Origin of the sequence: Mycolicibacterium insubricum, assembly GCF_010731615.1 — a bacterium.
Lineage (GTDB): Bacteria > Actinomycetota > Actinomycetes > Mycobacteriales > Mycobacteriaceae > Mycobacterium > Mycobacterium insubricum.
Window position 1 is genome coordinate 340,063 of sequence record NZ_AP022618.1, and the last position, 57,671, is coordinate 397,733.

Here is a 57,671-nt window from a genome sequence, read left to right on the forward strand (position 1 = left end):
GTGATACCCGGTGAGCACATCGAGGATGTAGCCCTCCTCGATCGCCTGCTTCATCGTGTACGCGTGAAACGGCGCCGGCGGCTCATCCGGTGAAGGCCTGCGCCCGAACAGCTCCAAGGTTTTGGCTTTTGGGGTGGCGGTGAACGCGAAGTAGGAGATGTTCGCCGACGCCGCACGCTCAGTCGCCTCCGCGGCCAGCACCGCCTCCACATCGATCTCCCCGCCATCATCGATGACTTTCAGTTCCTCGGCGGTCAAGACGGCCTTGAGCTTGGAGGCGGTCTGCCCGGACTGCGAGGAGTGCGCCTCATCAGCGATAACCGCGAACGTTTTCCCCTTCAGCCCCTTGTTCTTCCGGATCTCCTCCATCGCGAACGGGAACGTCTGAATCGTGACGACGATGATCAACTTGCCGGCCGTCAACGCCTCCGCCAGCAGCCCCGACTTCGAGCCGCCGGCTTTGGCGGCCTCATCCCGGTCGATCGCGACGACGATGCCGGCGTCGTTGTCGACCTGCTTAATCGCATCCTGCAGCTGGGCATCCAACACATTGCGGTCGGTCACCACGATCACCGAGTCGAAGACCTTCTCATCACCGACCTGCAGCCTGGCCATCCGGTGCGCGGCCCAGGCGATCGAATCGGTCTTCCCAGAGCCGGCCGAATGCTGGATCAAATACCGCTTCCCCACCCCCTCGTCGGTGACCGCTGCGGTGAGGTTGCTGACGGCCTCCCACTGATGAAAACGCGGGAACCGCAGCGTCGCCGACTTACTCGTCATCCCGCTGATCGGATCGGTGCGCGTCTCGTGCTTGATGTACATCAGCCGGCCCAGGATGTTCAGCCACGCGTCACGCTGCCACACCCGCTCCCACAAATACGACGTCCGAGAACCATTCGGGTTGACCGGGTTGCCCGCACCGCCATCCTCACTGCCGCGGTTGAACGGCAGGAAATGCGTCTTCTCCCCCGCCAGCCGGGTCGTCATCCACACCTCATCGTTGGACACCGCGAAATGCACCAACGCCCGCGCCCCCGAAACGAACAACGGTTGCACCACACCAGTGGCGGGGTCCTTCGGCAGCCGGGTCGTCTTGTACTGGGTGATCGCGTCCGCGACCGTCTGGGTGAAATCCGTCTTCAGCTCCGCCGTCGCGACCGGCAGGCCGTTGACGAAGAACACCAGATCCACCGACCGCTGATCGGAGGTGGAGAAATGGACCTGGCGCATCACCCGCAACCGCACCGCCACATAGTCAGCGTTGCGCTTGACGTTCAGCGTCGACTCCGGCTTGAACACACACATCTGAAACTTCGCCGCCAGATGCGAAAACCCCTTGCGGAGCAAATTCAGGGTTCCGCCACCGCTATCCAACGGAGTGTCAAGGACTTTCACGACCCGGTCCAGCAGCTGGGCCTGCTGCTTTGCGATGTCCTTCGACCCGGGCTTGACCACCTTCTCCAACTGCTCCGGCTGCGTATCGGCCAACCAACCCAGCACATCCTCCGGAAACAGGGCCCGCTCACGGTCATAGCCGGCGTCGTTCGGGGAGTACAACCAACCGTGCGCTGCCAGGTGCTCAGCGATCTCCCGCTCGAACTCCACCTCGTTGTGCTGCGCCACGGTGCGAACGTTATCCCAGGTGAGCACGGGGCCGCGGCAACGCAGCACGGTGAAACTGACTGGTCTAACAACCCGGTGGAGCCTCCCGCGCCGCGTTGTTGACGACAGTTGGAGCTCAAAGGCGATTAGTTGAGGAAGTGGCCAGGTTAGTTGACTTACGACGTCCGAGGAGGTTGACAGTTGAGGAACGCGAGCATGGCGGCACCTAGCAGTCGTCCATTCGATAACACGTTCGAGTCACGCGGTTTCGCAGCGGCGCCACTGGCGGTCATAGTATGAGCAAAACGGCCCTTAGTTGACGCACATGCCCGTTTAGTTGAAGATGGGCGCTCCCTATGTTGAACTTGTCTGGTGACGCTGCCGTTCGATAACGACTCCCTATCGCTTGCCGCGCAGGAGGCGATACTCCACACGATCTTCAGGCCATCCGCGCCGACAGAAGACCGTGACATGTTCAAGGGCAGAACCGCTGAGCTTGGCGGTGTCATGAGCGCTGTCCAACAGCTTGGGCAGCATGTGATCGTCTACGGGGAACGCGGGGTCCCTGCATGTCAAGGTGAGTTGAGTCCAGTGGTTCATAGCAACCCGCCTGCAGGGCGAGATACGGATCAACCCGAAGATGACGATTTCCAGCCTGGCTTCCGCCGGGGAGAATGCGCACATGGATTCAACACGTCCACGTGCTGGTGGCCCGCAGCGGCGGCGCTCGTTTAGCCCGGCCGACAAGCTCGCGCACCTGGCCGCCTACGAACAGGCCTGCGAGACCAATGATGGCGGTGGTTACCTGCGCCGTGAGGGCCTGTACTCCTCGCTGATCAGCGAATGGCGCAAACAGCGCGATGCCGGCGTCCTGGACGGCAAGCCGGCCGGGGCGAAGGTCGGGCGACTCACTGCCGAGCAGGTTGAGATCGCCCGGCTCAAACGCGAACTCGATAAGACGAACAAGCGGCTGACGACCACCGAGGCGGCCTTGGAGATCATGGGAAAAGCACACGCGCTCTTGGAGAGTCTCTCCGAGAGCGCGGAGCCGGACAACAAGCCGACGAAGCGCTGATGGACGCCTGGAATGAGCTACGCACCCACGGGGTCAGCACCCGGGTTGCGGCGGTGTTGACCGGCATGCACCGCTCGACGGCGTTGCGGCGGGCCAAGCCGGCTCCGGCGCCGCGCGATCCGGTGGCGCGGGTGCCGGTCAACAAGCTCACGACCGCTGAATGCGCGCGGGTCCTCGACGAGCTCAACAGCGCCCGGTTCGTCGACACCACCCCGATGCAGGTGTGGGCCACGCTGCTCGACGAGGACACCTACCTGTGCTCGATCTCGACGATGTATCGCATTCTGGGCGCCCACAAGCAGGTCAAAGAGCGACGTCGGCTGGCTCGCCACCGCAAGGCGGTCTGCCCGGAGTTGGTGGCGACTGCACCGCGGCAGGTGTACTCATGGGACATCACCAAACTGGCCGGCCCGGTCAAAGGCGTCTACTACGACGCCTACGTGATGATCGACATCTACTCGCGTTACATCGTCGGCGTGCACGTGCATGCCCGCGAATGCGGGGTGCTGGCCAAGGAGCTGATGGAGCAGATCTTCGGCACCTACGGCATCCCGCACGTCGTGCACGCCGACCGGGGCACCTCGATGACCAGCAACAGCGTCGCCGGCCTGCTCGCGGAGCTGGGAGTGACCCGTTCGCATTCGCGACCCAAGGTCTCCAATGACAATCCCTACAGCGAGTCGTGGTTCAAGACCCTTAAGTACGCGCCGACATTCCCAGATCGCTTTGAATCCATCCACCACGCAAGAGATTTCATGGACTCCTTCGTGGCCTGGTACAACCACGAACACCATCACAGCAGCATCGGTCTACACACCCCCGCAGACGTGTTCTACGGCCTGGCCGCCGTCAAGGACACCCAGCGACGGATCGTGCTCGCCGACGCCCGAGCACGCCACCCGCAGCGGTTCGGTCGCGATCACGCACCCAAGATCATCGACCTACCCGAGGCGGCCGCGATCAACCCACCCAAACCAACCGAACAGGAGGACCAGACGGCAGCCGCATAACACCCGTTGGACTCAAACATCTTGACAAATTCCGGGTAGGCAAGACATCGCTGGCCTACATGGCCCGCGACGCCTTTTACCAGGCGTCCGCCAACTCAGGCGTCGCGATACGGCTTCCCTGCGGGAAAGACGACGACTTCGCCTCAGTGTGGAAGATGCTGACCCCCCACCTCCAGTCGTACCTGGACCTCGCTCCAGCGGACGTCACCGAACGGCTTCAGGCAGCGGTGGACAAATACGAAGACATCGTCGAGATGGCCGACGCGGTGACGCCGGATTGTGTGGCGCGCGGCCTCAAGGTACTGGCCAACTCCGTGCCTTTGGTGGTGATCCTGGACGAGTTCGACCGGATCGGAGCCTGGGACGACACCGTCTTGTTCGCAGATCTGATCAAGATGTTGTCCGACGACCTCGTCAAGTGCACGGTCTTCATCGTCGGCGTCGCCGACAATGTCGCGGGACTACTCGCCGGCCACGCCTCGATCGACCGCGCACTGCGCCAGGTTCATATGCCGCGCATGCGCCCCGAAGAGCTCCACGATGTTGTCGTCGGCGGATTCGACCGGCTAGAGACGCTGAGCGGGGTACGCATAACGCTCTCACCTGGAGCTATCAACGCGATTGTCAAACTATCGCAGGGCTTCCCGTACTACACCCACCTGCTGGCTGGATCAATCGGCGAACTTGCGCTCCGCAGCAAGAAGTATAACGTGACTGAGTACGACGTGTTCGCGGCATTGGTACGAGCAACCAGCGAAGCCGCTCACAGCATTCGCGTTGCATACACCGACGCGGTCGCATCCGTTAAACCTGCTCAGTTTGGTCTAACTCTGCTGGCCTGTGCGCTCGCTGAAGTCGACGAGCTAGGCTTCTTCGCGCCTGCTAACCTGCGTGAGCCCCTCTCCGAGCTCTCGGGCAAGGTGCGGACCACCCCAAGTTATCTAGCGCACCTTAAGAGGTTCGCTGATGCTCCGCTCTACATCCTCGATACCCGCGGCGAGGGCCGGAAATCTCGCTACAGGTTTCACGACCCGCTGATGAAGCCCTTCGTAATGATGAAAGGTCTCAACGACGGCATCATCAAGTTCCCCATGCCAGACGACTCCGAAAGCTAGGTGCCGTCCTAGCTTGCGTAGCTCCCTATTTGAGAGCGAGTTGGCGTTGAACTCCAGTGCGGCCTCAAACTCAATGAGCAGGCCATCGCCGCCGATGTCAACGTCGTGGTTCACCGCGGAACTGGATACGTCCAGGAGTCGGACTTCCAGCTCGCGGCACAACTCCGGTATCTTTCTTGCTCGCGCTTCGACTCAGCTATCGCTTGCACTGCCCTCACCGCCCCCCGGATCTTCTGCCCGACCGGCCAAAGGAGCGAGCTCGACTTGGCAGCGAGGGTGGCCCCCGCAGGAGACTGTCAAGCGGCCGGGGTAGACACGTCGATCTGACCCGTAACCGCCGCGGTGATCAACGCTGAACGGCGCTCGCGCGACAACTCGACGAACCGCTCGGCCTCGGCGATCAAGGTGTCGATCTTCGAAGTCTGCTCATCCAGGTATGCCGCGATACGCCGCTGCTCGTCGATCGGAGGCAACGCGACAACGAAGTCTGCAAGCACTGGGCGGCGCAGCGACTCCATAGTGACGGTGTTGCTACCTGCGAGGGCTACGGGACGAAGGAACGTGGAGAGAAACAGATAGAAGTAGCGGCCGAGCACTCCGTGGAAGTCTTTGAAGACATAGACCCGCTGGTGGGCTTGGAATTTCCCGTCGAAGTAGTGGAAAACCTTGCCCGTCCCACCTTGGCCATCCCCCGGCGTCATCACGGCTTCGCAGTCAAACGAGTAATGGCCGATCCGAAGGATCTCACGGCCTCGCACATAGAACGGATACTCGCCGTCGTCCGCCGCATTTCCAGAGTCTTCCGAACCGGTCGTAATAGTGCAGAGATACCGCGTCGGCACAAGCCGCCAATGCGCAGGAATGTCCCCGAGTCTTGAATCACCAGATGCTCGGAGGCCGACGCCCGGCGCCTGACCACGAAGCAAGGTCAGCGCCACCAGCGACTGCCGGCGCTCCTGCAACAATTCGATGAGCCTCTGCTGCTCCTCGATGAGGGTGCCGATCCGGGCCGTCTCCCGGTCCAGAAAGTCGGCTATGGCACGCTGCTCTTCGATGGGAGGAACGGGGAGCGGCATATTGTCGAGGTCCGGTTGCTGAACTCGGCGATCGAAGGTTGTCTGCGCCCGTGTATACAGCAGGTACTGATCGATGTACGGCTGGGAACGCACCACGTAGTGCAGGTAACGCGGAGCTATTTCACCGCGGGGCGTGAAGACCCGGTAGTCGGGGCTAACGGCACCGCGGGCCGCAGATACGCCGATGGCTCCACCGACCAACCACATCGGGTTGACGACGAGTTCGTTCACACCAGCAACGAGATAGCGCGGCAACGACGCGTCGTCGGGTTCCTGGTTGTTCCCCAACGAAGACCTGAGGACGACATCGCCAGTTGATTTCAGCGACATCATCGGGGCGCTCAGATCTTCGTTGCGAACGTTCGATCGCTCAAGGAGGGCCTTGAAACGTCGGACCTCCCATGAAGGAGGAAGGTCGGTCAGCAGCGGCTCAACCGAGCGATGCCGACCGATGAAGCGCGCAGGTGTCATCGAACCTCCACCTCTCGCAGCAGTTCCATGATCTTGGCGACCTGCTTCTCCAGGTCGGCATCAATCTCGGCCAGCGGCCTTGGTGGCACGTACCTGTAGAAGTGCCGGGTGAACGGGATCTCGTATCCCACTTTGGTTTTCGCAGTGTCGACCCAGGCGTCGGGGACGTGCGGGAGAACTTCGGCGTCGAAGTACGCCTTTATAGTCGCCGCGCAGCCGGCGTCGCCATCGGTGTTGCCGCCGTAGGTGAACGGAATGTTCTCGGTGTCGCGTTTCTTCGGGTCCGGTTTCGGGTTCCCCTTGCGGTCCGTCGACACCTTCCCGGTTTCCGTCAGCAGCGGCCGCTCGACGCTGATGGTCCAGTAACCGAAATCGTTGGCGGTGAACACCTTCGAGAAACCGGGATCAGCGTCGTCGAACGCGTCATACAGCGCGAGGATCTTGTCTCGGGCCGCTTCGTCGAGTTCGCGGCTCTTCGCGCCGAGGCTCTTGCGCATCTTTGTCCAGAACGAGGTGGCGTCGATCAACTGCACCGTGCCGCGGCGCTCCGGGCGCTTGGTGTTGTCCAGCAGCCAGATGTAGGTGGCGATACCGGTGTTGAAGAACATATTCGTCGGCAACGCGATGATCGCCTCGACCAGATCAGATTCCAGCAGCCACTGCCGAATCTGCGACGGCCCCGACTCCGCTGCCCCGTTGAACAGCGGGGAGCCGTTGAGAACGATGCCGGCCCGCCCACCCCCGTCATGCGCGGGCCGCATCTTCGACGCCAGGTGACACAGGAACAGCATCTGCCCGTCGCCGATCGCTGGCAGGCCATGGGAGAACCGCGAGCCCTGGTGCAGTGCTTCCTTTTTCACTGCTTCCTGAGCGGCTTTCCAGTCCACGCCGTAGGGAGGGTTGGACATGCAGAAGTCGAAGGTGCGGTCCCAGAACATGTCGTCGGACAGGGTGTCGCCGAGCCGGATGTTGTCAGCGTCCTGGCCCTTGACGATCATGTCGGACTTGCAGATCGCATAGGACTGGTCGTTGATCTCCTGGCCGTAGAGCCGCAGCCGGGCGTCGGGGTTGCGTTCCAGCAGCCGCTCCTCGGCCACCGACAACATGCCGCCGGTGCCCGCGGTGGGGTCGTAGATGGTGCGCACCGTCCCAGGCTCGCGCAGCGCGTCGCCGTCCTCGGCGAACAACAGGTCCACCATGAGTCGGATCGCGTCGCGAGGGGTGTAGTGCTCGCCCGCCTCCTCGTTGGAGGCCTCGGCGAACTTGTAGATCAGGTGCTCGAACAGGTCGCCCATCTCAGCGTTGGACACCACATCCGGGTTCAGGTCCACCTTGGCGAACTGCGAGCACACCAGATACAGCCGGTTCTTCTCATCCAGGGTGGCGAGTTCGTTCTCGAACTTGAACCGCTCGAACACGTCGATGTTGGCCGAAAACCCGGTGGTGTAGTCCATCAGGTTCGCCCGCAGACCCTCGGGGTCTTCCAGCAGGCGAGTGAAGTCGAACGGGCTGGTGTTGTAGAAACCGAGGCCGGTCTTGCGCTTGACCTGCACAGCCAGCGCACCGTCGGCGTACTTGGCGGCCAGGTCCCGGACCTCGTCGCGGGTGGGTTCCATGACGCAGTCCAACCGGCGCAGGATCGTGAACGGCAAGATCACCCCGCCGTACTGATGCGGCTTGTACACACCGCGCAGTTGGTCGGCGATCCCCCACACGAAATTGCCCAGCTTGCTCAAATGATTCCTCCTCAACACACGTCCCCCGCTCAGCGAGTTTCGCACGAGCGAGCCCGCTGAGCCGTCAGGTCGACGTCCGCACCCGGGTTCACCGCCAAGGACCTCTCGGCGGCGACCGCAACAACCCCCTGGTCCGAGACGGCCTAGACTCCAGTCCTACAAGTAGGTCTCCTGTCGACAATTCGGAGTGCGTCGATTCGGCAGGGCAGCCGACGGGAACGCTATGGCCGAAGCACCGGGGGATCGCGATGAGGGGTTGCCGTCGTCCCTGCAGGAGTACTTCTACGTCTGGTGCGCAGATCTCATCGCTCCATTGACCGGAGGCCAACAGCAACAACTCCTGGATGCCATCATGCTCGGGCATTGGGGCGGACCTTGGCCAAGGCGACGACAGATACAGAGACTCGTTGAACAAGCCGCCGGCCTGATCACCTCCGACGCGATCGTCGGGGAAATCACTGCGCTCTACGGACACAGCGTCGACAAGATGCTGGAGCACCTAGACGATCCGGACTACCCAGCTTCGCGCGAGAACCTCATCCAGCAACTTGGGCGACACCCCTACACCGATGAGCTGATCCCCAAGGTCGACGCGGCACTCAAAGCCGGCGCTGTGGCTCCGTCCGAGCACCAGGACATCTGCGACCGCGCACTGAGAGCGCCGCTCCTTCCTGCCCTGGTTCCCGCGCCACTGCAGTTTCCCGACCTGCCTCGGGACTACCCCGAATCGTTCGATGAGTGTCGTCGGCGTTATCCAGATTCAGAAGCGGAATCCCCGGACGCACGGCGCGAGTAGCGGGAGGATCATCGATCTACGCGGCCCATGAACCAGCCCGGCCAACGGAGGCGACAGGCCGCAGCTGTCACACCAGCGCTCCGACCCCGTCTCCGTCGAAGGCTTCGATCGCCGCCGCGATGTCCATAACCGACTGATACCGCCGCGCCGGGTCTGAGTGCGAGCATTTCTGGACGATGTCTCCGAGCGGAGTGCCCTCGGGAAGCAGGTGTCCGACCCCTTGAAAAGGTAGGAGAGCACGAAGCCAACGGCGTAGATGTCATTGACCTGCTTGTAGTCCTTGAACGTGTCCAGTGCGGGGTCCACGAAGGTCCCCCGGATCTCGGTCTCGGTCTTCGTGAACTCCGAACCCGACGGCTTCGCAAGTCCAAAATCAGATAGCTTCACCGTCACCGCGCCCTCAGCGAACACGCGGAGCAGGACGTTCCGCATGCTCAGGTCCCGATGGCAGATATCGTTCCAGTGCAGATAGTTCAGGCCGTAAAGGAACTGGAGCGCAATCCTGCGACGAGCTTGGAAACCAAACTGGCCCTGATTGTTCCGGCGCTTGACGTACTCCTCAAGCGTGCTCCCGCAGTACTCCATGACATAGGCGTTGTCGGCATCGTCGTGGCGGTAGACATCGAGGATGTAGGGGAAATCAAGCCCCTTCATGACCTCAAACTCACGACGGAACCGCGCTAGGTCTCGCCCATCGGCAGCTTGTTTCAGCTTCTTCCTGGCGAACGTGATGCCGTAATTCGGGTCGGTGAACTTGTGCACGATCGCGTAGGAACCCTCCCCGACTAGGGTGAGGGCGGCAGTGGAGCGGTCCGCGATCTCAATCGACGCGTCGGCCAATCCGAACACCGCGTCATACTTCTCCACGACGATTGGTGTGAGTCCCTCAGGGATCGGGCTTCCGCCGCTATCCACGAGCCAGGTCGCAGCACCGTCGAGGACACGCTGATACTCAGGAGCGACGGTCATCGACTGTCCAACCTTCGCCAGCGCTCGCCTGAGCTCATCGACCTCGTCAATCAGGTGGATCAACCTACGGCTGTTCTCAGCGTTGAAGTGCCCACTAGCTCCGTTTCGCGCCTTCTGGTTGATGAAGTCGAACTCGATGTCGAGCCTCTCGTGAATACAGGCGAACGCCCGCTCTAACGGGACTTGGAACCCGAACGAACCCGAGTACATGTCGAGATAGTCATCGTTGAGATAGTCATCGTCGTACTGCCTAACTACCCGCGCGAGCTGCCTCTCCCCCGGTGTCACCACGCACCCATTCTGGCATCTTGCACCGTCAACTATCGGTGTCGAATCAGCGGCGGAGGTCCGATGATTCGAGCCCTACTAGTAGTACTGTCAGACGCTGATGCAGCTGCACCGCCATCGCAAGCGCGAAGCTGAATCGAAGAGAATGCGGCGTCACGGCCAGGGGATCGCCAAGGGGTCCGTCCCTGGACCCAATGGCCGCCAACAGTCGGTCATTCGCATCGTCGAACACGCCATGCCACGACTCGTGGTGGAATGGAGTCCCCGCCTCGTTGAGCCACAAGGCCATTGGCTCTGGCCTACCGTCTCGAAGCCAGAAGAGGTTTCTTCTGCCAGACGACGGCAGACTGCTGAGCGACAACACCGTGCCGTCGTCGCACACGGCGTCGAGCGTTCCCTTCCGAGCAGGCCGAACTTGCCTCACCCAGACAATGTCCTCGAGTGCTTCGTAGCGGCCTTCACGGTGCGCTCGACGAATGGCAGCAGCACGAGCAACCTTGACGTAGGTCCGAACCGTGCGCATCACAGTCGGCGCGCCGTACCACATACGTGGCTTGCTGTACTTGGCGATCGTGGCGGGAAGCTTAGCCTCGATCACCCCGGGATCTGGAAGCTCGGCCAACAAGAGTGACCCTGCCTCCTGGACACGCAGTCCCGTCCCATAGAGGAAATCAGCGAATGCGGCATTGCGTAGCGAGGTGCGGCCACGAAATGAGTTCTCCTCGACTGTGGCGCGCCAGTGATAGTCCCCAAGCCGTTCGACCCCATGGCCCCGCAATCCGACGTCACGCCACAGCCGGTACGTGCCGGGCACAATCCAACGATCCCGATCCCTGCGCACATATGGTGCCGTCGCCCGCACGCCAGGGACCCGAAGTGTTCCATTCCCCGGCGGCACCGGGCTCACCGTAATCACCGGACCATTCGGCCCAATCGGGATCTGCCGGTTCACCGCCCAGTCATAGAGCCCACGAAGCGCAAACACAGCCTTGTTCCACGTCGATCCTCCGACCGAATCGGGAAATTTCAGATGATCCGTCCGACGTATCTTGTATTCGACGAAGTCATCTTCTGTCCCTTCGAGCCACGTCAATGGTGGGGACTGTCCACCGAGAAAACCACACCACATCGCAATCTCACGCGCATACGTCTTCCGTGAACTTGCCGACAGCGAAGTGAAAGTCGGCGCCGAACTGCAGTAACGGACAAGCCACTCGTCAAGTTCACCGTTGCTGGACAGTAGAATTGGCGTCTCCGCCGGCACCCATGCGTCCACACCGGCAGATGGCGCGCATGAATCAAGCACATCCGAATAGCCGATAGGCCAAGACCGTCGGCCTGTGGTGATGAGGACTGTCCAGTTCTTAGCTGGCGAGGCTGCTGTGAAGATCCTCGTAAGGTACGCCGAGGTCAGCATCCACAAGCGCTGAACACACCGCCGCACATGTCCACTCCCCAGAGAACGCAGGCGGGTACGGCATGTCGCCGAGGCCGCGCGCGGCGTCGGCGTCGGCCATCGCCAGCAGCGGCGCCAACGACTGGCGGACGTCGTCGATGCCGGCCCACGGGTCGGTCCGGCCGGCGATGATGCCGTCGGCGGTGGACAAGGTGAAATCGTCGGGGTCGGCGTCGGCCAGGTCCGACCAGTTCAGCGGCATGGAGACCGTCGCGATCGGGGTCCGGCGCACCGAGTAGGGCGACGCCATGGTGCGGTCCCGGGCGTTCTGGTTGAAGTCGATGAAGATCCGTTGCCCGCGCTCCTCCTTCCACCAGGAGGCGGTGACCAGCTCCGGGGCCCGGCGCTCCAGCTCGCGGGCCAGCGCGATCCCGGCCCGGCGCACCGCAATGAAATCCCAGTCGGTGGCGATCCGCAGATACACGTGGATGCCGCGGCCCCCGGAGGTCTTCGGGTAGCCGATCAGACCCAGCTCGTCGAGCAGCGGTTTGAGCACGTCGAGGGCGACGGTCCGGGCCTCGGCGAACGCGGTGCCAGGCTGCGGGTCGAGGTCGACGCGCAGTTCGTCGGGATGCTCGGGGTCGTCGCGGCGCACCGGCCACGGATGCAATGTGACGGTGCCCATCTGGGCCGCCCAGACGATCGCCGCCGGGCGGGTGACGCACAACGCGTCGGCGGTGCGACCCGACGGGAACACCACCCGGACGGTGTCCAGGTAGTCGGGATGCCTTGGTGACAGCCGCTTCTGGTAGATCTCCTCGCCGTCGATGCCGTCCGGGAAGCGCTGCAGGTGAGTCGGCCGGTCGCGCAGTGCGGTGAACATCGGGCCCAGCGCGACGCTGCGGTAGTAGTCGATCAGCGCGCCCTTGCTGCCGGCGGCGCCCAACTGCGGGAAGTACACCTTGTCCCGGTTGGTGATTCGCACGGCGATGCCGTCGACGTCGACCTCCTCGGCGGCTGCGGAACTCATCGGCTCTCCAATACGTCGTAGAGGTCGTAGCGGTTCGGTACGTCGAGCTGGCCGAAGGTGCACGATGACGGTTCGCGGTCGGGTCGCCAGCGGCGGAACGTCACCGCGTGGCGGAACCGGCGGCCGGGGCCGGCGCCCTCCATCTGGTCATAGCCCACCTCGGCTATCCGTTCCGGCCGGATCGGAATCCAGCGTTTGTCGGCCGCGGAATTCCACCGGCTCGGTTCGCCGTCGCGAACGAGATCCTCGGCCAGCCGCAGCGGTTCGAGTTCGGCCAGCAGTTCGACGCGGGCCGCGGTGGTGAACGACGCCGCGCCGCCCACCATCTGCAGGTCACCGGCCTCGTCGTAGAGGCCGAGCAGCATCGAGCCGAGTCCCATTCCGCTCTTGTGGATCCGGTAGCCGATGACCACGCAGTCGGCGTCGCGGGAGTGCTTGAGCTTGACCATGTCCCGTTTGCCCGGCAGGTAGTGGCCGTCGCGGCGTTTGGCAATCACCCCGTCCAGGCCGGCGCCCTCGAAGGTGCTCAGCCACTGCGCCGCCAGTTCGGGGTCGCCGGTGCTGCGGGTGAGGTGGCACCACTGTCCGCCGGGCAGAAGCGCGGTCAGGGCTTGGCGACGATCCGCGAACGGGCCTTCCAGCAATGCCCGGTCGCCGTCGGCCAGCGCGTCGAATCCGATGAAGTGCGCCGGTGTCTCGGCCGCGAGCAGGTGAATCCGGCTGTCGGCCGGGTGGATTCGTGCCGACAGTGCCTCCCAGTCGAGCCGGGTCATCCCGTCGACCTGACGCGGGACGACGATCTCGCCGTCAAGCACGCACCGCGGGGCGATCTCGTCGCGCAGCGCGTCGAGCAGTTCGGGAAAGTAGCGGCCCAGGTCCTTGCCGGAGCGTGACTGCAACTCGATCTCGGCGCCGTCGCGGAACACCAGCGCACGGAAGCCGTCCCACTTCGGTTCGTAACACCAGCCGCCCGGCATCGCCGAACCGCCGGTCGGCAGCGCGGCGGCCGACTTCGCCAGCATGGGCTGGACGGGCGGTTCGACCGGCAACTGCACTCCCCCATCCTTGCCCTCTCGGCCGCCGATCGCCAGGGCGCGGGTTAGATTGCGGGCGTGACCCGCTGCACCGGTGCGGGCCGGTTCGCCCCCAGCCCGTCGGCCGACCTGCACATCGGCAACCTGCGTACCGCTGTGCTGGCCTGGCTGTTCGCCCGCTCGACCGGGCGGCGTTTCCTGCTGCGCGTCGAGGACCTCGACGACCGCACCTTGCCCGAAGTCGGAGAGCGGCAGGTGGCCGATCTGGCGGCGATCGGGATCACCTGGGATGAGCCGCCGCAGTATCAGAGCAGCCACCCGGAGCGGTACAACACCGTGGTCGAGCAGCTGCTGGAAGCCGACATGGCGTACGAATGCTTTTGCAGCAGAAAAGAAATCCTGGCCGCACCGCGCGCCCCGCACGCACCCGAGGGAGCCTATCCGGGTACCTGCCGTGATCTGACCGCCACCGAGCGCGCCGACCGCCGCGCGGCATCCGGACGGCCGCCCGCACTGCGGCTGCGCTCTCAGCGCACCGAGTTCACCGTGACCGACCTGCTGCACGGCGAGTACTCCGGCGTGGTCGACGACTTCGTGCTGCGCCGATTCGACGGCGTGCCCGCCTACAACCTGGCGGTCGTCCTCGACGACGGCGCTTCCGGCGTCGACCAGGTGGTGCGCGGTGATGATCTGCTGCCCTCGGCTCCCCGCCAGGCCTATCTGGCATCGCTGCTGGACCTGCCGCGACCGGTCTACGCGCACGTGCCGCTGGTGCGGGGCGCCGACGGCAAGCGGCTGGCCAAACGCGACGGCCCGGTGTCGCTGGGGCAGATCGGGGTGCCGGTGGCGCTGGCGGAGATCGCCGGCTCGCTGGGCTACACCGCCGTCACGCTGGACGGCATGCTGGCCGAGTTCGACCCGGCCCGGTTGCCGCGGCAGCCGTGGATCTACCGTCCGGCGACACTTCCGGGATAGTTCGGCCTACCGCCACGCACCTTCACCCGAATCGCTTGGACTTTGCGCGTCATATACCCCTAGGGGTATAATTTCAGGTAATGGCGCGGTCCCAGCGCCAACACCACCAGCCCGAGCCTGGGCCGAGAGAAGGAGCGAAGCCATGTGCCGAGCCGTCAAATGCCGTGAGTGCGGGAAAACGACGTGGTCCGGTTGCGGCATGCACGTCGATGCCGTCAAGCGCAGCGTCCCGGCCGGCCAGTGGTGCGGCGGTCACCCGAAGTCGACGACCGAAAAGCCCAAGGGCGGCTGGTTCCGGTTCCGCCGCGGCTGAGCCTCAGCGGTCCCGGTAGTAGCGGCCCAACACCTCGGCGCGCAGCTCGTCGAAAGTGCCGTCGGTGATCGACGCCCGGATCCGGTCGACGAGCGAGATGGTGAACCGCTCGTTGTGGATGGTGCACAGCGTGGCCGACAGGATTTCCTTTGCCTTGAACAGGTGATGGATGTAGGCCCGGGTGTAGTTGGCGCAGGTGTAGCAGTCGCATTCGGGGTCCAGCGGGGTGAAGTCGCGCTTGTAGCGCGCCCCCGTGACGTTGTACCGGCCGGCGTGCGAATAGATCGCGGCGTTGCGCGCCACCCGCGACGGGGACACGCAGTCGAAGGTGTCCGCCCCGGCCTCGATGGCGGCGAACAGGTCGTCGGGCTCGCTGATACCGAGTAGGTGGCGCGGTTTGTCCTCGGGTAGCTCATCGACGACCCAGCCGACGATGGTGCCCAGATTCTGCTTCTCCAGCGCCCCGCCGATGCCGTAGCCGTCGAAGCTCAAGCCCTCCGCGGGACCGGGCTGCTCACCGATGTCAACCAGGCCGCGGGTCGCGGCGCGCCGCAGATCCTCATACTGGGCGCCCTGAATCACGCCGAACAGCGCTTGGGCGGGACGCTGCGGCGCCGCGGAGCGCAGCCGGTGGTGCTCGACCAGGCAGCGGATCGCCCACGCGTGCGTGCGGGCCACCGAATCCTCTTGATATTTGCGGGTATTGATCAGCGTGGTGAGCTCATCGAAGGCGAAGATGATGTCGGCGCCCAGCTGATGCTGGATGCCCATCGACACCTCGGGGGTAAAGCGGTGGGTGGATCCGTCCAGGTGCGAGGTGAAGGTCACGCCGTCGTCGTCGACCCGGGCCAACCTGTCCTTGCCCTTGGCGATGACGTCGTCGGCGCGGACCCGTTCGGTATCCATCGCGAGCACCTTGCGGAACCCGCTGCCCAGCGACAGCACCTGGAACCCGCCGCTGTCGGTGAACGTGGGTCCGGGCCAGTTCATGAACCGCCCCAGACCGCCGGCCTCGTCGACGATATCGGCGCCCGGCTGCAGGTACAGGTGGTAGGCGTTGGCGAGTACCGCCTGGGCACCAAGGGATTTCACCGTCTCGGGCAGCATCGCCTTGACCGTCGCCTTGGTGCCGACGGGAACGAACGCCGGGGTGGCAATCTCGCCGTGCGGGGTGCGCAGTGTCCCGGTTCGGCCGCGCCGTCCGGGCAGCCGGTCGCCCACGGTGAAGTTCTCGCCCACGGCCGCCCATTCAACCAGCCTGCTCCGCCGGCCAGGGTTCAGCCTCACCCAGTTTTGGTATGTAACTGGTCGGTCAACCCGCCCGACGGTGCCGAAAGACCAGTTACGTACACCGCGCCCGCGGTCAACGACCCGGCACTCGCTACGCTCGCGCCAACTCCGCCTTCGCTCGCCGAACCACCCGATTCAGTCACGGGTGGTCCCGGTATCGCTCCGGCTCCGCCGGCACTCGCTACGCTCACGCCAACTCCGCCTTCGCTCGCCGAACCACCCGATTTCGTCCTCTCGGCGCGCGGCACCATACTCGGGGGGTGAAAAACGTCGTGACGGCGGCTGCGGTGTGCGCGGCCGGAATGCTGACCGTGGTGGGTTGCTCGAATTCAGAGTCCGGCTCCACCGGCAGCGGGACGCTGCGCCTCGGGGACACCGATCTGGGCAAGGTGACCGCGGTGACGTGCGATACCACCGACAACCTGACCACGTTGACCATCGAAACCGGGGACAACACCGGCGAGAAGGCGGTCAAGAAGTCGGTGGTCAAGCTCAGCGCCGAGGGCACCCCGACGGTCATGTCGGTGCGCATCGGCGAGGTCGGTACCACTGAGCCGGCACTGCTGTACTCGTCGGCCGCCGCCGAAGATCCGCCCACCGCCACCCACCAGGGCAACCAGTACACGGTCCGCGGCACCGGGCTGGGCACCACGGCCGGCGATCCGAACCGCCCGGTCAACACCGCGTTCGACATCGACGTGCACTGCCCGTAGTCGGGACGGCCATTCCCAGCGAACTCTTTCCCCACGCGCAGTTCCCGGCAATACTGGCTAGCAGGCTCGGCCGACCTCGGCGGAGCACAACAGACAGGAGAGCAGTGGTGAAGCACGCAATGACGCTCGCAGTGGGCGGAGTCGCGATCGTGGCCCTGAGCCTGACCGGCTGTTCGAAGAGCAACGACAAAGAGTCCACCGAGACCACCGGCACCAGCGCCTCGGCCAGCAGCAAGGCCGAGACCCCGGCCGCCGAGGCACCCGCGGGCAAGCCCGAGGCCGGGCATGCGTCGATGAAGATCGGCGACGGCGAGGCGAAAGAGGTCAGCGGCGCGGCGGTCTGCACCGTCGCCGGTGGCAGCATGAACATCGCGATCGGCGGTGGCGACACCGGCGTTGCGGCCGTGGTGGCCGAGGACGGCTCGGCGGTCCACTCGGTCGGGCTGGGCAGCACCGACGGCCTGACCGGGCTGGCGTACCAGGAGAGCATGCCCAACGGCGGTTCGGCGACGGCCACCAAGGACGACAAGACCTACACCATCTCCGGTGAGGCGATCGGCTTCGATGCGGCGAACCCGACCGCCCCGGCCAAGAGGGCGTTCGTCCTCGTGGTCACCTGCCCCTGACGCAGACCGACACAATGGCGGCGGGCCCGATTCGGGTCCGCCGCCATTGTCTGTCTACCGGGCCTCAGCCGGGAATGGCCTCCTCCAACGCGACCAGCGAATCCTCCACGTGTGTCAGCAGCCGCTGCAGGTGGGGCACGCTGCGCCGGCAGCCGATGAACCCGAATTCGAGGTTGTCGGCGTTGTTGGCCAGGGTGATGTTCAGCGCCATGTTGTCCAGCACGATCGACACCGGGTAGTTGCCGACGAGCTTCGCGCCGTTGAAGTACATCTGCTCCCGAGGCCCCGGCACGTTGGAGATCACCAGGTTGAACGGCGGCGGCGCGGTGGACACGAAACCGGGCACCGCCCCGAGCCCGAGCGCGGCGATGTTGATCGCCGACAGCGCCAGCGTCTCCAGCTTCGGCAGACCCGCGAACACCGACTTGTTGTCCCGCATCGACCCGCTGACCACCTTGAGGCGCTCGGACGGATCCTCGATGTCGGTGCCGAGATTGCACAGCAGTGCGCCGACCTGGTTGCCGCCGGCGGCGTCGTCCTCACGCAGGCTCATCGGCACCATGGCGATCAACGGCGTGTCCGGAAGCGCGTTCTCCTCGATCAGGTAGGCGCGCAGCGCACCCGCGCACATGGCCAGCACGACGTCGTTGACGGTCACCCCGGCGGCCCGCTTGATGCGCTGGATCCGCTCCAGGGACCAGGATTGGGCGGCGAACCGTCGCGCACCGCCGATCTTGACGTTGAGCATGGTCTTGGGCGCCTGGAACGGCAGCGTCAGCTGATTGTCGAGCAGGGCCGCCCGGGCCACCTTCAGCGTCGAGGGGGCCAGCCCCAAAGCGGTCCCCACCACACCGGCGGCGGCACCGAAGGCACCGGAGGCCATCCCCAACAGTGAGCGGCCGCCGTCATCGTCGGCCTGCGGCTTCGGCCGTCCCATCGGCAGATCCCACGGCACCCGCACGGTGGTGTCGTCGGGGTCGTTGGACAGGCTGCGTTGCATCGTCCTGCTCGCCGACACGCCGTCGAGCAGCGCGTGATGCACCTTGGTGTAGACGGCGAACCGCCCGTCGTTGAGCCCCTCGATCAGGTGGGCCTCCCACAGCGGCCGGTGCCGGTCCAGCAGGCTGCCGTGCAGCCGTCCGGTCAGCTCCAGCAGGTCGCGCACCCGGCCAGGGGTGGGCAGGGCGGACCGGCGCAAGTGGTACTCGATGTCCACCTCGTCGTCGACCGACCAGGCGAGGTCGACGACGCCGCCGAGCACGGTTGCCGGATGTGTCCGGAACGTCGGGTTGAAATGGGTGTGGGCGACCATCTGCTCGTGGATGTCGAGCAGGAACTCCGGTCCGGCGCCCTCGGGCGGCTCGAACAGTTGCAGACCGGCGACGTGCATGGGATGTTCCCGGGATTCGGCGAGCAGGAACATGGAATCCACGGGCGAGATCAATTGCATGGTTGACCATTCAACCCGCCACGGTGCCCCCGCGCGGACTTTACCCCCATTCGCTCCTGTGATCTTGGCCAAGGCCGGAGCGGGCGGTCCCGAACCCCGGACCGCTACGGGGCGACGAAACGCTCACGGTAGGCGCGGAACCGTTCGGCGATCTCCTCGGGATCCAGACCGAGGGCGGCCATGTCGTAGTCGACACCGCCGTAGCGCCCGCGTGGATGCTCGGTGAGGAAGTCGGCCATGGCTTGTTGCGCGGTACCGTCCAGCGGTTGCCGGGCCAGCCGGTAAATCGCTGCCACGGTGCCCTTTTCGTCGGCCATGAAGTCCTCGAACCGGATGTCGACGGACCGGTCGGCGGGCAGCACGTCGCGATCCCGCAAACACCCGTTGAGCAGGTTGTCGGTGCGGTCGAGCCAGCGGGCGGCCAGTTTCCCGACGTCGGGTTCGTCCACCGCCATCCGCGCCGAGTAGCAGATCATCGTGATCATGGACCGGACCACCTCGACCGGGTCGCGGTGGGTCACGACGAACGTCGCGTCACCGAAGGTGTCCAGCAGTGCGGGGAACTGCTCGAGGTGCTGCGGCGATTTGAGCACCCACCGCTTGCCCCCGCGCAGCCACTGCATGGCCGCCAGGCTGCGTTTGAGGTAGCGGTAGGACGGCCGCTGATCGTGGGCGCGGTAGTGCGCCGCGAACCCCGGTAGGTGGTAGGTGGTTTCGAACAGCATGCCGGAGATGTCGTTGGCCAGCAGCTGGATTTCCTCGTGCGCGTGGTCGACGGTCATCTCGTGCATCCGTTTGAATTCCGGCATCACCGTGTCGATCAGCCCGACCCCGGCCGCGCACCGCTCACGGCGGGGTCCCGGGTCGCCGGGCTCGCCCGTCGGGAACGGTTCCAGGCTCTCCCAGTAGGGCAGGTGCCGCAGCCCGGGATCGGCGGCCAGCAGGTTGTGCAGATGCGTGGTGCCGGTGCGCGGCAGGCCGCAGATGACGATCGGTGCGACGATCTGTTCGTCGAGGATCTCCGGGTGCTCGCCGATGAGCGCCTCCAGACGCAGCCGGTTGACCAGGTTGCCGACGAGTTGCTCGAAGACCACCCCGGTGCCGGTGTCACCGAGTCCAGCCTCGGTGCGCAGACTTTCGCACAGCACGTCCAGGCGTTCGGCGAAGTCGTCGTCGCCGAAGTCGTCGAGACCGGTGCGGGCCACCGCCGCCTCCCGCAGCGCCTGCGGCGTCAGTGTCAGGGTGGCGCCGTAGCCGGCCAGTCCCTCCCGTATGGCGCGGGCATCCTCGGAGTAGACCGGTGCCGACAGGTCGGTGAAGGTGATCGACGGCGGCCGGGTGCTCACCGGCTGACCTCGGCGATGTCAACGACCCGGCACAGCGGCCGATCCGGCGTGCGCTCGGGCAGGAACCAGCGCAGCCACATCAGGCCCTGGCTGCGTCCGGCCGTCGACACCCAGTTGGGGTGTCCCGGATCCGTCTCGGCGATGACGATCCGCCAGGACCCGTCGTCGTTGTAGTCGACGGTGGCGCCGTTGATGGTGACCCGCTCGTGGGTGTAGTCGTAGGTGTGCAGGAACGGGTTCCACAGGCACAGATTCCAGAACACGCACGGCGGCGAGGTCCCGTCGATCACCAGGGCCTGCCCGGGTTCCAGCCGGTAGCTGCCCATCGAGTAGGCGGCGTCGCCGGCCGCCCAGCCGTAGGTCACCGACGGCACCGGGTAGGGGTCGCAGAGTTCGTTGGTCGTGTCGACCCGCACCGGCAGCATCGAGAGTTGTTCGTGCAGCCAGGTTTTCGCCGAGCGGAACCGCCGGGCCAGGTCTTCGCGATCGTCGTGGCGGCGCGCGGGCGGGTCGATGGTTTCGATCCGCCACTCCGGGCGACGGCCGCCCACCGGGTCGGTCAGGTAGTCGCGGGTGAGCATGAACTCGGCGTCGGGGGCGGTCTGCAGGCGGGGCCCGGGGCCGGGCGCGGGTCCGATGGTGAACTCGAAGTTGCCGTCGTCGTCGAAGGTGAGGTCCCGGTCGTTGATGGTGCCGACGATGCGGGTGGAGTAGTGGCCGCCGCCGGGGCCGCCGTAGACGGTCATCGACAGGTAGATCGCGTCGCCGCGGTTGCCGCGCACCACGTAGCTGCGCTGGGGATCGACGGGGGCCAGCCGGTAGAACGCGTCGGAGTTGTCACCGCCCCATTTCAGATACGGGCTGATGACGTCGACCAGGATCGGTTTGTCCTTGTCGCCCCAGACGTAGGCGTCGACGGCCACCCGCAACAGGCTCAAGGCCAGGCGGTAGCCGTCGAGGATGTCGGCCTCGGCCAGGGGCGGTTGGGCTTCGGTGATGCGGGTCTCGGCCGCGCGGACCTCGTCGAGCAGCTCGGCGAAGGCCGTGGAGAGGTCGGGGGCCGGTTCGGGGGTGGATGCGCCTGCGGTCACGCCTCATAACGTTACTTTTAGTAGCGTAATTACGGGGCGGTTTTCCGGGTGCCCCCTCGCGCCTCAGCCGGCGACCCGGTCGCCCTGCAGGTAGCGCAGGACCGCGGCGACCCGGCGGTTGGTCGCATCGTCGGGCGGCAGGCCGAACTTGGTGAAGATGCTGTTGATGTTGGCCTCGACGGTGCGGGCGCTGAGCGTCAGTTCGGTGGCGATCGCGCCGTTGGAGCGGCCCTGCGCCATGAGGGAGAGCACCTCGGACTCCCGCGGCGTCAACTCGCCCGGGCCGCTGCGCTGCCGTCGGCCCAGTAGCCCCTCGACCACCTCGGGGTCGATCACCGTCCCGCCCTCGGCGACCGACCGCACATCGGCGACGAACGTGGCGAGGTCACTGACCCGGTCCTTGAGCAGGTATCCGACGCCCGACGGCGTGTCCTGCAGCAACCGCATGGCGTGGACGACGTCGACATGCGCCGACAGCAGGAGCACACCGGTGCCCGGGTGGTCCCGGCGGATCTGCAGCGCGGCCTCGATGCCCTCGGTGGTGCACGTCGGCGGCATCCGGATGTCGGTCACCACCACCTCCGGGCGGTGCTCGGCCACCAGTTCCAGCAGAGCCGGGGCATCGGCGGCAGACCCCACGATCGTGAGCCCGGCGTCGGCGAGCACTCGGGCGACGCCCTCCCGGAACAGCGCCGAGTCGTCGGCCAGAACCGCGCGCATCACATCTCCATCTCCCCCGACCACCGATCATGGTGCGCGAACCGGATTACCGTACTACCACGGTAGTGCCGCAGGCGTCGCCTCCGTAGCTTTTGGATAACGGATTTCGACGCAGGGAGGCGGTTGCAATGCCGGTCGTGATTGAAGAGGAACTGACCCAACGGGGTTCAGGGCGAGGGGTTCTCGAAACCAGCAGCCTGGTGGTCGACGCGGTGGCGGGCGCACGTCGTGGAATCGGCATCACCGCGCTCGCCGCGCAGACCGGGCTGCCCAAATCCACCGTGCACCGGATCGCCGGGCAGTTGACCGAGTCCGGCCTGCTGGAGCGGGTGGGCCAGCGGTATTTCATCGGAGCGACGGTCGGGAGATGGGGACGCAGTCACCGGCCCGCGCGGGAACTGCACCAGGTGGCGATGCTTCCGTCGATCCGGCTGGGCCAGCTGTCCCGGGGGCTCGTCGGCCTGGTGATCGTCTCCGGTGAGACACCCGAGACGGTGCTGACGTACTCGACCGATGCGCTGCCCGTCAGCGTCGACCTGACCACCGACGCGTGGCGGGCCACCGCGGTGGGCCGGGTACTGGGTTTCGGACCCGGCGGGCCGGTGCGCCACGACATCGGCCCGGCGCTGGTTACCGAGGAGTGCGAGTCGGTGCCCGGTGTCAGCTGTGTCGCCGGCGAGCTGACACTGCCCGGCCTGGGTTGCCCGGCCGCGTTGTGCACCTTGTTCTTTCGGCCGACGCTTCCGGCCGCGGCACCCGGGCAGCTGGTCTCGGCGATGCGGGCGGTGGAACGGAACTGGCGGATGGCCCTGGAAGATGTGGGCTGAATCGACAGCCCCGGAGCGGGATAGACGTCCGAGGGTCAGGGACAGGTGGCGGTGATATCGACCGGGACCTTCTCGATCTTCACATTGCTCACGATGATCCGCTGCGCGGTCGCGGTGACGTGGTAGGTCTTGCCGTCCTTGGTCACCGACGCTCCGCTCATCGGCGATCCGAGCAGGTAATCCTCGGCGTGGACCTGGATTTCGGTCACCGTGGGGTTGTCGAAGCTGCCGAGTTTCACGACGGCGGTGGGTACCCGGGTACCGATCGTGATGGTGGGGATGTTGTCGACCCCGTCGCAGCTGACCGGTCCGGAGATGTGCTGATCGACCCCGTCGACGAGGACGCTACCGGTGGACTCGGCGGTGGCCGACGGGCTTTCGGCCGCGGCACCCATCGTCGACTCCCCGCTCACCGGGTCGGTGGCCGTCGTCTCACCGTGTGAGCAACCGGCAACCGCCGCGACGATAATGCCCGTCAGGGCGATGGTCACTGCACGATGCTGCACAGCACTCCCCGCCCTCGGTCAGCCGGGTGCAAATTTGGCGGTGGCGGAGGGATTTGAACCCTCGGACGGGGGTTACCCGTCACACGCTTTCGAGGCGTGCTCCTTAGGCCGCTCGGACACGCCACCGCCGGAGAGCTTACCGGCCCGGTGCGCGCGGCCCTAATCGGGCGGTTCGGCGAGCGTAGGCGGAGTTGGCGCGAGCGCAGCGAGCGCCGGCGAAGCCGCAGTGAAGCCGGGACCGCCCGCGACCAAACCGGGCGGTTCGGCGAGCGTAGGCGGAGTTGGCGCGAGCGCAGCGAGCGCCGGCGAAGCCGCAGTGAAGCCGGGACCGCCCGCGACCAAACCGGGCGGTTCGACGAGCGTAGGCGGAGTTGGCGCGAGCGCAGCGAGTGCCGGCGAAGCCGGAGTAAAGCCGGGACCGCCCGCGACCAAACCGGGCGGTTCGACGGCTTCAGGTGCACCTAACTGGTCATTCGAGGCCTCCGTGTGAGTCGAAAGACCAGTTAGGTGCAGGCAACGTCGAAGACTGCAGTCAAAACCGCAGGTGAGCGATTCGAACGCCGGAGACCGCTGCACCTAAGTGGTCTTTCAACGCGACCGAGGGTGTTGAAAGACCACTTATGTACGCACCGAATGCCCGAACCCCGACACAGCGAGCCCGAAACGCGGCCGAGGCGGAGCCACGCTGACCGGATCCACCCTGCACCGAAGAATTGACTGCACCATATGAACCGGGGACACCCACGCTCAGCGGAAGGGCGGCGTCAATCCGCCCGGTGGGTGGCGAAGAACTCGACCAGCGGGGCGGCGCACTCGGCCTCCAGCACTCCCCCGCGCACCTGCGGCCGGTGCGACAGCCGACGGTCGCGCACCACGTCCCACAGCGAGCCGACGGCCCCGGTCTTGGGTTCCCACGCGCCGAACACCAACCGCCCGACCCGGGCCGCGACCAGTGCGCCGGCGCACATGGTGCACGGCTCGACCGTCACCGCCAGCGTCGCACCTTCCAATCGCCAGCCGTCGCCGTGGCGGGCCGCGGCCTCGCGCAGCGCCAGGATCTCGGCGTGTGCGGTCGGGTCGCCGAGGCGTTCCCGGGCGTTGGCCGCCCGCGCCAGCTCCACCCCGTCCGCGTCGACGATCACCGCGCCGATCGGCACGTCGTCGGCCCCGGCAGCCGATGCCGCGTCCAGCGCGGCGCGGATCAGTGCCTCGTCGTCAAGCACACGCACCCGCTCAGCGGTCGAACGCGTCCAGCACGGCGGCGAACTCGGCGCCAAAGCCCATCTCCCGGGCGATCCGGGTCAGCTGCTCGTCGGCATAGAGTTCGGTTTCGGTCAGGATGACCCCGAGCACCCCGGCCGGCAGCCCGAGGTCGGACAGCACCTCGAGGTCCCCGACCTCAAACGGCTCGGAGTCCTCCAGCTCCTCGTCGTCGATGTCGGCGTCGAGGCGCTCCAGCACCTCGGCCGCCAGGTCGTAGTCCAGCGCGGCGGTGGCGTCCGACAACAGCAGTCGGGTACCCGCCGGGGCCGGCCGGACGATGACGAAAAACTCGTGGTCGATGTCGAGCAGGCCGAACACGGCGCCGGCGGCCCGCAGCTCCCGCAGCTGGGTCTCCGCGGCGGGCAGCCCCTCGGATGCGGTGGCGGGCAGCGCCGCGCAACGCCACTTGCCGTCCTCCTGCACGACCGAGATCCCGAATAACTCCGGGTGGTCGGCTTCCGGCGCGGACGCCCGCTGTGCTCCCATGCCGGGTAACGGTAGTCCGCCGGAGCGACCCGCACCAGGTGAGCCGGGCGCCGGGCCGCCGCATATGTCAACCTTGAGCGGTGACGGCGACAGCGCAGCGATCCCCCGTGTGTGTCCTGGGGCTCGGCCTCATCGGCGGCTCACTGCTGCGGGCGGCGACCGCGGCCGGCTACCGGGCGTTCGGCTACAACCGCGGTCTCGACGGGGCCCAGGCCGCCCGCGCCGACGGGTTCGACGTCTCCACCGACCTGACCGCGACGCTGGCCCGCGCCGCCGAGGTCGACTCGCTGATCGTCATCGCCGTGCCGATGCCGGCCCTGGCCCACCTGCTCGATCGCATCGCCCATACCGCCCCGGGCTGTGCGCTGACCGATGTGATCAGCGTCAAGGGCGCGGTGCGCGATGCGGTGACCGCGGCCGGCCTGGACGCCAATTTCGTCGGCGGGCATCCGATGACCGGTACCGCCCATTCCGGCTGGGCCGCCGGTGACCAGCGGCTGTTCGTCGGGGCGCCGTGGGTGCTGACCGTCGACGATCACGTCGACGCCGGAAACTGGATGACGGTGATGCGGCTGGCCCTGGACTGCGGCGCGGTGGTCGTTCCGGCGAAGGCCGACGAGCACGACGCGGCCGCCGCCGCGATCTCACACCTGCCGCATCTGGTGGCCGAGGCGGTCGCCGAATCCGCCGCCGACGTCCCGCTGGCGTTCGCGCTGGCCGCCGGGTCGTTCCGGGACTCCACCCGGGTCGCAGCCACCGCCCCCGACCTGGTGCGCGCCATGTGCGAGGCCAACGCCGACGAACTGCTCAAGGCCCTCGACCGCACCATCGAACTGCTCGAACGGGCCCGGACCACGCTCGTCGAACAAGGATCGGTGGCCGAACTGGTGGAGGCCGGGCACGCGTCCCGGGTGCGCTACGACAACTTCCCACGGCCCGAGGTGGTCACCGTGACGGTCGGCGAGCCGGGCTGGCGCGCCCAGCTGGCCGCCGCCGGGCGGGCCGGTTCGGTGATCAGATCCGCTCTGCCAGGCCCGGGTACTCCACGATGAATCCGTCGTCGTCGACGCTGAGCGGGGTGTTGGCGACCGGCGACTGCAGGTTGATCACCCCGTCGCCCTCGCTGGAGTAGCTCAGCGTGGCGGGCTTGACCTCGAGCTCGGGCAGCCAGACGTAGACCACCGGCAGGATCAGCGAGTCGATCCGCCGGTGCAGCGCGGTCCGCCGGATCGGCAGCGCGTTGAAGAACGGGCTGAACACCACGTCGACGTCCAGCGCCCCGTCGAACGTCAACCGGGAGGTCTGGCCGGTCTGGCTCTGCACCAGCCACATGTTCTCGTCGTCGCGGGCGATGGACAGCTGCCGCTCGCGCTCGGCGAGGGTGACGGTCATGGACAGCCGCTTGGTCGCGCCGGACTCGTCGGTGACCAGGTCATAGGAGGCGGAGAACGCCGGTGCGGTCTCCGTGCGGGCAGACACGATGCGACCGTAGGCCTTCAGCCGGTTGCCGGAGAGCTGAACCCGCACCGACTCCATCCGTGACACTTGCTGCGCACGCCAGGTCAGGATCGCCGGCCATGCGCTGGGGCTCTCGTGCTCGGATGCGCTCACGGTTCCAATCTAGGGTAAGGATCGGGTCGTTCGCAGTCCGGGAGCCGGTCAATTTTGACCAACCGGCGCGGCACCCATGCACAATGTGCTGATGGGTACTCATCCGGATCCACCCGTCGAGCCGTCGAAGCCGCCGGCCACCCCGGCCGTGCCGGCACCCGAGCCGTCCGTCCATGTCGTCGAGGACGAGGCCAGTCGGCTGACCCGGGCCGGCGCCCTGTGGACGGCGCTGACCCTCGGCTTCCTGGTGTTGATCCTGCTGCTGATCTTCATCGTGCAGAACACCGAGGTGACGAAGTTCAGGTTCTTCTCCTTGCACTGGGAACTCCCGCTGGGGGTGGCGACGCTGTTCGCGGCGATCGCCGGCGGCCTGGTCACCGTCGCCGTCGGCATGGTGCGGATCATCCAGCTGCGCCGGGTGGCCAAGAAGAGCCTCAAGAGCCACTGACCGGGGTTCAGACCGACGCGATCCCCGCGCCGTCGAGAATCCGGTGCAGTACCGGCACCAGGAAGTTGCGCGCGTAGTTCTCCGGTCCCTCGGGGCCATCGATGTCGAGCACCCCACCCGGGGTCGGCACCAGGGAGTGCACGCAGCGGGCGACGTGTTCGGCGAACGGCGCCCGCATCTCCTCCGGGATGTTCTCACCGCGTGTCAGTGACACGATGAACTCGCGCGATCGCTCCATCGCCGGACTCTGCGGCCCCATGAAGTAGGTCCGGATGGCGTCGGGGTTGGTGCGCAGGATGGTCTGCAGCGCCTGGTGGTCCCGCAACGCCCGGTATCCGGTGGCAAACCCGGCGACCAACCGGTCCTCGGGGTCATCGACGGGTTCGACGGCGGCGGTGACCTTGGCGAAGAAACGGGACAGCTCCCGTTCCACAGTGGCCCCGATCAGGGCCTCCTTGCCCGGGAAATGCAGGTAGAGCGTCGCGCGCCCGATCCGGCCGGCCCGCGCGATCTCGTCCATGGAGAACTTGCGGGGGCCGGTCACCTCGGCCACCCGCAACGTCCTGCGTTCGCAGAACAACCATCGCGCCTCGGAGAAGACGGTCGCGCTGCTGGTGATGCAGTCGCTGGACAATTCGCTGACGTCCTATCTGCGGGGCCGCAGAATGACCACCAAACAGGGTGTCGGCGAACCAAATCCGACGTGGATCCCGGTCGCGCACGACATCGCCCGGCGCTACGCCGACAAGATCGATGGCGATCCGGCCGGCGGCATCAACGATGTGATGAACATCCCGGCCACCGCGCACTACATCGGCGGCTGTGTGATCGGCACGTCGGCCGACGAGGGGGTCGTCGACCCGTACCAGCGGATCTACGGCCATCCGGGTCTGCACATCGCCGACGGCTCGGCGATCACCGCGAACCTGGGCGTCAACCCGTCGTTGACCATCACCGCGCAGGCCGAGCGGGCGATGTCGTTCTGGCCCAACAAGGGTGAGCCCGATCCCCGGCCGGCGCTGGGCGATCGGTACCGACGCATCGATCCGGTCGCCCCGGCGCACCCCACGGTGCCCGCCGGCGCGCCGGGCGCTCTGCGCCTGGCCCTCTGACAGCGGCCGCCCCACCAAGCCCGTCAGACCAAGCGGTTCAGTCGCGGACGCGGCTGGGCAGCAGATCCCAGACGTGGTCGGCGGAGTTCACCGCGGCGACCCGCACCGTCCCGCGCCGGGAGTACAGCACCCGGGTGAGCGACGCGTAGTCGATGGTGAACGCCAGCAGCGCGCGGGTGCCCAGCAACTCGTGCAGCAGCACGTTGATCACCCCGCCGTGGCTGAAGATCGCGACGGTGTCGGCGGGATCGGTGGCCGCGACGAGCTCCCCGACCGCCGCTCGGATCCGTTCCCGGAAGGCCTGCTCGTCGACCCCGGCGGGCAGCTGCCCGGCCACCATCCGGGCCCACGCTTCGGGCCGTTCGGTGCGCAGTTGCTCCACGGGCAGATACTCGGCCATCCCGCGGTCGTATTCGGCCAGCCGCTCGTCGATCTCGATGGGCAGTCCCCGCGCGGCGGCCACCGGCTCGGCGGTCTGCACAGCGCGGCGCTGCGGGCTGCTGACGACACGCGCGATCCGGAACCGGTCCAGCGCCTCGGGCAGCCGGGCGGCCTGCTCGACGCCGATCTCCGAGAGCGCCGGGTCGGCACCGTGGCCGGGTTCGCTGCGCAGCGGCAGGGCGTGCCGGATCGCGATCAGCTGCACTGGTTCTCCTACCGGCCGTCCACCCGTGTTGTCCCGCCCAATATAGAGCCCGGTGTCCTCAGCCCTGCAGGTCGTAGACGGTGACCCCGTCGACGGTCTGCGACGCGAAGTTGTCCTTCACCCACGCGCTGATCTGATTCCCGGCGCTGTCGGTGCCGCCGCCGAAGCCGCCCGGACCCTTGCGGCCGCCGAAGCCCTGGCCGATCAGGAAGTAGCGGATCTGGCCGTCGGCGACGTAGCGCTGGAACTGCTCGGGTGTCGGGGCGTCGTCGCCACCGGAGAAACCGCCGATCGCCATGATCGCGGCGCCGGTCTTGAGTTCCAGGTCACCAGCGGTGTGCGAGCCGACCGTCGCGGCCGCCCACCGGGTCTGCGTCGAGGTCAGCAGATGCTCCAGCGCCGTGGTGTCCTGGTCCTGACCGCCGCCGGGAGGCCGCGGCATTGCCGACCCACCGCGTGCCGGTCCCGACGTGGGCAACCCGCCGCTGTGCGCGGCGATGACCGTCTCCAGGGTGTAGGCGGCGGTCGGCGCCAAACCGAGCAGCAGGCCCGCGACGGCCAGCGCGGCACTGCGCCGCCGGTCGAGCCCGACGATCAGCACGGCGGCCACCGCGATCGCGCCCACCAGGACGGTCCAGCGCAGCCACGGCAGCCAGTCCGGTGTGCGGTCGAGCAGTACGAAGCTCCACACGCCGGTGACGGCGAGCATCAGACCCAACACCAGTCGGGATGCGAAATAGGCTCGGCCCCGCCATAATTCGACCACCGCGACACCGATGACTCCGGCCACACCGGGCGCCAGCGCGATGGTGTAGTACGGGTGCAAGATGCCCTTCATGTAACTCAGCACGCCCGCGGTGACCACCATCCAGCCGCCCCACAGCAGCAGGGCCGCGCGGGTCCGGTCGGTGCGCATCCCGCGGCGGGTGAACCAGGCCCCGGCGATCAGACCGATCACCGCGGCCGGCAGCAGCCAGGAAATCTCGGTGCCGAACGCCTCGCCGAACATCCTGGTGAACCCCGGGTCTCCGCCGAACGCGGCTCCGCCCGGACCCCCGGGGCCGCCCGAGCCGCCGGGGGTGCGGGTGGGATTGCCCGATCCGCCGAGCACCCGGCCCAGCCCGTTGTAGCCGATCGCCAGTTCCAGCAGGCTGTTGTCGGTCGACCCGCCGATGTAGGGACGCGCATCGGCCGGCCACAGTTGCACCAGCAGCAGATACCAGCCGGCGGACGCGATCATCGCGGCCAGGCCGATCAGCAGGTTCCGGACCCGCGTCCACACCCCGCCCGCAGTGGCGACCAGCACGACGGCGGCCAGCGCCGGGATCACCAGGAACGCCTGCATGAGCTTGGTCAGGAAGGCGAACCCCAGCGCTACCCCGGACAGCGCCACCCACCGCGTCGGGTTGGCGTCGATCGCCCGCACGACGGCATAGGCGGCGACGACCAGCAGCAGCACCAGCAGCGCGTCGGGGTTGTTGTAGCGGAACATCAGCGCGGCGACGGGCGTCAGCGCCAGCACCGTTCCGGCCAGCAGACCGGCGGCCGGGCCGTTGGTGCGCCGGACCGCGGCGTAGAGCAGCCCGACGGACCCGACGCCCATCAGCGCCTGCGGGACCAGCATGCTCCAGGAGTTGAAGCCGAAGATCCGACCGGCGGCGGCCATCACCCAGATCGACGCCGGCGGCTTGTCGACGGTGATCGCGTTGGCCGAGTCCAGCGAACCGAACAGCCAGGCCCGCAGATCCTGGGTGCCGGCCTGCACGGCCGCGGCGTAGAACTGGTTGCCGTACCCCAGCGAGCCGAGTGACCACAGGTACAGCGCCGCGGTGAGGATCAGCAGGGCAGCCAGCGCGGACCGCTCCCAGCGCGGCCGAACCCCCGGGCGGGCGGCCGTCGGCTCCGGGGCGGTGTCGGTGACGGTCACGTCATCGATCATGGTCGTGGTCATCGGGGCGGTCCGGGTTCAGCCCTGCCGGACGGTGCGCCGCGGGTGGAACACCCAGCCGCGCAGCAGCACGAACCGCACCACGGTGGCCAGCAGGTTCGCCGCGACCAGCACGCTCAGCTCGACCAGCCGGTGCGGTTCGCCGAGGCTGTGCAGCAGGGCCAGCGCACCGCTGGTCAACCCCAGCCCGATGCCGAAGACGACCAGGCCCTCGAACTGGTGGCGGGCCGCACCGGCCGCACCGCGCACCCCGAAGGTGAACCGCCGGTTGGCGGCGGTGTTGCCGACGGCGGTGACCAGCAGCGCGACCAGGTTCGCGCCCTGCGGACCGAGCACGCCGCGCAGCGCCATGAACAGCAGCAGGTAGGCGACGGTGCTCAGCACGCCGATGGTCGCGAAGAACACGCCCTGGCGCAGCAGTGAGCGCTGCTGGCCGGCCAGCGCGGCGCTGTTGCGCCCGGCGCCGAACTGGGCGGCGATGGCGGCGACCGGGATCTCGCCGGTGGCGAACCCCTTCAGCAGCCGGGCCACGCCCCGCAGGTCGGCGACGGCGGTGGCGACGATGTCGACGCGGCTGTCCGGGTCGTCGACCCAGTCCACCGGAACTTCGTGGATGCGCAGGCCGCTGCGTTCGGCGAGTACCAGCAGTTCGGTGTCGAAGAACCAGCCGGTGTCCTCCACCAACGGCAGCAGCGCGTGCGCGACGTCGGCGCGGATGGCCTTGAACCCGCACTGGGCGTCGGAGAACTTGGCCGACAGGGTGGAGCGCAGGATCAGGTTGTAGCAGCGGGAGATGAACTCGCGCTTGGGTCCGCGGACCACCCGCGATGCGCGGTCCAGCCGGGTGCCGATCGCGACGTCGGAGTGCCCGGAGATCAGCGGGGCGACCAGCGGCAGCAGGGCGGCCAGGTCGGTGGACAGGTCGACGTCCATGTAGGCCAGCACCGGGGCGTCCGAGGCGTCCCACACCGCGTGCAGCGCGCGGCCGCGGCCCTTCTGCTCCAGCCGCACGACGCGGACCTCGTCGAACTCGTCGGCCAGCGCCGCGGCGATGCGCGGGGTCTGGTCGATGCTGGCGTTGTCGGCGATGGTGATCCGGTAGCTGAAGCCGAACTGCTGCTCCAGGTAGCGGTGCAGCCGCCGCACCGAACCGGCCAGTGCGACCTGCTCGTTGTAGACCGGGACGACGACGTCGAGCACCGGGACCCCGTGTTCGGCGGCGAACCGGGCGGCATTGGGCCGGAGGTCGCGCTCGCGTGCCGTGTCGGCGACGGGGGTGGTGTCGGCGTCGGCCGGCGGGGCGATCGGGGTGTCCAGTGTGGCGTTCATGCGTTCATCCTGGATTTCCGAAATTAGCCGGCAGTTGGCCTTTGCTATGTGCTCCCTGTGAGTCATCGGGCCAGCTGGTAGACGGTGACGCCGTCGACAACCCGGGATCCGAAGCTCTCGGCCACCCAGTCGGCGATACGGCGGGCATCGTCGCTACCGCTGGTCGCGCGCCCGAAACCTTGTGTTGTTCGGCGAGGCTCGGCGGAGGTGGTCAGGAAGTAGCCGATCTGGTTGTCGGCGACGTACCGCTGGAACTGCTCCAGGGTGGGCGCCGGGTCGGTGCCGTTGAAGCCGCCGACGGCGAACACCGGGGTGCCGGCGGCCAGCTGGTAGCCGGCGGCGTTGTTGGAGCCGACGGTCGCCGCGGCCCACCGGTGCTCATCGGCGGCCAGCAGCGCCACCAGGTTCGGCCCGGGTTCGCTCAGCGACAGGAACCCCGCCGGCCCGCCGCGCCCGTGCGGGTTGGCCGGCCCGACCGACGGGATGGCCCCGGTGTGCGGGGTGGCGGCGGTGGCGATCGAATAGGCGCCCGGTCCGGCCAGCGCGACGACGACGGCGAGCCCGGCGAGCACCGTGGGCATCGGCGGGGCCAGCCGTCGTACTCCGAGCAGCAGGACGGCGACGATCAGACCGGCCGCCAGTACCGTCGGCCCGAGCCACCGCATCCAGTCGGAATTACGTTGCAGCAGTGTGTAGCTCAGTATCGCGGTGATCGCCGTCATGCCGGCCAGGGTGGTGGCGACGCGGATGTCGTCGCGGCGGGCCCACAGCAGCGGCACCCCGGTGGCCAGGGTTGCGCCGACGGCCGGCGCCAGCGCCACCGTGTAGTAGGGATGCACGATGCCCTGCATGTAGCTGAAGGTCACCCCGACCACCACCAGCCAGCCGCCCCACAGCAGCAGGGCTGCGCGGGTGCGGTCGGTGCGCGGCGCGCGCCCGCGGCAGATGAGCCCGCCGATCAGCGCGATCACGGCGGCCGGCAGCAGCCAGCCGATCTGCAGACCCATCCCCATCCCCAACAGACGGTCCCAGCCGACGTCGTGATTGGGGTTGCCCAGGCCACCGGTCTCCGCGCCGGTCAGCCGGCCCAGCCCGTTGTACCCCAGCGCCAGCTCGAGGATCGAATTATGTTGCGAACCACCGATATAGGGCCGACGGTCGGCCGGCCACACCGACACCAGCAGCAGGTACCAGCCCGCCGAGACCACCGCCGCCAGCCCGGCAACCACCGACCGCCGCAGCCGGTCGCGCCACGGCAGATCCGCGCACACCAGGAACGCGGCGGCGAACACCGGCAGCACCACGGCCACCTGAAGCATCTTGGCCAGAAACCCGATCCCGACGGCCACCCCGGCCAGCGGCAGCCAGTACCGGGCGGCGTCGGCGTCCAGGGCTCGCAGGGTGGCGTAGCCGGCCATCACCAGCGCCAGCACCAGCAGCGCGTCGGGGTTGTTGAACCGGAACATCAGCGCGGCCGCCGGAGTCAGCGCCAGCACCGCGCCGGCCAGCAGCGCCGGGCCCGGTCCGGAGATCCGTCGCACCGCCGCCCACAGCACCGCGACCGCGGCCACGCCCATCAGCGCCTGCGGCACCAGCATGCTCCACGGGTTGAAGCCGAATACCCGGGCCGAGGCGACCATCACCCACACCGCGGCCGGGGTCTTGTCGACGGTGATGCCGCCGGCGGCGTCGGTGGCACCGAACAGCGCGGCGGTCCAGCTCTGCGAGCCGGCCTGCACCGCCGCCGCGTAGTAGCCGTTGGCCCAGCCGCTGTCCCCCAGGTTCACCAGGTACAGGGCAGCGGTGCCGAGCAGCAGCGCGGCCAGTGCCGGGCGTTCCCACCGCGGGCGGGCCGCGACGGCTTCGGGGTCGGGCGGGCGGGCGCGCACGGTCGCGCGCTCGGAAACAGCGGTCACCCCGCCAGCCTCACCGGTCACCGTGTACCGATCCTGGGTGACGGCTATGCATCGGCTGTGTCTGTCGCGGGCGGTCCCGGATTCACTCCGGCTCCGCCGGCACTCGCTGCGCTCGCGCCAACTCCACCTACGCTCGCCGAACCACCCGGGTTTGTCGCGGGCGGTCCCGGCGCATAAGGCAGCCGGACGGTGAACACGGTGTCGCCCGGGGTACTGGCCAGGGTGATGCTGCCGTGGTGGGCGCGCACCACGGCCGACACGATGGCCAGACCCAGCCCGGTACTGCCGTCCTTGCGGGATCGCGACGAGTCGCCGCGGGCGAACCGCTCGAACACCTCCGACTGCAGCTCGACCGGGATGCCGGGTCCGTCGTCGGCGACGGTGAGCACCGCGCCGCCATCGTCCTGGGCCAGCGAGACCGTGACGACGGTGCCGGGCGGGGTGTGGGTGCGGGCGTTGGCCAGCAGGTTGGCCAGCACCTGGTGCAGCCGCAGCGCATCGCCGGTGACCTGCACGGGCACCTCGGGTAGGTCCAGGTTCCAGGTGTGGTCACCGCCGGCGATGTGGGCATCGGACACCGCGTCGACGGCCAGCAGCGACAGGTCCACCGTCTCGGCTTCCAGCGGGCGGCCGGAGTCCAGCCGGGCCAGCAGCAGCAGGTCCTCGACCAGGTGCGTCATCCGGTCGGCTTCCGAAGCCACCCGGCCGATCGCGTGCGCCACCTCCGGCGGCATCTCCTCGCTGCGCCGCTGCGCCAGCTCGGTGTACCCGCGGATGGCGGTCAGCGGGGTGCGCAGCTCGTGGCTGGCATCGGCGACGAACTGGCGCACCCGGGTCTCCGAGGCCTGCCGGGTGGACAGCGCCGTGGAGATGTGATCGAGCATCCGGTTGAGCGCCGAACCCATCTGCCCCACTTCGGTATTAGCGTTCGCGACGTTTCCGGGCACCCGGACCGGCAGCTCCACCTCGCCGCGGTCCAGGGGCAGCCCGGCGACCCGGCGGGCGGTCGCGGCCATCCGGTTCAGCGGCGCCAGGGCGCGGCGGGTGACCAGCACCCCCAGCACGATGGCGGCGACCAGCGCGATGACCGAGGCGAGCACGAAGATCCACAGCACCCGCAGCATGGTGGCCTCGATGTCGGCGGTGGGCAGCCCGCTGATGGTGGTCCGGCCGAGCCGATCCGGTTTGGTCATCAACCGGTAGTCGCCGAGACCGTCGAGGTTGACCGTCACCGGGCGGTGGTCGGCCTGGACGGCGGCGATCTGGTCGCGGGCGGTGTCGCTGAGCGCCCGGCGTTGCGCCTGTTGCTGCCCGTTGCGGGCGAGTACCCCGGCCGACAGCGTGCCGTCGGATTCGATCACGGCGGTGACCAGGCCGACCGGCTGCCCGGGTGAGTCCAGGAAGCTCGGGCCCGGGCCGGCGTGATGCCCGAGCTCGCGCAGCATGTCCGGGCGCGGCGGCGGCAGCGCGGACAGCAGCGCCGAGCGGGCCGCCACGTCGCGCACCTGCCCGTCGAGCTGGTGGTAGAGGTAGCTGCGCAGCGCGAGTTCGGTGGCCGTCCCGATGCCCAGGCAGACCAGCAGCAGCAACAGCACCTGGCCGCTGAGCACCCGGGTGCGCAACGACCAGGTCGACGGGTGAAGCGGAGCTACCCCGGGCCGGCGCCACTCAGGCTGCAGGTTTGAGGACATAGCCGGCGCCGCGCAGGGTGTGGATCATCGGCTCACGCCCGCTGTCGATCTTCTTGCGCAGGTAGGAGATGTACAGCTCGACGATGTTGGACCGGCCGCCGAAGTCATAGCTCCACACCCGGTCGAGGATCTGCGCCTTGGACAGCACCCGCTTGGAGTTGCGCATCATGAACCGCAGCAGTTCGAATTCGGTTGAGGTCAGGGTGATCTGCTCACCGCCGCGGGTGACCTCGTGGCTGTCCTCGTCGAGCACCAGATCGCCGACGACGATCTGCGCGCCGCTGTCCTCGGTGGCCACCCCGGTCCGGCGCACCAGCGCGCGCAGCCGCAGCACCACCTCCTCGATGGAGAATGGCTTGGTGACGTAGTCGTCGCCGCCGGCGGTCAACCCCGCGATCCGATCCTCCAGCGCGTCCTTGGCGGTCAGCAGCAGCACCGGCAGGCCCGGGTTCTGCTCCCGCAGCCGACGCAGCACGTCCAGCCCGCCCATGTCGGGCAGCATCAGATCCAGCACGACGGCATCGGGGCGGTTGGCGCGGGCCGCGGTGATCGCCGAGGCGCCGTCACCGGCGGTGTGCACGTCCCAGCCCTCGTAGCGCAGGGCCATGGAGACCATCTCGGCCAGCACCGCCTCGTCGTCGACCACCAGCACGGAGATCGGGTTGCCGTCGGCACGACGCATCTCTACTCGTTCGTTTCTCGACGTCATAGCCACCCAAGCTGCCACAGTCCGATGGGGCGTTCCTGTAGGAAACCTATGCCTTGGCTATGAACCACCCCCTTCAAAGTCGCCGACAAGTCGGCGCACAGCGAACGCATAGGAAAGTGCGCAACGGTGATCGAATGGCACAGACACCAACCGGGACGCCCGCCGACGGCGACGCCCCCGATCAGGACACCGCCACGCCACCGGCCGGGACCGGGCGAGTGTGGGGCGAGGCCGTCGCCCCAGGACGCTGGTCGGGCGGCAAGACACTGGCCGCGGTGGCCGTCGCGACGGTGCTCGGTGCGGGCGGGGCGCTGGTGATCCACGCCGCCGGCGGCGGGTCCTCGGGCGGTGGCGGACCGGAGTTCGGCGGGCGGGGCTGGGGCGGGCACGACGACACCCCGTCGACCACCCTGCACAGCGAATCCGTCGTCGACGACGGCTACGGCAGCTTCCACACCGAGTTCGCCCAGACCGGGGTGGTGACCCGGCTCTCGGACACCGAGATCACCGCGCGCAGCGCGGACGGGTTCACCCGCACCTACGCCATCTCCCCGCGCACCAAATCCGCGCCCGGCCTGGAAGCCGGGGCGACCGCCACCATCGCGGCGATCCCCGGCTACGGGGGCGCGCCCACCGCCACCACCATCTCGCTGCCCGGCTGAGTTCCGGGCACTACCGTGTCGGCATGAGCACCATGTCGCTGGTGGAGATCGTCGGGAAATGGATCGACGTCATCGGGGTCGTCATCATCGCGGCCGGTGCGGTGCTGGCCGCGGGGCTGGCGGTCGGCCGTACCGTGCGACGTACCGGCGACGCCTATCAGACCTTCCGCCGCCAGCTCGGCCGCGCGATCCTGCTGGGTCTGGAACTGCTGGTGGCCGCCGACATCATCCGCACCGTCGCGGTGGAGCCCACGCTGGCGAACGTCGGCGTGCTGGCCGTCATCGTGGTCATCCGGACCTTCCTGAGCTGGTCGCTGGAGCTGGAGATCAGCGGCCGCTGGCCCTGGCAGAAGAAGCCGGCGCCCGAGCCAGACAACCCGGTGCCCGAGCCCGCCCCCTGAAAGTCATTCGATGCCGCTGAGTCGACTGCGGCGGCTGTGGCATGCCGTCCGCGAAGAGACGCCCCCATCCGTCGTCGCGCCCGGGCACTGCACCGATGCCGAGGTCGCCGCTCTGCTGGCCGCGCTCGGCGTGGCGATGGTCGAGGTCGTCCAGCCCACCCAGCTGGTCACCGAACGGCTGCACGCGGTGGCCGCCCGCTACACGACGTCGCGGGTGCGCATCGCGACGCTGCCCACCCTGCTCGTCATTCAGGTGGGTGCCGACCACAACCAGATGGAGATCACCACCCGCAGCACCACCCAGCTCGACCACGCCGGCCGGGTGGACACCATCGCCCGGCTGGCCGCCGCCGGTGCGATCCGTCCCGCCGACGCGATCACCGAGCTGACGCACATCCGGCACCTGCCGCACCGGTTCAACGCGTTTGTGACCGTCCTCGGATACGCCATCACCACCCTCGGGTTCGGCATGATCATCGACCCGACCTGGGCGTCGCTGTGGTGGCACGCGGCACTGGGCCTGGTGGTCGGGACGATCCTGGCCGCCGGTGCCGCGTTCCCGTCGCTGTCGGCGATCGTGCCGACCCTGGCAGCGACCACGGTCACCGTGCTCGCCAGCTGGTTCATCGCCGATGCCGCCAACGACGACCTGATGCGGGTGATCGGGCCGTCGCTGGTGGCGCTGCTGCCCGGGCTGTGGCTCACGGTCGGCGCCATGGAACTGGCCGGCGGCTCGATCATCGCCGGCGCCAGCCGCCTGATGTACGGCGGCGTGCAGTTGCTGCTGCTGGTGTTCGGCGTGACGATCGGCATCGCGATCGCCGGAATGCCACCGCCGCAACAGAAGTCCGCGCAGCTGGGCCCGTGGTCGTTCTACGCCGCGGTTCTCGTCATCGCCATCGGTCTGTACTTCTACCTGTCGGCCCCGCGCGGTTCACTGCTGTGGCTGACCGCGGCGATCGGCATCGCGCTGATCGCCCAGCGGGTCGGCGCCGACTATCTGGGGGCCTCGCACAGCGGGGCGATCGGTGCCGCCCTGGTGGTTCCGTTCGCCCTGCTGGCCGCCCAGATCCGCACCGCCCCGCCGATGATGGTGATGGTGCTGGCCGCGTTCTGGTCGCTGGCGCCCGGGGTGCTGGGCTTCGAGTCGCTGTCGGAGCGGGTGACCGGCGGGCCCGCCGATTCCGCCGCAGTGGTCGCCACGGTGGCCGGTATCTTCGCGATCGCACTGGGCACCCTGGTCAGCTGGAGCGTGCTCAACGCGATCGGATCCCGCCGGGAACGCGTGGCCGAGGACAGCGAGGACGGGGACGGATTAGGTTGATGCACGTGCAGAACCTCGACCGCGTCGCGCAGTGGATGACCGAACAGGGCCTCGGCAGCGGCGAGCTGCACGATGTCACCGAGATCACCGGCGGCACCCAGAACATCCTGCTGCGGTTCACCCGGGACGGCCGCGAGTACATCTTCCGCCGCGGCCCCGAGCACCTGCGCCCGGTGTCCAACAAGGTCATCCTCCGGGAGACCCGGGTACTGGCGGCGCTGGCCGGCTCCGATGTCCCGCACCCGCGGCTGATCGCCGCCTGCGACGACACCTCGGTGCTCGGCGACGCGGTCTTCTACCTGATGGAACCCATCGAAGGGTTCAACGCGGGGCAGGGTCTGCCGCCGCTGCACGCCGGCAGTCCGGACATCCAGCATCGGATGGGGATCTCCATGGCCTCGTCGCTGGCCCGGCTGCACGCCGTCGACCACGTCGCCGTCGGACTGGCGGATTTCGGCAAGCCCGACGGGTTCCTGGAACGCCAGGTCCCGCGCTGGCGGGCCGAACTGGAGTCCTACGCCGAGCTCGACGGCTACCCCGGGCACGACATCCCGGCGCTCGACGCCGTCGCCGACTGGCTGCAGACCAACATCCCGGCGCACTGGTCCCCGGGCATCATGCACGGCGACTACCACGCGGCCAACGTGATGTTCTCGCCCGCCGGCGGTGACGTCGTCGCCATCGTCGACTGGGAGATGTGCACCATCGGCGACCCGCTGCTGGACCTCGGCTGGATGCTGGCCACCTGGCGCTATCCCGGTGAGCAGACCGTGCTGAACAATCCGCTGATGGATGCTCCCGGGCTGCCCACACCCGACGAGCTGGTCGCCGAGTACGCCACCAACACCACCCGGGACCTTTCGGCGCTGACCTGGTACACGGTGATGGCCTGCTTCAAGCTCGGGGTGATCCTGGAGGGCTCCAACGCCCGGGCCGCCGCGGGACTGGCGTCGTCCGCCGTCGGCGATCATCTGCACGAAGCCACCCTCCGGTTGTTCGACCGGGCAACCGCTCTCATCCAGGCCTGACGCCCCACCCCCAAGGAGTTCATCATGAGCGTTCTCGATCTGTTCCGCCTCGACGACAAGGTCGTCATCGTCACCGGCGCGTCGGCCGGCCTGGGGGTCGCCTTCGCGCAAGCGTTCGCCGAGGCCGGTGCCGACGTGGTGCTGGGTGCGCGGCGACTGGAGAAGATGTCCGACACCGCTGCGCTGGTCACCGCTACCGGCCGGCGCGCACTGAGCGTGCAGACCGACGTCGCCGATCCCGAGCAGTGTCAGGCGCTGGTGGACGCCGCGGTCGCCGAGTTTGGCCGAGTCGATGTGCTGATCAACAACGCCGGAATCGGCACCGCGGTGCCGGCGACCCGAGAGACCCCCGAGGAGTTCCGCCGGGTGATCGACATCAACCTCAACGGGTCGTACTGGATGGCGCAGGCCTGCGGCAAGGTGATGGGACCGGGCAGCTCCATCATCAACATCTCCAGCGTGCTCGGGCTGACCACCGCCGGGCTGCCGCAGGCCGCCTATTCCGCGTCCAAGGCCGCGATCGTCGGGCTGACCCGGGATCTGGCCCAGCAGTGGGGCGGCCGGCGGGGCATCCGGGTCAATGCGCTGGCCCCCGGGTTCTTCAAGTCCGAGATGACCGACACCTACCCGTCCGGCTATCTGGAGGCTCAGCAGCCCCGGGTTCCGCTGGGGCGCACCGGCGATCCCGCCGAGCTCGCCGCCACCGCGGTCTGGCTGGCCTCGCCGGCCGGCGGGTTCGTCGTCGGGCAGACCATCGCGGTCGACGGCGGCCTCACCATCACCTAGCCCGCCGCGCGGCGTAGCGTCTCCGCCATGCCGACCGTGCAGCGCCGCATCTTCAACGACGTGGTCACCGGGTTCTGGAGCCTGGCCGCCCCGCTCTACAATCTGCCTGTTCTGCAGAGCTGGGTGTATCGCCCGGCCCAGACCGAGGTAATCGCCGTACTGAGGGAGCAGGGATCCCGGCGGATCGCCGACATCGCCTGCGGTACCGGCATCATGGCCGATCGGATACAGCGCGAGCTGCACCCCGACGAGGTCTACGGCGTCGACATGGCCGAGGGCATGCTGGCCCAGGCCCGCGCCCGGTCGGCGGCCGTGCAGTGGCTGACCGGTCCCGCCGAGGCACTGCCGTTCGACGACGGGGTGCTGGACGCGGTGGTGACCACCTCGGCGTTCCACTTCTTCGACCAGCCGGCCGCGCTGGCCGATTTCCACCGGGTGCTGCGCCCCGGCGGGGTGGTCGCGGTGACCACCTTCGCGCCCGAGGGCGGACTGTCCCGGCTGACGTCGGCCTCCCCCGCGCACGCCCCCAGTCCCGAGGAGATGCGCGAGTTGTTCTCCGGCGCCGGGCTCACCGTCATCGAGCAGCACCGAGTGCACCGGCCCGCCTGGATCCAGCCGGTGGCCGACATGCTCACCGTGGGCCGCAAGAGTTAAACCGGGACCGTCCGGTTCAGTAACGGCCGGTCCCGACTTCACTCCGGCTACGGCGTGACGATGTTGAAGCCCGGGTCCGGTCTGTCCAGGACCGCGACGAGCGCCGCCAGCTGTTGCGGGTCACCGGAGATCTGCAGGCCGGGCGAGTCCCGGTCACCGGCCAGCAGCGTCAGCAGCCGTGCCTTTTCGGCCAGGGTGATCGTGACCCCGGCGGTGGCCGGATCGGCGGCCCCCCGGCGGTAGACCAGCACACCGTTGCGCAGCGTCAGCCGGTAGTTGCGCCCGGTGTCGGCGAAGGTCACGTCCATCGCCAGGTCGAGATCCCAGGCCTGCGGCCCGTTGATGTTGATCGCCATGGCGTCGAAGAGCTGCTCCGGCGAGAGCTGGCCGAGCAGTGTCGGCGATGCCGTCCGGGTGGGCGTGCCGAAGTTGGCGACGCGGAGTTCGGTGGCGCCGCTGAGGAAGAAGTTGCGCCAGGTGGCGTTCTCCGCGCCGTAGGCCAGCTGCTCGAGGGTGTCGGCGTAGAGTTCGCGCGCCCCGGAATGCGTCTCGTCGGCAAACACGGCGTGATCGAGAAGCGTTGCTGCCCAGCGGTAGTCACCGGATTCGAAAGCCGTCCGTGCGAGTTCGACGACCCGGTCCACCCCACCCATCGCCTCGACGTACCGGGGTGCCGCGGCTTCCGGCGGGTGCTGCCACAGCCGGCCCGGGTTGCCGTCGAACCAGCCCAGGTAGCGCTGGTAGATCGCCTTGACGTTGTGGCTGACCGAGCCGTAGTAGCCGTGGCAGTGCCAGGCGTTCCGCAGTGCCGGCGGCAGTTCGAAGTTCTCGGCGATCTCGATGCCGGTGTAGCCCTGGTTCAGCAGCCGCAGGGTCTGGTCGTGCAGGTAGGCGTAGAGGTCACGCTGCAGCGACAGGTACTCGCGCACGCGGTCGCGCCCCCATATCGGCCAGTGGTGCGACGCGAAGACCACGTCGGAGCGGTCGACGAAGGTGTCGATGGCCTCGGTCAGGTAACCCGACCACGCGTGCGGATCGCGGACCACCGCCCCGCGCAGCGTCACCAGGTTGTGCAGGTTGTGGGTGGCGTTCTCGGCCATGCACAGCGCCCGGTAGCGGGGGAAGTAGAAGTGCATCTCGGCGGGCGCCTCGGTGCCCGGCGCCATCTGAAACTCGATCTGCACGCCGTCGACGCATTCGGTCTGGCCGGTGCTGGTGATGTGCACGGTCGGCGGGATGATCGCGACCTCCCCGGCGGAGGGCACCTGGCCCAGACCGCAGCCGACCTGACCCTGCCGTCCGCGATCCAGCGCGGCGCCGTACATGTAAGCGGCGCGACGGGCCATCGCCGTTCCGGCATAGACGTTTTCGGCGACGGCGTGTTCCAGGAATCCCTCGGGCGCCAGGATCGGCACCCGGCCGGCGTCGACGTCGGCCTGGGTGGTCACCCCGAGGACGCCGCCGAAGTGGTCGACGTGGCTGTGGGTGTAGACGACGGCGACGACGGGCCGGTCGCCGCGGTGGGCGCGGTACAGCGCGAGCGCGGCCGCCGCAGTTTCGGTGGACACCAGCGGGTCGATGACGATGACGCCGGTGTCGCTCTCGACGAAGGTGGCGTTCGAGATGTCCAGGCCGCGCACCTGGTAGATACCGTCGACCACCTCGTAGAGGCCCTGCCTCGCGCACAGTTGGGATTGCCGCCACAGGCTCGGGTGCACCGAGGCCGGGGCGTCGCCGGTCAGGAAGTCGTATTCGTCGTTGTTCCAGACCACCCGCCCGTCGGCGGCGGTGATCACGCACGGAGACAGCCGGCCGATGAATCCGCGGTCGGCGTCGGCGAAGTCCACGGTGTCGGCCAGCGGCAGGGTGGCGAGTGCGTGGCTGTGGGCGTCTTCGATGAACCGTGAGGGCAGGCGGGACTCCATTCCGTCGAGCTTGCCACCGCCGGTGTCCGAGCGCAGCGCACCGGGCGGAAGTCAACCGGCGGTGGCCGGCCCGTTGACGACGACGATCGGGCGCAGTACCCGCTCGGTGAGGTGGGCAGAGAATCCCGCGTAGAACAGTCGCGCCTGGACGAACCAGGCCATCGACGAGTGCACCGCACTCGCCGAAGGTGCGGCGTTCTCCGGCAGCGGCAACTCGAACGGCAGCACCACCGGCTTGCCGGCACGCAGCGGGACGCGCTTGGCCAGCCGCAGCACCGGCCCGTCGTAGCCGCCGCCGCGGCTGGGCGTCCTGGTCAGCGGGTGCGATTCGCGGCACCGCCGCCAGCACACCCCGACGTCGCCGTCGGGCAGATCCGCGGTGGGCAGCAGCCGCACCTGTCCGCCAATCAGCTCGCCGGCGGCGAATACCGTTGATGTCAAGTCGATCTCGATGACGGTCTCGCGGTCACCCATGATGGACTCGGCGACCGCCTCCGGTGCGGTCACATCCCCCCGGCCGATCCGGACGGAGAACTCACCGTGTCCGTCGACGTCCCGACCGTCACGCTCCACCCTCACCCGGCAGGCCCATCGGACCAGTTCCGGTGAGGAGGCGGGAGCCCAGGATGGCACTCGGAAGGTCGCTGTCGCGCCGCCGAATTCGTCACCCGAGAAGGTCACGTCGGTGCGGCTGACGCTGACCCATTCCTCGGCGTCACGCTCACCGGTCGCGTTGGTCCCGATGTCGGAGGCCAGCCACGCGGCTTCCCCGGCGGCGATCATCGGCGAGTCGGCGCGGCCTGCCCAGTGGTAGCGGTAGACGTTGGTGTAGCCCCAGTCGAGGACCACCGAGCGGACCCGGGTGATCCGCCGCCCGGTGAACACCCGCGCGGTCACCCTCTGCCGGGGAGCGGCGACGGCCGGTACGACCTCGACGGCCACCGCCGGCCCGCGGCCCAGCAGCGCCACTATTTCCGCTGACTGGCCGCGTAGTCTTCCGGCCGATTGCGTTTCATCCACTCCCGGACCGGCCAGAACAGCACCCACAGCACCGCGTAGACCGCGCCGTAGACCAGCTCGGAGAACACCACCGCGCCCAGCCAAACCGGATAGGCGATCAGCAGGCCGAACTGCAGCAATTGCCGCAGGCCCGCCGGGTATCCATAGGCCATCGACAACAGGTAGCCCGGGCGCATCATCGCGAGCATCTGCCGTCCGGCTCCTGGCGCGCGACGATCCTCGGCCGCGCCGGTCGCGCCGGCTCTTTCCTGCCGGGTCAGCCCGCGGGTCGGTGCCGCCGGGTTCTGCTGAGATGCGTCTTGACCTGCGGTCACGAATCCGGTACTCCTATCCTTCGATAGCGGAGTTTCGCCGGGCGGGCAGGCACTCCATCACCGCGTGCACGGTAGCTACGCGGGATTGGATTCCGGTTGGAGTCCACACCCGACAGGAGGTCGCGGTGGACTATCTGATGCTCGGCTCGCTCGCCGTCGTCGACGGTGAACGAACGCCGGCGCTCGGCGGGCTTCGGCAGCGGGCCGTGCTGGCGGTACTGCTGCTGTCGGCGGATCGCACCGTTTCCATCGACGCGCTGATCGAGCAGGTGTGGGATGACGCTCCGCCGCCGAAGGCACTGGCCTCCGTTCGGGCCTACATCGCCAACCTGCGCAAGATCCTGGCCGGCGAGGATCGCGCCGACCGGCTGGCCACCGACGGCTACGGCTATCGGCTCCGGCTCGGCGATGATCGGCTCGACATCCGGCTGTTCGAGACCCGGGTCGGCCACGGCAAGCGGCTGCTCGCCGCCTGCCACACGGCAGGGGCCGCGCGGGTGTTGACCGAGGCGCTCGCCCTGTGGCGGGGCAGCCCACTGGCCGACTTTCGTGATCTTCCGTTCGCGCATCACGAGATTCACCGACTCGAGGCGCTGCGGGCCGATGCGGTGGAGGCCCGGTACGAGGCCGATCTCGCCCAGGGGCACGCGGCCTCGCTGATCGGCGGCCTGGAAGGCGAGGTGGCCGCAAACCCTCTCCGCGAGCAGCTGTGGGGCCAGCTGATGCTGGCGCTCTACCGCGCGGGACGGCGCGCCGACGCTCTTGCCGCCCATCAGCGCCTGCGCTCGATTCTCGACGAAGAACTCGGCGTCGGGCCGAGTGCGGCGTTGAATCGGCTGGCAAACGAGATCCGTTCGGAATCAGCAGAACTCGAATGGGCACCGTCATCCGAAATCGGCACCCGCGGTACCCCTGCGGCGCGATCACTGTACGGGCGGACCCCAGAACTGACGCGACTGCGCGATGCGCTGGCCGCCGCCGCCGACGGCTGCGGTGGGGTGGCGGTGGTGACCGGGGAGAGTGGCGTCGGCAAGACGGCGCTGGCCGCCGAAACAGCCCGCTGCGCCGACGATCTCGGGATGGCCGTTGTCTGGGTCGGGCATGCCGGCGGTGTCCGCACACCACCGTCATGGGCGTGGACCCAGGTGCTGCGCACGCTGGCCGCCCGCAACGCGCAGCTGCCGGGCGGCGTCGAGGCGACCCTGGACCGGGAACCGGCCGGCGACAAGACCGGCTTCGCCTATCTGGAATCGCTGGCGAACAGCGTCGCCGAGGCAGCCGGCCGCGGGCCGACACTCATCGTGCTCGACGATCTGCACCGCGCCGATCGCACCACCCGGGACGTGCTGGAGCTGCTCACCTCCTTCGTGGCCCGACGCCCGCTGTTGATCCTGGCCACCTGGCAGGACGGCGGACTCGATCTGCCGCTGCGCGAGGCCGAGTTCGACCGACTGATGGGCCGGTGCGAAATCGCGTTGTCACGCCTGCGCGGCCTGAACGGGGCTGCCACCGCCGCGCTGATCCAGAACGTCGCCGGGGCGCCCCCGTCTACCGCACTGGTGGATTCCGTCGAACGTCGCACCGGTGGGAATCCGTTCTACATAACGGAATTGACCCGTATGCTGCGTGATAGCGGGCGGCTGTCCGACAGTTCCTTCGGCGCCGACGACGTGCCCGACGCGGTGGCCGGCGTGATCCGCCGGCGGATGGCCGAACTGCCCATGCCGACCCGGGCGGCGCTGACCGTCGCGGCACTGCTCGGTGGGGAGTTCTCCGTCGACATCGCCGCCGAGGTCCTCGGCCGACCCGTCGGCGAACTCACCGACGACCTGCGCGAGGCGGAACACTGCGGACTGATTGTCAGCGCCGCGCCCCGGCGAATGCGGTTCGCCCACGGCCTGGTTCGTGACGCCGTCGCCGCCGGCACGGCCGGGTCCGATCGGACCAGACTGCATGCGGACGTCGCCCGTGCCTACGCCCGCGCCGACCGCTCCGCGCTGGAGAACGCCTTCGCCGGCGCGGAGCACGCCTGGCGGGCGGGTCCCGAACTCGACACCGCCACCGCCCGCTCGCTACTGGACCCGGCGCTGGCGGCGGCCTGGCGACGCTCGGCCTACCACGAGGCTGCCGACCTGAGCGCGTATTCCCTCGACGTCGCGGCCCGGATGCAGCCGTCCGCCGAGCGCCGCGAGTACGAAGCCGGCCTGCTGCTGCAACAGCTCACGGTCAAATCCTTCATCAACGGACAGAACTCCACGGTGGTGCGCAACGCACTGCGGCGGTTCGCCGAAATCGCCCCGAACTCCGGAGTATTCGGCGTCGAGGCGGCGTTCCGGGGATTGGAGGCCGCCTGCTCGGGCCGACTGGACGAGGCTGCGCTGCTGGCCGACGGACTGGTCGCGGTGTACGAAGAATCCGGCGATGCGATGACTGGCGCCGCCGGCTACTACCTGCGCGGCCTCGTCTGCTTCATCCGTGGTTCGCTGGACGAGTCGGCGGCCGCAGTCGACCTGCTGCTGCACCGGCTGCCGGAAGCCGACTGGCGCCGCTACGGCCAGTTGATGGCGTTCGACGTCCTGATGGCCTTCGACGTCCGCGGCTACGGTATCGCTGCCTGGGCCGCCGCCATTCGGGGCAACGCGGACGAGGTGCGACACCACGCGGCCCGCGGCGTGTCGGTGGCCGCTGCGCGCAACGACACCCTGGGCCGGTCGATCACGCTGGTATCGGAGTTGCAGGCCCGGGCGATCATGGGCCAGGTCGCCGGAACCGCTGAGTCGGCCGCCGCTGTGGGTGCGGCGCTCACCGAGAACGGCATCGCCCAATTGGCCGCCTCCGCGCACGTCATCGAAGGCTGGGCCGCGGCGCTCGGTCCCGACGGACTCGACACCGCCGCCCGGATCCGGGCCGCCATCGAGGTGCACCGCCAGGACGACACCAAGATTTTCCTGCCCCTGTATCTGCAACTGCTGGCCGACGCCGAATCCGCCCGGGACCGGGCAGCCGAGGCGAGTGCGGCATTGGACACCGCCGAAGCCGTCGCAGCGGCCACCGGGGAGCGGGTGTGGGACGGGCAACTGGCGGCCCGCAGGCTGGCGCTGCGGACCTCCGGTCGCACGTTCGCCCCGGTCACTGCGTGATGGTGGTTTCCTTGTCGACGAGGTCGGTCGCCGTCGTCAGGATATCGGCCTCCGACTCGTCGGAGTAGGCGTTGAGCTGGAGGATGTAGACGCCGTCACTCCCGGGGATCACCACGGTTTTCTGGGCGACCATCCCCTGTTTACCCTTCACGTTGTAGTGGCCGCCGAGCTGGACCGCCTCATAGCCGCCGAGGGTGTCCCGGGTCCCCTCGCTGGGCCCGTCGTACCCTTCGAGGTTCTGCAGCTCCCCGGGGGCGAGCGCAAGCAGCTGTTCGGGATCGACGTTGCCCGTGAGCTTTTCGAAGATGGCGAGGATTCGCGGCGGGTTCGACGGCACTGCCGAGTTGGAGTAGACGATCGCACCGTAGGGCGCCTCGGGCAGCTCGTCGTTGATCTGCCAACCGTCGGGTACCGGCAGGTTGACGGCCGGCCCGGGGTCGCCCTGCCGCAGCGGTGTCTCCTGGATGTGGTTTTCCTGGATGTAGTCCTGGATGGTGCGGTGTGCGCCTTTCGCCGCGGGTGTCGTGGGTTTCGGCGAGCCACTACTCGTGCTCGTCGACGTCGAGGTCTTGCTGGTCTCGGACTTGTGCTCGTCGGATTTGTTCCCAGACCCGCATCCCACTAGGACGAGGCAGAGTGCGGCGGCGGCGATCCCGGCCCGGGTGGTAGTGGTAGTGGTAGCTGTGATCATGGCGGTTCTCCTTGTGCGATAAGGGGTTCAGTTTTCTTTCAGGCAGGAGCCGGCACCGTTGATGACGCCGTTCCGGAAGTGCCGGACACGTTCGTAGCCGGCACCCTGACGGGTTGCGTCGTCGGCCCCGCGGAATACCAGCAGCGCGGTGATCGCCTCGTCGAGGTCGCCGGGCGATATCCGGTAACTACTGGTGTCCGAACGGTTTCCGAGAATGACACTCGCCGTGTAGGAGCCGGCGAAGCAGTCACCGCGCAGTGATTGGGTCTTCGCGTCGGACGTGTCGTGCGCGCGTTCCATGGCGGCCAGCCCGTACTGGGTGGCCAGCAGGGTGGCGACAGCATAGTCACCGCCCTTGCGGTAGATGGCCGGCATGGCGTTGACGTTGTCCCACCCGATGTAGTCCTCGGGGACGCAATAGAGCATGACATAGTCGGCAATCGGCGTTCCGCCGCACGACGGCGGGTCGGCGGGGTCGAACGGCTTGAGTCCTCGCACCGGGACCCAGGCGGCTCCCTCGGTCAGCTCGGGATAGACCCGGGTCCAATAGTCCTCCAGGTCATACGGCACACCGTTGACGATCGATGCGTAGGGGGCATCACCGCTGCGGGCCTCGTCCTCGGCATCGTTGAACGGCAGCTCCAGCACCATCGGCTCGTCGTCGCGGTAGTCCTTGCACGTGGCGACCCCGTTGTCATAGCCGTCCTGGAAGGCGCCAACCCGGTCGAACCCGCTGCCGTGCGCGGACGGGTCGACCTTGCTGGTGCCGGGGGTGTCCCGCAACTGCAGGATGCCGGCCAGCGCCGAGTCGAGTTCTCCGGCGTCGGCGGCGAATACTCCGGAGTCCTGGGCGTGGCGGGCCCAGCCGCCGGCGAAACAGTCGGCCTGCAGCTCTTTGGTCACCGTGCGGGCGGTGAAGTTCGACCGGGCCTGCACCGCGTGTCCCCACTCGTGGGCGAACACGATCGGGATGACGAAATCGCCGAACTTCGACTGCAGCCCGGGCAATAGACCCTCGGCGTCCCAGGCGACAACGTCCTTCGTGGAGCAGTAGAAGGCGTTGCCGGACACCTCGGAGACATCCTGGGCGCACGGCGGCGCGCTGTCGTGCGACGGCAGCACGGAGTAGAAGCCGCCGCTGACCGGGCGGTAGTCGGTGCCGTACAGCTTGGAGAACTCCTGGCCCCAGAAACTCTGCAGGTCGGCGATGGCCTTCACGGCGATCTGATTCACCGGTGCCGATGCGTCTCCGTGGATATCGATACCGTCGGCAGCGGGCTTCGCCGACGGGCTCGACTGCGCGGATTCGCCGGTACCGCCGCAACCGGAAAGCACCAGAGCGCACGCCGCCGCGACTGCGACCACCTTTCTTTGCATGCCACAGGACGCTATCCACGCACATTGGAAGCTGTTTGGAACAGCAGCCTGGAATTGGTCTGCCGCTGGCGGGCGCGCCTTTCGAGTTCCGACGGCGGGACCGGTTCACATCGGTCGCCCCGTATCAACCCAAGGACTGATCGAGATGACCACCACCAGCAAGGTCTGGCTGATCACCGGCGCGTCGTCGGACTTCGGGAAGGCCCTCGCCCACGACCACCCCGACCGGGTGCTGCCGCCGGCCGTGGACCAGGCAGCGAGCGGTAGCCACCAACACAGCAGTCACACTCAACTCCCTCATCCCGGGAGCGTCAAGGATCAGCCGAAACACCGCCAATTATCAAACGAAGATACTGCCCAGCATCAACCGAGGTCATACAGGAAAAGTGCGCCCGAAGGGATTCGAACCCCTAACCTTCTGGCCCCGGTTTTGAGGTCGCAACAGTTCGCGGTAGTCCGTAACAATGTTGCACTGCAATCTATCTCGACGGTGCCTAGTACGCGCAGATACAGGTAAGTACGGATCGGTTCGGGACCGTTTCTACGGGGAAAATACGGAGTACCCGCAAACCTTCGGCCGACCGTGCCAGCGCGCCGAGAGACGGGGTGCGGAATGCCCCCACCGACCCCGACGGGCGTCCCCCTCAGGGCATAGGGATGGCGAGAGGGAGCAGGTTTTTTCGCGAGGGATCTACTCGGGCCAGGCCACGTCGATCATGTCGTCGGGGTTGAACATGCGCTCGGTGCCGGCCGAGAGCGTGAACGTCATGTAGTAGGTCCGCAGTCCGGTCTCGGTGTCGGTCCAGAACCCGTACTTGGCGTCGGTCACGAACAGCCAGGGCGCGGCGGGATCGTCGGATTCCCTGAGGTAGTAGCGATGTTTGCCGGAGAGCTCACCGGCCTTGCATTGTTCGATCCGCATGTGCTGATCATCTGCTACCGCAGGCGGGATCACCACTTGCGGGTCGTGAGGATCGTCAATCCCGGGGCACCGACGGGGTGTGTTCCGCCGTGGCGGTTGCAGTAGCTTCCGTCTGTCCGGCAGTGACCGGCTGTGTCGGCGAGGGGGATGCCGTAGTGGGCGGCGGCCGCGGCGGCCTTGGCGTCGATGGTGTTGGAGCGGGTGCGGTTGCAGGCGCGGTGGCTGGCATCGACGTTGTCCCAGTCGTCAGCCGGTCCGCCGAGGCTGACGGGCAGCAGGTGGTCGACCTGGAACGCGCCGGGGTCCAGGTAGTGGACGGTGTAGTCGATGTCGCGGCCGCAGATGTGACAGGGACGGAACTGCTTGCGCAGCCGAGCTCGCAGGCGCTTCGCCGCCGCATCGTTCTCACGCTGAGCCACCGCTGGCACCTCCGATCAGAGGGTGAAAGAAAAAACTTTCGGGGGGAGGAGATCCCTATGCCCTGAGTCGGAAGTCCGGTCGGGTCGAGGGGTCGGTGCCCCAGGGTCATCCGGGCCTCACTGCGGCGAGGTTGCGGCGGATGGTCTGGTTGTTCTTGGAGTCGAACGTTTGGGTGAGGGTGGTGGGGTTCATGCCGACGTTGCCGTTGATGACGTAGGACGGCGCAGAGTCGGGGCCGGGTGCACCACCGGAGACCCCGTGCTGGATCGGTTCGGTGACCGGCTGGCTGGCGGTCTTGATGAAGTCTGCGACGCCAGGCAGGCCGATGCCGCCGAGCGCCCCGCCACCGATCCCGCTACCGCCGGTGTCGTCTCCGCCGGAGAGGACGTTCTTGGCGAGTCCTGTTCCCCAGTTCGCCAGGGCCATTGCGGATTTGAAGTTGGGCCAGTCGAAGGGGTTGGAGATGACACTGCCGTCGAATCCGATCCCTTGCAGCAGCCCGGAGATCAGGGACTGGCCGAAGCTTTCCGCGCCCCCGTCGGAACCCTTCAGCTGCTTGTCCGAGCCGTTGGCGGCTTTCTCCTTCGCCGCGGCGAGTTTGTCTTCGGCGATGCCCTGACGTTCCTGCGCCGCCGCCAACCTCTGCGCCGCAGCGTCGCGTTTCTTCTCCGCGATCGCCACCTTGTCCGCCGACGCGCCCTTCGCCTTCAAATCCGCGACGCTCTTCTCCGCCGCATCCAGCGACGCCTGCGCGGAGGTGACCGCGGCCTTGCTGCTGGTGACCCGCGCCGAGGCGGTACGCACCGCCGCCGAACTGCCACCGGAACCGCTACGGCTGGGATCCTCACCACCGGCGATGGCGATCCACGCACGCTGCGGGAACGACGCCGCACCGTCAGCCATCCCGCCGAACGCGCCACCACCGGAGCGGCCACCCATCTCCACATTGACGTTGCCGCCGTTCGGGTCGACGATCGTCCCCGCCGTGTGCCCACCACCGGCGCCGCCGTTGCGCCAACCAACCCAGTACGCGGCGATCCCGGCGGGCGGGTCACCCATCTGGAAGCCGCGCGCCAACAGCGCCTGGCCTTCCGCCGCTGTCCCGAACCGGCCGGACGCGCCGGTCAGATAGTTCACGATGGCGGCCTGGGCGCCGCTGCAGTCCGTGCCGCTGAGAGCGGGCGGCCCGCCGCGCACGTAGGCGCCGCCGCTGATCTGAGAGGCGAACTGCTTCAGCGAGTCGAGGGTGATACCGCCGTCTTCCATGACGGTCATCCCGAACAGGCGGGCGACCTCCGAGAGGATCGCGGCCGACCGCTTCCGCTTCCCCGGCGCGAGGGGAATGTAGGCTTCGCCGCCGGTCTGCTTTTCCGCGAACACCGTGCCGGCGCCGCGACCCGAGTACAGGCCCGCGGTTTCCGGCTTCCGGATGTAGCGGAACCCACCATCGGCCATCGGGACGATCGCCCCAACCAGGCGGGGGCCTGCGACGCCGCCCAGGCCGGGGAGTGATCCGTTCGGTGCCAGCGCCGGGGCGCCGGGCTGGGTTCCACCGGCAGCGTTCTGCAACACCTGGGTGACGGTGATGGTCTTGTTCTCGTCCTTCAGCAGGGCTGCCAGGGCCTGCTGGGTCTGCGACAGGCTGTCCGGGTCGACCTTCGTCATGATCAGCTTCTGATCGACGATCCGGGCCTCGTATCCGAGGTTCTTGAGCAGCTGCAACGTCTGATCGCCGAGCGGGGCGGTGACCTCGATCTGCTTGTCGTTGCCCTCTTTCACCTCGGCGTTCATGGCCTTGAGGAGGTCGAGGACCGCCTTGCCGCCGGGGGTGTCGATCTTGATCGGGTGGTCGGTGGGGATGTCACCGGACTGCAACAGCTGAGCGACCTTACCGAGCTGGCCACCGAAGTCCGAGAGGCTGCCACCCAGCGACTTGTAGGCCGCCTTGATCTTCGGGACGGTGGTCCCGTAGGCCTCGGCCAGCGCGGCGAACTGTTCATCGTTTTGCCGCAGCACCTCGGTCATGTCGCGGCCGTGCTGGGAGTAGTCGGCGGTGGTGTCGGCGAGTTGCTTGAGGACTCCGGCCAGGTCCACGCCGTTGCCGATCTGCTGATCGATCTCACCGTTGGCCAGGAACAGTCGGTCTCCGACGCCGCGGGACGCATCTACCGGGCCTTGCAGTGTGGAGCGGGCCGCGTCGACGGCGCGGGTGTGGGCCGCGGCGGCGTCACCGGCGGTCCGTGCCGGGTTCATCGCATCCATCGCAGCCTTGAGGGCCTTGGTCTTGTCGGCTGCGGTGGCGGTGTTGTCGGCGAGAACCCGCATGGCCGTTGCCATCTCGTAGACACCGGGAGCGACCCCAGCGGCGACGGCCTGCTGCTTCAGGAACTCTCCGCGAGCTAGTCGCATTGCCGCGGCGGTCTTCTGACCACCGTCGCCGGCACCTTCCAGTTTCTGCACGAGCTGGTCGAACACCGGTTGCGACCCGTATGTCACGTCGGCCAGTGTCTGGTTGCTCATCTTCAGCGCATCGAGTGCGGTCTTGGCCTCTCTGGAGGCGTTCGCCTCGTCTCGGATCTCGTTGGCAACCGAGTCGTATTTGCCGCCAAAGCGGGGAGTGATCATTCCTCGAAGAGCTGCCCAGTTCCCGGTCGAGCCGGCCTTGCGGTATTCGTCGGCCCACGATGCCGTGCGTTCGCTCGCGGTTTGAAGTTCGTCGCCTAGTGCCTTGATTCGGTCGACTGCCTCGCCTTTGACGGTGTCGTCGAACGCGCCGCGGGACCGCATTAGCGCCTCGTTGAGGTCGGTCTGAGCCTCTCGTGTTCGCTTGATGGCGTCCTGGTATGCCTGCATCGACTGTGATGCCTGCTGGTTCTTCGCCATGACCGCGCCGATGGCGACGGTGGCGCCCATCAAGGCGATGTTCAGTGGTCCGCCGAGCGCCCCGACGAGACCACCGACGGCAGATTTCATCGAGTTCAGTGCCCCGCTGCCCCGCGCGGCGAGGGTGGACCACGCGGCGTTGGTGCGGCTGATCGATTGCCCGGACATCATCGCCAGGTGCTGCTGGAGGCGCATCTCGTCGCTGAAGCCGCGGAACAGTCCGGTGATCCGGCTGCCGCCGGACTGGATGGATGCGACGCCGCGTCCCCATGCGGCGAACATTCCCGTTGTGGCCGTGCCGGTTTGGGTCATTCCGGCGCGCATCTGCCCCAGGATCGCCGGGATGGTCCGGAACCCGAGCCACGCTGCCGCTGCGGCGGTGACCATCCCTTGGTGCCCGGACATGAAATCCCCGAGCCCGTGAATCAGCGGGGAGACAGCATTCAGCGCGCCGGCCGCGGCTTCCAGTGCCACGACGAACAGCTGCCAGGAGGAGACCCCGAGGCTGGCCGACGCGTGGGCGAGTGAGGTGCCGATCTGGCCCAGAGGGGGCCCGAGTTCCTTGGCGGTCGACCACAGCGAAGCCAGGAGGGCGCGGACTTCCTGGGCGTTCGACTGGACCGCTTCGTTGCCGGCCAGGGCATGCCAGGCGCGTTCCACTCCGGGAATCCACCGGTCGAAGACCTTCTCGTCGAAGGCTTCGGACAGTTCGGTGATCTTCGGGGTCGCGGCGTCGATCGACGTGGTGATGCTCGTCAGGGTGGCGGGAAGGCGCTTGAAGCTGGGTTCCTCCGCTGCGGCACCCGCGCGGCTCAGCGCGGCCTTGACGTTCTCGAACGCACCCCGGACGGTCTTGCCCATGTTCAGGGCCGCCCCCGAGATGTTGTTGCGGATCGCCGCCTCGAACACCTCCGAGGAGATCTTCGCCTTCCCCGCCATCTTCTTGACCAGTTCAGGGGCGACGTTCATCTCGTTCGCGATCCACTGGTAGATCGGCAACCCGCGGCCGGCCAACTGGTTCAGGTCGTCGGTGTAGGCAGTGCGGCCGGTGCGGACCTGATTCAAGATCAGGCCCATATCCGACAGTGATGTGCCAGCCACCGCGGCGGCGTCGGCCGTCAACTTCAGGTACGAGGTCAGTTCCTTGCCGGGCTTCACACCTGCGGCGACAGCACTCGCCGCGATCGTCGCGGCGTCACCGAGCCCGTAGGCGGTCCCCTTCACGCTGGAGAGCGCGGAGTCCATGATCTGCGCGGTGCCCTGCGCGTCATGCCCCAGAGCAGTCAGCTTCCCGCGGGCGTCATCGATCGCCGTCAACCGGTTCAAGCCCAGCGTGAGAGCGGTACCCAGCGTCGCGGTGATACCCGCCGCTGCGGTCACCGCACCCGCCTTCAACGCCTTGCCCATCACTGCGGCGCCGCGTTGGCCGACCTCGGCCAGCTTCCGCTCCACCGCCGTCAGGTTCGTGTTCGCCGCGACACCTCGGGAGAACTGCTGCCCAACGCGGCGGCCGGCGCGATCACCGTCCGCCTGGTTCAGTGCACGCCGGATATCCCGCTGCATCCCCTCGGCGGAGACAGCAAGGGTTACCCACGCGGTTGCTAACTCCGGCATCGCGCACCTCCTAAATCAATTGCAGTAGTAGTGGTTTCGGTCGGTCGCTGCCGCGCGGGCGGGCATGAAAGGGGTGATTGCGAAAGCCACCCGCACCGCGCGGCAGCGCCGAGTTCATGGGTCAGAACTCCGCTTCGGGCATGTGGTCAGTCCTTTCAGGCGCTGGCCGGTTCGGGCAGGTCGGTAGTGACGCCGAGCTCGGCGAGGTTGGCGACGTGGGACCAGAACATTTCGATCTCGGTGCGCCGGTTGTAAGAGCGGCCGGGCGCGAAGAGCTGGTCTGCAAAGTCGTAGGCGCGCTGGATGGTGTCGCCGTCGGGCAGCCAGGGGTCGTTGTCGGCGACCGTGAGCAGCCACTGGTTTGCCGGCACAGCGTTCATGCTGCTGTTGCCGTAGCTGTCGACCTGCATCGCACCGGCATGGGAGGCATTGAACCAGGCGCGGATTGCGGGTTCGGTGCTGTTGCGGGCGGGGGTAGTACCGCGGCGCTGCTGCCAGTACGGCACCACTTCGAGGAACCGCGCGACCTCACCGACGGTGTCGAAAGGCCGGCCGAACGCTCCCACCCCGCCGCCAGCGCCCCGGTTTCCGGCCGCGTACCGGCGGTGCTCGGCGCGGATCTCGACATACCGACCAATCAGACCTTGCACCAACTGGTAGTCAGCGACAGCGTTCTTCCCCGCGGCGAGCGCTGCGTCGGCGCTGGCAGGTTGCCCGGCGATCCGTTCGCGGTTGTCGCGTACCGCGGCCATGAGCTGGTCAAGCTGGCCGCGCAGGAAGTCCAGGGCGACATCGGCGTGATTCGCCAGGAGGGTGGCTTTCTGGTGGTGCAGGTCGGTCAGCTCGGTTGCGAGCATCTGGTGGAACTCGTGGCGGCCGAGCTGCGCGGTGTACTCGTTGCCGTAGTCGGCGCACATCTGCCGTAGGTCCAGTGGGCCGTCGCCGTCGAGGCGTTCGCGGACCACGTCGAGGTATCGGAGGCTGACCGGTATCCCAGCCGCGGCGAGGGCCGGGAGTTCCTTCTTCAGCCGATTCTCGCGGTGTTCGGCTGCTCGATAGCCCGGAAGCTGGTCTAGTACTGCGTCTTTCATTGACTGCGGCATCGGCGTCATCCCTCTCATAGGTTGAATCCGACGACGTGCTCGCGGCTGGTGTCGACGTGGATCTTGTGGTCCTTGGCGTAGGAGTCTCGGCCTGCGGCCAGCGCCTTGGACGCCGATTCCCTCACCTGCTCAGGTGTCAGTCCGGTGTCGGCGGGTTCGCGCACTTCGCCGACCACCGCCTTGAACTCGTCGTCGGTCAGGCCGGCGAGCCACTGCTTGGCGCCGGCTTCCAGTGGGTTCATCGGTTCCTCGCTTCGACGTATTCGATGACGGTGCGGCGGTGGAAGATCCACCGGCCGGAGATCTGCACTCCGTCGAGGTCCGCGGCGATCCGGCGGGTATGCCGGGTGCTGCACCCGAGGATCCGGGCTGCTTCGTCGGTGTCGATCTGATCTGATTCTTGTTGCCGCACACCAGTGTTACGTCCGCCTACGGACATCTTGAGGTGCTCGTCCAACGCTCGCATCCACCCCGGAACGGGCCGCGCCCCCAGAACCCTCCACCGGATCGTCTCCGCGATGCAATACCGAATCCCGTGCAGCTGCTCGCCGGTCAACGGAACGAACCCGCTATCCACCAGTCTGCCCTGACCGCATCTCGGCCTCGACCGCCGCCAACTGCAACTCCAGCGCCAACAAGGCGTTCCCGTCGTGCTGGTACACCGCGCTGAACGTGTTGCCTCCGAACCCCGCCAGGGTCCCCACGAACGCGATCGTGCACACGAGGCACCCGTATACCTCGTCGATGACGGGCAGCCAGTCGCCGTCCTCGCGCTTCAACCCCTCGATGAGCA

At 67.9% G+C, this 57,671-nt stretch carries 49 protein-coding genes, 1 tRNA gene and 2 pseudogenes (2 of these 52 only partly in view); 17 read left to right on the forward strand and 35 right to left on the reverse strand.

The window, feature by feature from the left end; all coding sequences use genetic code 11:
- Positions 1 to 1,623 carry the 5' portion of a type I restriction endonuclease subunit R gene (locus G6N16_RS01640; RefSeq protein ID WP_083031582.1) on the reverse strand. It extends 1,494 nt beyond the left edge of the window, so 1,623 of the gene's 3,117 nt are visible here — the first part of the coding sequence; its start codon is at positions 1,621 to 1,623; its stop codon lies beyond the left edge, outside the window.
- A gap of 661 nt (positions 1,624 to 2,284) precedes the next feature.
- Here G6N16_RS01640 and G6N16_RS01645 point away from each other — a divergent pair.
- Together G6N16_RS01645 and G6N16_RS01650 are read left to right on the forward strand one after the other, a co-directional pair.
- A protein-coding gene (locus G6N16_RS01645) for an IS3 family transposase (RefSeq protein WP_110810879.1) occupies positions 2,285 to 3,687 on the forward strand; the annotation gives its coding sequence in 2 pieces (ribosomal slippage) (positions 2,285 to 2,626 and positions 2,629 to 3,687; 1,401 coding nt in all).
- Between the two features lie 59 nt (positions 3,688 to 3,746).
- Positions 3,747 to 4,802: a hypothetical protein gene (locus tag G6N16_RS01650; RefSeq protein ID WP_083031552.1), complete on the forward strand. Its 1,056-nt coding sequence runs from the start codon at positions 3,747 to 3,749 to the stop codon at positions 4,800 to 4,802.
- Between the two features lie 296 nt (positions 4,803 to 5,098).
- On the opposite strand, the gene G6N16_RS01655 is transcribed toward G6N16_RS01650, so the two are convergent.
- Both G6N16_RS01655 and G6N16_RS01660 read right to left on the reverse strand, forming a co-directional pair.
- The gene (locus G6N16_RS01655) at positions 5,099 to 6,349 is read right to left on the reverse strand and encodes a restriction endonuclease subunit S (protein ID WP_083031554.1); all 1,251 of its coding nucleotides are present in this window, start codon (positions 6,347 to 6,349) and stop codon (positions 5,099 to 5,101) included.
- Positions 6,346 to 8,085, reverse strand: a complete 1,740-nt coding sequence (locus G6N16_RS01660; protein WP_083031555.1) for a type I restriction-modification system subunit M — start codon at positions 8,083 to 8,085, stop codon at positions 6,346 to 6,348. Before G6N16_RS01660 ends, G6N16_RS01655 begins: the two co-directional genes overlap by 4 nt.
- A 223-nt stretch (positions 8,086 to 8,308) precedes the next feature.
- Here G6N16_RS01660 and G6N16_RS01665 point away from each other — a divergent pair, with 223 nt between their 5' ends.
- On the forward strand, positions 8,309 to 8,881 hold the full coding sequence (locus G6N16_RS01665; protein ID WP_083031556.1) for a hypothetical protein: 573 nt from the start codon (positions 8,309 to 8,311) through the stop codon (positions 8,879 to 8,881).
- On the opposite strand, the gene G6N16_RS01670 is transcribed toward G6N16_RS01665, so the two are convergent.
- The 4 genes and pseudogenes from G6N16_RS01670 to G6N16_RS01685 all read right to left on the reverse strand — a co-directional run bounded on the left by G6N16_RS01670 (position 8,846) and on the right by G6N16_RS01685 (position 13,619).
- Positions 8,846 to 10,141, reverse strand: coding sequence for a protein kinase family protein (locus tag G6N16_RS01670; RefSeq protein ID WP_083031557.1), 1,296 nt, complete (start codon positions 10,139 to 10,141; stop codon positions 8,846 to 8,848). The genes G6N16_RS01665 and G6N16_RS01670 overlap by 36 nt on opposite strands.
- A gap of 43 nt (positions 10,142 to 10,184) precedes the next feature.
- Positions 10,185 to 11,231 carry a tyrosine-type recombinase/integrase gene (locus tag G6N16_RS01675; protein WP_133052949.1) on the reverse strand — a complete coding sequence of 349 codons (1,047 nt, stop codon included), beginning with the start codon at positions 11,229 to 11,231 and terminating at the stop codon, positions 10,185 to 10,187.
- A 367-nt stretch (positions 11,232 to 11,598) separates the two neighbouring features.
- A pseudogene (locus G6N16_RS01680) lies at positions 11,599 to 12,564 on the reverse strand (DNA polymerase domain-containing protein); the annotation flags it as partial.
- Positions 12,561 to 13,619 carry an ATP-dependent DNA ligase gene (locus G6N16_RS01685; protein WP_083031558.1) on the reverse strand — a complete coding sequence of 353 codons (1,059 nt, stop codon included), beginning with the start codon at positions 13,617 to 13,619 and terminating at the stop codon, positions 12,561 to 12,563. The pseudogene G6N16_RS01680 and the gene G6N16_RS01685, both read right to left, overlap by 4 nt.
- 57 nt (positions 13,620 to 13,676) lie before the next feature.
- Here G6N16_RS01685 and gluQRS point away from each other — a divergent pair, with 57 nt between their 5' ends.
- Positions 13,677 to 14,573 (forward strand): tRNA glutamyl-Q(34) synthetase GluQRS, encoded by an 897-nt coding sequence (gene gluQRS, locus G6N16_RS01690; RefSeq protein WP_083031559.1) that lies wholly within the window; start codon positions 13,677 to 13,679, stop codon positions 14,571 to 14,573.
- A gap of 316 nt (positions 14,574 to 14,889) precedes the next feature.
- On the opposite strand, the gene tgt is transcribed toward gluQRS, so the two are convergent.
- Positions 14,890 to 16,125 (reverse strand): tRNA guanosine(34) transglycosylase Tgt, encoded by a 1,236-nt coding sequence (gene tgt, locus G6N16_RS01695; RefSeq protein ID WP_083031560.1) that lies wholly within the window; start codon positions 16,123 to 16,125, stop codon positions 14,890 to 14,892.
- Positions 16,126 to 16,436: 311 nt separating this feature from the next.
- On the opposite strand from tgt, the gene G6N16_RS01700 reads away from it, so the two are divergent.
- On the forward strand, positions 16,437 to 16,889 hold the full coding sequence (locus G6N16_RS01700) for a lipoprotein LpqH (RefSeq protein ID WP_083031561.1): 453 nt from the start codon (positions 16,437 to 16,439) through the stop codon (positions 16,887 to 16,889).
- A gap of 119 nt (positions 16,890 to 17,008) precedes the next feature.
- Positions 17,009 to 17,515, forward strand: a complete 507-nt coding sequence (locus tag G6N16_RS01705; RefSeq protein WP_083031583.1) for a lipoprotein LpqH — start codon at positions 17,009 to 17,011, stop codon at positions 17,513 to 17,515.
- Between the two features lie 64 nt (positions 17,516 to 17,579).
- Here the strand turns inward: G6N16_RS01705 and G6N16_RS01710 are convergent, their stop codons facing one another.
- The 4 genes from G6N16_RS01710 to G6N16_RS01725 form a co-directional block, all read right to left on the reverse strand.
- A complete protein-coding gene (locus tag G6N16_RS01710) occupies positions 17,580 to 18,965 on the reverse strand; it encodes a WS/DGAT/MGAT family O-acyltransferase (RefSeq protein WP_083031562.1) in 1,386 nt (461 codons plus the stop codon).
- 104 nt (positions 18,966 to 19,069) lie between these two features.
- Entirely contained in the window at positions 19,070 to 20,311 is a 1,242-nt protein-coding gene (locus G6N16_RS01715) for a sulfotransferase family protein (RefSeq protein ID WP_083031563.1), read from the reverse strand.
- The gene (locus G6N16_RS01720; RefSeq protein ID WP_083031564.1) at positions 20,308 to 21,402 is read right to left on the reverse strand and encodes a DUF1214 domain-containing protein; all 1,095 of its coding nucleotides are present in this window, start codon (positions 21,400 to 21,402) and stop codon (positions 20,308 to 20,310) included. The genes G6N16_RS01715 and G6N16_RS01720 overlap by 4 nt, the downstream gene beginning before the upstream one ends.
- A 63-nt stretch (positions 21,403 to 21,465) precedes the next feature.
- A complete protein-coding gene (locus G6N16_RS01725; protein ID WP_083031565.1) occupies positions 21,466 to 22,122 on the reverse strand; it encodes a response regulator transcription factor in 657 nt (218 codons plus the stop codon).
- A gap of 128 nt (positions 22,123 to 22,250) precedes the next feature.
- Between G6N16_RS01725 and G6N16_RS01730 the strand changes: the two genes are divergently transcribed.
- Positions 22,251 to 22,949, forward strand: coding sequence for a helix-turn-helix domain-containing protein (locus G6N16_RS01730; protein WP_083031566.1), 699 nt, complete (start codon positions 22,251 to 22,253; stop codon positions 22,947 to 22,949).
- Between the two features lie 35 nt (positions 22,950 to 22,984).
- Here the strand turns inward: G6N16_RS01730 and G6N16_RS01735 are convergent, their stop codons facing one another.
- From G6N16_RS01735 to G6N16_RS01750, 4 genes are all read right to left on the reverse strand, one after another.
- Positions 22,985 to 23,440, reverse strand: coding sequence for a lipoprotein LpqH (locus G6N16_RS01735; protein ID WP_163787729.1), 456 nt, complete (start codon positions 23,438 to 23,440; stop codon positions 22,985 to 22,987).
- 50 nt (positions 23,441 to 23,490) lie between these two features.
- A tRNA-Ser gene (locus tag G6N16_RS01740) sits at positions 23,491 to 23,581 on the reverse strand.
- A gap of 638 nt (positions 23,582 to 24,219) precedes the next feature.
- Positions 24,220 to 24,684, reverse strand: coding sequence for a nucleoside deaminase (locus G6N16_RS01745; protein WP_083031568.1), 465 nt, complete (start codon positions 24,682 to 24,684; stop codon positions 24,220 to 24,222).
- 4 nt (positions 24,685 to 24,688) lie between these two features.
- Positions 24,689 to 25,204 (reverse strand): tRNA adenosine deaminase-associated protein, encoded by a 516-nt coding sequence (locus tag G6N16_RS01750; RefSeq protein ID WP_083031569.1) that lies wholly within the window; start codon positions 25,202 to 25,204, stop codon positions 24,689 to 24,691.
- Positions 25,205 to 25,311: 107 nt separating this feature from the next.
- Between G6N16_RS01750 and G6N16_RS01755 the strand changes: the two genes are divergently transcribed.
- Positions 25,312 to 26,256, forward strand: coding sequence for a prephenate dehydrogenase (locus tag G6N16_RS01755; RefSeq protein ID WP_234805886.1), 945 nt, complete (start codon positions 25,312 to 25,314; stop codon positions 26,254 to 26,256).
- Here the strand turns inward: G6N16_RS01755 and G6N16_RS01760 are convergent.
- Positions 26,219 to 26,815, reverse strand: a complete 597-nt coding sequence (locus G6N16_RS01760) for a putative glycolipid-binding domain-containing protein (RefSeq protein ID WP_083031571.1) — start codon at positions 26,813 to 26,815, stop codon at positions 26,219 to 26,221. The genes G6N16_RS01755 and G6N16_RS01760 overlap by 38 nt on opposite strands.
- A gap of 91 nt (positions 26,816 to 26,906) precedes the next feature.
- Between G6N16_RS01760 and G6N16_RS01765 the strand changes: the two genes are divergently transcribed.
- Positions 26,907 to 27,263, forward strand: a complete 357-nt coding sequence (locus G6N16_RS01765; protein ID WP_083031585.1) for a LapA family protein — start codon at positions 26,907 to 26,909, stop codon at positions 27,261 to 27,263.
- 7 nt (positions 27,264 to 27,270) lie between these two features.
- On the opposite strand, the gene G6N16_RS01770 is transcribed toward G6N16_RS01765, so the two are convergent.
- Entirely contained in the window at positions 27,271 to 27,807 is a 537-nt protein-coding gene (locus tag G6N16_RS01770; RefSeq protein WP_083031572.1) for a TetR/AcrR family transcriptional regulator, read from the reverse strand.
- Between the two features lie 64 nt (positions 27,808 to 27,871).
- Between G6N16_RS01770 and G6N16_RS01775 the strand changes: the two are divergent.
- Positions 27,872 to 28,375, forward strand: a pseudogene (locus G6N16_RS01775) (GMC oxidoreductase); the annotation flags it as partial.
- A 37-nt stretch (positions 28,376 to 28,412) separates the two neighbouring features.
- On the opposite strand, the gene G6N16_RS01780 reads toward G6N16_RS01775, so the two are convergent.
- The 6 genes from G6N16_RS01780 to G6N16_RS01805 form a co-directional block, all read right to left on the reverse strand.
- Positions 28,413 to 29,021: a histidine phosphatase family protein gene (locus G6N16_RS01780; protein WP_083031574.1), complete on the reverse strand. Its 609-nt coding sequence runs from the start codon at positions 29,019 to 29,021 to the stop codon at positions 28,413 to 28,415.
- 58 nt (positions 29,022 to 29,079) lie between these two features.
- Positions 29,080 to 30,972 (reverse strand): ArnT family glycosyltransferase, encoded by a 1,893-nt coding sequence (locus G6N16_RS01785; protein ID WP_083031575.1) that lies wholly within the window; start codon positions 30,970 to 30,972, stop codon positions 29,080 to 29,082.
- 15 nt (positions 30,973 to 30,987) lie between these two features.
- Positions 30,988 to 32,298, reverse strand: a complete 1,311-nt coding sequence (locus G6N16_RS01790) for a bifunctional glycosyltransferase family 2/GtrA family protein (RefSeq protein WP_083031576.1) — start codon at positions 32,296 to 32,298, stop codon at positions 30,988 to 30,990.
- 62 nt (positions 32,299 to 32,360) lie between these two features.
- On the reverse strand, positions 32,361 to 34,214 hold the full coding sequence (locus G6N16_RS01795) for an ArnT family glycosyltransferase (RefSeq protein ID WP_083031577.1): 1,854 nt from the start codon (positions 34,212 to 34,214) through the stop codon (positions 32,361 to 32,363).
- Between the two features lie 44 nt (positions 34,215 to 34,258).
- Positions 34,259 to 35,905, reverse strand: coding sequence for a sensor histidine kinase (locus G6N16_RS01800; protein ID WP_083031579.1), 1,647 nt, complete (start codon positions 35,903 to 35,905; stop codon positions 34,259 to 34,261).
- A complete protein-coding gene (locus G6N16_RS01805; RefSeq protein WP_170312529.1) occupies positions 35,883 to 36,587 on the reverse strand; it encodes a response regulator transcription factor in 705 nt (234 codons plus the stop codon). The genes G6N16_RS01800 and G6N16_RS01805 overlap by 23 nt, the downstream gene beginning before the upstream one ends.
- Before the next feature lie 161 nt (positions 36,588 to 36,748).
- Here G6N16_RS01805 and G6N16_RS01810 point away from each other — a divergent pair, with 161 nt between their 5' ends.
- The 6 genes from G6N16_RS01810 to G6N16_RS01835 are packed head-to-tail and all read left to right on the forward strand — an operon-like array spanning position 36,749 to position 41,469.
- Complete coding sequence (locus G6N16_RS01810; protein WP_163787730.1) at positions 36,749 to 37,276, forward strand: hypothetical protein; 528 nt, start codon at positions 36,749 to 36,751, stop codon at positions 37,274 to 37,276.
- 23 nt (positions 37,277 to 37,299) lie between these two features.
- Positions 37,300 to 37,677, forward strand: a complete 378-nt coding sequence (locus G6N16_RS01815) for a DUF1622 domain-containing protein (protein ID WP_163787731.1) — start codon at positions 37,300 to 37,302, stop codon at positions 37,675 to 37,677.
- A gap of 10 nt (positions 37,678 to 37,687) precedes the next feature.
- Positions 37,688 to 39,001, forward strand: a complete 1,314-nt coding sequence (locus tag G6N16_RS01820) for a threonine/serine exporter family protein (RefSeq protein WP_163787732.1) — start codon at positions 37,688 to 37,690, stop codon at positions 38,999 to 39,001.
- The gene (locus G6N16_RS01825) at positions 39,001 to 40,029 is read left to right on the forward strand and encodes a phosphotransferase family protein (RefSeq protein ID WP_083033215.1); all 1,029 of its coding nucleotides are present in this window, start codon (positions 39,001 to 39,003) and stop codon (positions 40,027 to 40,029) included. The genes G6N16_RS01820 and G6N16_RS01825 overlap by 1 nt, the downstream gene beginning before the upstream one ends.
- Positions 40,030 to 40,053: 24 nt before the next feature.
- Complete coding sequence (locus G6N16_RS01830) at positions 40,054 to 40,815, forward strand: SDR family NAD(P)-dependent oxidoreductase (RefSeq protein ID WP_083033217.1); 762 nt, start codon at positions 40,054 to 40,056, stop codon at positions 40,813 to 40,815.
- 27 nt (positions 40,816 to 40,842) lie between these two features.
- Positions 40,843 to 41,469: a class I SAM-dependent methyltransferase gene (locus G6N16_RS01835; protein ID WP_083033219.1), complete on the forward strand. Its 627-nt coding sequence runs from the start codon at positions 40,843 to 40,845 to the stop codon at positions 41,467 to 41,469.
- A gap of 47 nt (positions 41,470 to 41,516) precedes the next feature.
- On the opposite strand, the gene G6N16_RS01840 is transcribed toward G6N16_RS01835, so the two are convergent.
- From G6N16_RS01840 to G6N16_RS01850, 3 genes are read right to left on the reverse strand one after another with little or no spacing between them, the layout of a single operon-like run.
- Positions 41,517 to 43,394, reverse strand: a complete 1,878-nt coding sequence (locus G6N16_RS01840; RefSeq protein ID WP_083033220.1) for an alkyl/aryl-sulfatase — start codon at positions 43,392 to 43,394, stop codon at positions 41,517 to 41,519.
- A gap of 51 nt (positions 43,395 to 43,445) precedes the next feature.
- On the reverse strand, positions 43,446 to 44,363 hold the full coding sequence (locus G6N16_RS01845) for a hypothetical protein (protein WP_083033222.1): 918 nt from the start codon (positions 44,361 to 44,363) through the stop codon (positions 43,446 to 43,448).
- Positions 44,363 to 44,728, reverse strand: a complete 366-nt coding sequence (locus G6N16_RS01850; protein WP_234806008.1) for a hypothetical protein — start codon at positions 44,726 to 44,728, stop codon at positions 44,363 to 44,365. Before G6N16_RS01850 ends, G6N16_RS01845 begins: the two co-directional genes overlap by 1 nt.
- A 125-nt stretch (positions 44,729 to 44,853) precedes the next feature.
- Here G6N16_RS01850 and G6N16_RS01855 point away from each other — a divergent pair, with 125 nt between their 5' ends.
- On the forward strand, positions 44,854 to 47,868 hold the full coding sequence (locus tag G6N16_RS01855; protein WP_163787733.1) for an ATP-binding protein: 3,015 nt from the start codon (positions 44,854 to 44,856) through the stop codon (positions 47,866 to 47,868).
- Here the strand turns inward: G6N16_RS01855 and G6N16_RS01860 are convergent.
- The 8 genes from G6N16_RS01860 to G6N16_RS01895 form a co-directional block, all read right to left on the reverse strand.
- Positions 47,858 to 48,559, reverse strand: coding sequence for an envelope biogenesis lipoprotein LpqN (locus G6N16_RS01860; protein ID WP_083033225.1), 702 nt, complete (start codon positions 48,557 to 48,559; stop codon positions 47,858 to 47,860). The genes G6N16_RS01855 and G6N16_RS01860 overlap by 11 nt on opposite strands.
- Positions 48,560 to 48,586: 27 nt before the next feature.
- Positions 48,587 to 49,936 (reverse strand): neutral zinc metallopeptidase, encoded by a 1,350-nt coding sequence (locus G6N16_RS01865; protein ID WP_083033226.1) that lies wholly within the window; start codon positions 49,934 to 49,936, stop codon positions 48,587 to 48,589.
- 691 nt (positions 49,937 to 50,627) lie between these two features.
- Entirely contained in the window at positions 50,628 to 50,858 is a 231-nt protein-coding gene (locus G6N16_RS01870; RefSeq protein ID WP_083033228.1) for a hypothetical protein, read from the reverse strand.
- Between the two features lie 29 nt (positions 50,859 to 50,887).
- On the reverse strand, positions 50,888 to 51,277 hold the full coding sequence (locus G6N16_RS01875) for an HNH endonuclease (protein WP_083033229.1): 390 nt from the start codon (positions 51,275 to 51,277) through the stop codon (positions 50,888 to 50,890).
- Between the two features lie 106 nt (positions 51,278 to 51,383).
- Positions 51,384 to 55,613 carry a tape measure protein gene (locus tag G6N16_RS01880; RefSeq protein WP_133052999.1) on the reverse strand — a complete coding sequence of 1,410 codons (4,230 nt, stop codon included), beginning with the start codon at positions 55,611 to 55,613 and terminating at the stop codon, positions 51,384 to 51,386.
- 317 nt (positions 55,614 to 55,930) lie between these two features.
- Positions 55,931 to 56,692: a hypothetical protein gene (locus G6N16_RS01885; protein ID WP_163787734.1), complete on the reverse strand. Its 762-nt coding sequence runs from the start codon at positions 56,690 to 56,692 to the stop codon at positions 55,931 to 55,933.
- Between the two features lie 200 nt (positions 56,693 to 56,892).
- Positions 56,893 to 57,120 carry a hypothetical protein gene (locus G6N16_RS01890; RefSeq protein WP_083033234.1) on the reverse strand — a complete coding sequence of 76 codons (228 nt, stop codon included), beginning with the start codon at positions 57,118 to 57,120 and terminating at the stop codon, positions 56,893 to 56,895.
- Positions 57,121 to 57,447: 327 nt separating this feature from the next.
- On the reverse strand, positions 57,448 to 57,671 hold the 3' portion of the coding sequence (locus G6N16_RS01895) for a hypothetical protein (RefSeq protein WP_083033237.1). 73 nt of this gene lie beyond the right edge of the window; only the last 224 of its 297 coding nucleotides appear in the window; its start codon lies off the right edge, out of view; it ends in the stop codon at positions 57,448 to 57,450.

Excerpts from the sequence above, each read along its gene's own strand:
- G6N16_RS01650 (WP_083031552.1), top strand. The coding sequence starts at position 3,747 with ATGGCCCGCGACGCCTTTTACCAGGCGTCCGCCAACTCAGGCGTCGCG.
- G6N16_RS01655 (WP_083031554.1), bottom strand. The coding sequence starts at position 6,349 with ATGACACCTGCGCGCTTCATCGGTCGGCATCGCTCGGTTGAGCCGCTG.
- G6N16_RS01665 (WP_083031556.1), top strand. The coding sequence starts at position 8,309 with ATGGCCGAAGCACCGGGGGATCGCGATGAGGGGTTGCCGTCGTCCCTG.
- G6N16_RS01705 (WP_083031583.1), top strand. The coding sequence starts at position 17,009 with ATGACGCTCGCAGTGGGCGGAGTCGCGATCGTGGCCCTGAGCCTGACC.
- G6N16_RS01710 (WP_083031562.1), bottom strand. The coding sequence starts at position 18,965 with ATGCAATTGATCTCGCCCGTGGATTCCATGTTCCTGCTCGCCGAATCC.
- G6N16_RS01725 (WP_083031565.1), bottom strand. The coding sequence starts at position 22,122 with ATGCGCGCGGTTCTGGCCGACGACTCGGCGCTGTTCCGGGAGGGCGTC.
- G6N16_RS01730 (WP_083031566.1), top strand. The coding sequence starts at position 22,251 with ATGCCGGTCGTGATTGAAGAGGAACTGACCCAACGGGGTTCAGGGCGA.
- G6N16_RS01750 (WP_083031569.1), bottom strand. The coding sequence starts at position 25,204 with ATGGGAGCACAGCGGGCGTCCGCGCCGGAAGCCGACCACCCGGAGTTA.
- G6N16_RS01765 (WP_083031585.1), top strand. The coding sequence starts at position 26,907 with ATGGGTACTCATCCGGATCCACCCGTCGAGCCGTCGAAGCCGCCGGCC.
- G6N16_RS01785 (WP_083031575.1), bottom strand. The coding sequence starts at position 30,972 with ATGACCACGACCATGATCGATGACGTGACCGTCACCGACACCGCCCCG.
- G6N16_RS01790 (WP_083031576.1), bottom strand. The coding sequence starts at position 32,298 with ATGAACGCCACACTGGACACCCCGATCGCCCCGCCGGCCGACGCCGAC.
- G6N16_RS01800 (WP_083031579.1), bottom strand. The coding sequence starts at position 35,905 with ATGTCCTCAAACCTGCAGCCTGAGTGGCGCCGGCCCGGGGTAGCTCCG.
- G6N16_RS01805 (WP_170312529.1), bottom strand. The coding sequence starts at position 36,587 with ATGCGTCGTGCCGACGGCAACCCGATCTCCGTGCTGGTGGTCGACGAC.
- G6N16_RS01810 (WP_163787730.1), top strand. The coding sequence starts at position 36,749 with ATGGCACAGACACCAACCGGGACGCCCGCCGACGGCGACGCCCCCGAT.
- G6N16_RS01815 (WP_163787731.1), top strand. The coding sequence starts at position 37,300 with ATGAGCACCATGTCGCTGGTGGAGATCGTCGGGAAATGGATCGACGTC.
- G6N16_RS01820 (WP_163787732.1), top strand. The coding sequence starts at position 37,688 with ATGCCGCTGAGTCGACTGCGGCGGCTGTGGCATGCCGTCCGCGAAGAG.
- G6N16_RS01825 (WP_083033215.1), top strand. The coding sequence starts at position 39,001 with ATGCACGTGCAGAACCTCGACCGCGTCGCGCAGTGGATGACCGAACAG.
- G6N16_RS01830 (WP_083033217.1), top strand. The coding sequence starts at position 40,054 with ATGAGCGTTCTCGATCTGTTCCGCCTCGACGACAAGGTCGTCATCGTC.
- G6N16_RS01835 (WP_083033219.1), top strand. The coding sequence starts at position 40,843 with ATGCCGACCGTGCAGCGCCGCATCTTCAACGACGTGGTCACCGGGTTC.
- G6N16_RS01840 (WP_083033220.1), bottom strand. The coding sequence starts at position 43,394 with ATGGAGTCCCGCCTGCCCTCACGGTTCATCGAAGACGCCCACAGCCAC.
- G6N16_RS01860 (WP_083033225.1), bottom strand. The coding sequence starts at position 48,559 with ATGATCACAGCTACCACTACCACTACCACCCGGGCCGGGATCGCCGCC.
- G6N16_RS01865 (WP_083033226.1), bottom strand. The coding sequence starts at position 49,936 with ATGCAAAGAAAGGTGGTCGCAGTCGCGGCGGCGTGCGCTCTGGTGCTT.
- G6N16_RS01870 (WP_083033228.1), bottom strand. The coding sequence starts at position 50,858 with ATGCGGATCGAACAATGCAAGGCCGGTGAGCTCTCCGGCAAACATCGC.
- G6N16_RS01885 (WP_163787734.1), bottom strand. The coding sequence starts at position 56,692 with ATGTGCGCCGACTACGGCAACGAGTACACCGCGCAGCTCGGCCGCCAC.
- G6N16_RS01890 (WP_083033234.1), bottom strand. The coding sequence starts at position 57,120 with ATGAACCCACTGGAAGCCGGCGCCAAGCAGTGGCTCGCCGGCCTGACC.